Origin of the sequence: Marinomonas sp., assembly GCF_039940335.1 — a bacterium.
Taxonomy (GTDB): Bacteria; Pseudomonadota; Gammaproteobacteria; order Pseudomonadales; family Marinomonadaceae; genus Marinomonas.
In genome coordinates this window covers 57,672-112,287 of record NZ_JBDVGW010000015.1, presented here as the reverse complement: position 1 = coordinate 112,287, position 54,616 = coordinate 57,672, and the positions used below count along the sequence as shown (strand labels likewise).

The window sequence follows — 54,616 nt, the reverse complement described above, 5'->3', positions numbered from 1 at the left end:
TTGGTAGAGCAAATGACTGTTAATCATTGGGTCACTGGTTCGAGTCCAGTTCGAGGAGCCATCGGAGTATAGCGCAGTCTGGTAGCGCGCCTGCTTTGGGAGCAGGATGTCGGGGGTTCGAATCCCTCTACTCCGACCATTAGATATACCTATTAGTATTATCCTTTTATGAGCGGGTCGTTAGCTCAGTTGGTAGAGCAGTTGACTTTTAATCAATTGGTCACTGGTTCGAATCCAGTACGACCCACCATTCTTTGTAAATCCTTTTTTATCCTTTTGCTATTCTGATCTCAAAATAGTATTTTCTGCTATCTGCTATCTGCTATCTGCTATCTGCTATCTGCTATCTGCTATCTGCTATCTGCTATCTGCTATCTGCTATCTGTGGTGGCTTTTTGTGGTTTGTGGTTTGTGGTTTTGTTGGTTTGAATTGTGTTTGGGGGGGGGGTTACTTTCTACTGACTGACTGACTGACTGACTGACTGACGGACTGACGGGCTGACGGGCTGACGGACTGACGGGCTGACGGACTGATTGATGGTTGTGTTTATGTTGGTTGGAGTGTTTTTGTGTGTGTTGTGCGGGGGTAGGTAAATTGTGTTGGGTGTTGTTGTGGGTTGGTATAATAATATTTTTCGGAAAATGAGAGTGTGCTTAAATTAAAGGTTTTCGTTTGAAGTGGTGTTATAAGTGATTGTTTCTACAGGAAAAGTAGAAATGGTGGAGGGAGGTGGATTCGAACCACCGAAACTTTCGTGGCAGATTTACAATCTGCTCCCTTTGGCCACTCGGGAACCCCTCCACAGCAGCGCGGCATATATTATAAGCCGCGCTTAGTTCTGTAAAGCTTTTATTTCTATTTTTTTAATAATTTTTCAAGTTTTGCTTTCATGCGCTCTTCAGCGGATAAATTACCGTAAACATCCTCTTCTTGTTTCTTTGGGTTGCTCTTGTGTTTAGGTTTGTTGTTTTGTTTTACCGGAGGCTTGCTTCTTGGGCGTGCTGGTTGGTTTTTATCAGTCTTAGGACGATTTACTGTCGCTTTGCTTTTCTTCGGTAGCATGGCTTCTGGTAAGGCTGGCTCGTTGTTTACCGCTTGGCCTTCCAAGTCAATACGAGGCTGACCAGACAAAAGGCATTTTTTGTATCTGTCAGAGCGCGTGTAAGCCGCCAGAGCACGCTTTTGCTTGCTGGCGTTGAAGTCATCATCCAATACCATATCTTTATCGATACCAACTTTAAGTGGCTTTGGTTGGTTCCAGTCGAATGCTTTCGGATAACGGTCTTCCAGCATCTTGATTAGACGACGATTGTTTTTCTGGTTTTTTTGACGTTTCTTTTGCTCTGAACTTAATTCTGGTGTTGCAGCCGGGCTATTTTCACCCGTAAGTGCATCGGAGCTACCTTTTGCTGATACTTCTTGTGTTGACAAGGTTTCTTCAGCCAATGCTGTTACTTCTTCTTGTACTTCAGGTAGTTCGTTCATTTCTGTTTGAGGTTTAGTCATGTCAATCGTCTGTTTATCTATCGTGGCTTTTGCACTGGAATCAGCGCACTCAGGTAATAGGTTGAAGCTCAATTGAGTTTCAACCGGATAAGGGGTGTTCGTTTCTTGGGTGGCAGCGGGTTCCGGCATCAATAGATCAAGGGAGTCTTCTATGTAAAGCTGTAGTTGTTCCTCAGTTGAGCGATCTGCCATGTGCTGTAGTAGGTCCATGGAGGCGCTGTAATCTGAAGAGGGCACACTACCTTGACGGGTGAGTTGCTGGATTTGCTCATTGGCTCTGTCCAATTCTTCTAATAACTGGCTAACTCGATTTTCGAGCTGGGCGATAAGTTGTTCCATAAAACAAAGCTCAATATTTATAATGGAGTCAAGGGAATGGTAGGGGTCTTAGTTAGCCCTAGCATTTCCTGTTTCTGGTGGTCATTGGGTAAAACGAAAGCAACGTCTTCGCTGTCTTGCCACCAGAGATAGGCAAGAGACACGGTTAAGCTGACGACTAACATAGGTGTAAATTTCATTATGTTAGAAGGTTAACCCGGCACCAACCATGAAATGTTTGTCATAAACATCACTTTTACTATTCAATATTTTAATGAAAACATCTAGGCGAGTGGCGTCAGAGGTTGCGACGCGAAAGCCAGCTTCAGGGTAGTAAGTTAGCTCGTCATAGGTAGCAATACCTGCGCCAATGTAGGACCACATTGGGATGCCTGGAAATAACTGAAAAGCGGGAGTGGCGCTGTAAAAGCGCGTGCCTAACACCACAGCACTTTCAAAGGATTCACCAACAACAAATGAGAAGCCACCATATACCGATACGTTTGAAGGAGAGATTAATTCCATCGCAGTATTTACGATGGAGGTAACGTTTCGTTCATCGGTGGTTGGTCGTGCTGCGGTAGATTCAAAGGTGACCAAACTCGCGTATTGGTTTTCAGCAGCAGCTTGAGCGCTGAATAAAACTAATGCGGCAAGGACAAGTGATCTCATTGTTTTTCGTCCAATTGGTTGAGGCGCTCTAGCATTTGGGTTAAAGAAGACTCCCAATTTGACTGCTGCGCGTTGTTTTGCTCGATGTTTGATTGCAGTTCGCTTTTCTCTTCGCTCAATTCATAGTTTTGCATTTCTAGTTCAGAGATGCGCTTACGCAAAGAGCCGATTTCTTCAACTGCTTCGTTAATGCGTTGCTCAAGGTGGTGTAGTAATTCGTGGTTCATTATAAAATCCTAAAAAAATATGGTTATGTCTTTACCAAGCAATCACAACGTCTTGTTGTTGGACGTTGAGTATTTGAGCGTCTACGGCCAGCTCACCAATAGAGAAGTGAGGCTGAACCTGAGTGATTGTAACACTGATATTAGCGTTATTCAGCTGAGATTGCGCGTCTTGTAGCTGGTTGAAAATCTCATAGCGACGATAAACGTTAAATTTGTCCCCTTGCTTAACTCCAGCAAGGGATCCAGCTGAAATATGTATTCTATTTCCTTCGGTGCGAAAGATTTTGGCCATAAATGGCTGGCAACGTAATTTTTCGCTGGTGTCGATGGCGCTCTTCTTGACCACCTGCTCAATCACTCTGCCATAATGGGTTGACCAAAACCTAGCGGTGCCAAAACCTACACGGGCATGGTCCGAGATGTCCCAATTACCAGTTTCGTTATATCGTTGTTGAAATAACAGGGCGCCATTTAAGCTATCGTATAGGTATATGTCTACGACAAAATTACGCTCTTTTAAGCTCTCGTCTAGTGGTTGACTGTGCTTGTTGTCTGGTTCTCTTAGGTAGACTTCCCCCATGTCTCGAATGACACCGCTCACCAGATACTGAGCACCTAATTGATCGCCCACTAAAGAAATGTTGGAAAGTGTACGATCGTTGTTGCTGGTAATGGGAGCATTGATGCTATCCGGATAGAGAGCAATATTGGTCGCTGTGAGTGCGTTGAGGAAGCCTCGATTATTGATCTCATCGGCTAGGCTTTTGGGAAACTCTCTCGAAATATTGCCTAGGGCCCCTAGATTCGCCTGTTGAGGTGTTTGAACTTCGAAGCCTGTGATGGCGACCGATTTCTTATAGTAATGAGTGGAACCTGTGCTGCATTGAGTATCAGCGGTGACTTCCACTCGAGCAATAACTTTTAAGAAATCACCGTTGCGTTCTTCAGAGATAATTCGAGCTTTTTGTACTCGCCCCGCGCTTCTAATCTCAATGCTTGAATCGAGCTCGCCATTTTCTAAATGGTCTTTAACGCTCACTCGAGAGCTGGATTCAAGTACCGCTTGTTTAATGGCTTGTTCGGTAGCCCGATATCGGGCATCCACAAGATCATCATTGTAAATGACGGCTTCACCTACTGCCTGAACACTAAGCGCAAAGCTTAGGCTCGGTGTCAGCAGGATAAAAAGAAAGCTGGTTGCTAAGGCTAGAAAACGTACCATGTTATTCGATAGTGTAGAAATTAGTCGAAGGCTTGGCTGGACTTTCTATGTTCATTGATTGACTTGCAGAGCGAATCTGACAACTTGGGTTGCTGGTTAAGTACTCAGGTGAGCTAACACACTGGCGGAAGTTGTCTTGTAGTGCCATTTCAACCACGGTTTCAAAGGTGCCATCTTCGTGCTCTCGTTGAGATACTACTTTTGCGCCCACAAGGTAAGCATCTACATAAGTTCTCAGCTCATCGTGTTGTAGAACCATATTGCTCAAGGAGCTGGAACCGTCAATTTTAAGGCCGTATACACGTTCAGAAAGGTTACGATAAGCGTCTAGAGTGGAGCTGCGTAATGTCATGATGCGGGTTTGAGATTTTGAGTAGCGTTTGCTCGTCATCATCGCGGCATAACCTGTTGCGGTGACAATAATCGGCTCACTTTGGGGAATGTTAACGACTTGACTGTTGCTGTTGCTCTGGATGGTGTTGCTATTACTAGCATAGGATGTCGAGGTGTTGCCATTACAAGGTGCAACGCTAGTACAGTTCTGCGTTCCACTATTTAAAGACGTTGACTGGCAGCCATATAAAAGAATGCTTGTAACTGTGAGCAAAGATAAGCGTGTTAGTAATGTCATTGTGGCGTCCTGAATTTGGAAATCCTTATCATGATTTTTCGCTTTATTGTTTAAATAGCAGCAAACTTTGTGTCATTTCACTATGAGCCATTTGAAATACGGCCACCGTTCAAAAACTTGATAACCAGTAAAGCAACTTAATGTTGAAAATGTAAACTATTTTGAGGGTTAGCGTCCATGTTTGGGAGGACAAAAGTGAGGTTTTTATATCTTTTTGGCCATATAAAGCGGATATGACGAAAGAATTTCAAGAAAGTCAGTGTTAGGTAGGAAAAACGCACCATTATTTTTTGTTTACTATGGCTATGGTCGTCAGGGTAAAGTTAGATTACTATGCTGTATATTTATACAGTTTTAGAGGTTGTTTTGTCTCAGCGCAAAATTATCCACATTGATGCAGATTGCTTTTATGCCGCCATTGAAATGCGGGATGATCCAAGCTTATGTGAGTTACCTATTGCTATCGGTGGGCCAGCGGATACCCGCAGTGTCTTGGCAACGGCCAATTACGTCGCCCGTTCCTATGGGGTGCGCTCCGCTATGCCGACCTCTATGGCGTTGCGATTGTGCCCAGCCCTGAAAGTCTTGCCAGGTAATATGGCTAAATATCGTCAGGCTTCGGAGCAAATGCATGAAGTGTTTCGCGAGTTTACTACCATTATTGAGCCATTATCCTTAGATGAAGCTTACCTAGATGTCACTCATTCTAACGTTTGCCAAGGCAGTGCGACCCTCATCGCGCAAGCGATACGTGAAAGAATTTTTGCCCAAGTTGGGATTACTGTATCTGCAGGGGTAGCCAGTAATAAATTTCTCGCTAAAGTCGCCAGTGATTGGCAAAAGCCCAATGGTTTGACCGTGGTAACACCTGAACAACAAGATGAATTTGTTGCTGCTGTGCCAGTGAAGAGAATATCGGGCGTGGGGAAAGTTGCTCAGGAGCGATTTACTAAACTTGGCGTTGAAACCTGTGCTGATCTACAGAAGCTAGACTTTGCTTTGTTGCAAAAGGCTTTTGGCAGTATGGCGTTTCGCTTATCCCAATTTGCTCTTGGCGTAGATGATCGACCCGTAAGCACTTCGAGAGAGCGAAAAAGCATTTCTGTCGAACATACTTTTGCGAAAGACCTACAAGGCATAGAAGAAGGTGTCGCAGTATTGCCAAAACTCTTACAAGAGCTTGAACAGCGCATGAAAGGGCGCAATTTCGAAACCCGTTTAAATAAATATTACTTAAAACTGAAATTCGATGATTTTACGCAAACCACCATTGAGCGGCCTATTAAAGAAAAACTCTCCGTACAGATATTCAACGAGTTGTTTCAGCAGGCTTATCAGCGTCAGCAAAAGCCGATTCGGCTGGTGGGTGTTGGCTATCGTTTAATGACCGAATCCCCTCAACAAATGTCTTTGAGATTTGAATGAACGGCCTTCATTAAAAAGCTTTTATGGTAGGCTAGGGGTATTTATTTAAGCTTACGTCATAAGAGAGGAAACTATGTCAGAGTTATTGCCCTGTGTTGAGGTCGAGATAGGTGAAAAACCACAACATTGCGTAATATGGCTACATGGCTTGGGATCAGATGGTCATGATTTTGAAGGGCTAGTGCCAAGTTTAAACCTAGAAAAGAACTTATCTGTTCGATTCATTTTCCCCCATGCGCCGCGTCGTCCTGTCACAGTGAATGGCGGTAAGGTCATGCGTGCCTGGTACGATATTTATGAAATGACTCTTGATCGCAAGGTGGACATGGAGAATATCCAAGAGTCTTGCGAGCAAATTGAAGCCTTGGTTGCCGCGCAGATTGATTTGGGTATTCCGGCAGAAAACATTGTTATAGCGGGCTTTTCTCAAGGTGGAGTGATTGCTTACCAACTGGCATTACATTCCAATCATAAATTTGCTGGTGTTATGGCGCTATCGACGTATCTAGCTGACAGTGATCAAGTGCCCCTTTCACAAGAGTGTGTGAATGGTAAAACACCACTATTGATTCATCACGGCTCCCAAGATCCAATTGTCGACTCAAGCTTGGCGGTCAAAGCGAAAGACCTGTTTACTCAAAAGGGTTTTGATTTGGTCTACAAAACTTACCCTATGCCGCACTCTGTATGCCCTGAACAAGTCATCGACATTTCAGCTTGGCTGAATGAGCGTCTTTCCTAATTAGCTAGAGTAATAATTGATGATGACGGAACAATACCAAAACTGGCTTGCCTCTGCTTTACAATGGTCGAGGCAAGCTGGCGAAATGATCAAGCAAGCCCGTCAAGCTTCGGCTTTTGTCAGAGACTATAAAGCGGATCATGAATTGGTGACCACCACGGACGTCGCGGTGGATGAGTATTTGTGCGCAGAAATAGCCCGTACCTATGGTGATCACATAATCTTGTCTGAAGAGTCGTCGCCTTCGCTGGTGTTGAACGATCTTCCCAAGGGTACACCTGTCTGGGTGATTGACCCTATTGATGGGACGGTCAATTATGCCCATGGTCATCTTCATGTGGCCGTATCGATCGCGGTTTACTTAAATGGCGAGCGAGTGGTTGGTGTAGTGAATGCGCCTTTCTTGGGTGAGTGTTATTGGGCCACCAAAGATGGTGGCGCTTTTTGTAATGATCGTTCTTTAGCCGTGTCAGGCAATACAAACTTGCGTAACGCCCTAGTGGCCACGGGGTTTCCTTATCAGAAGCAAGCCCTAACCCCCATTATTGAGCGCGTTTCGCGTATTTTGCATGCTTGCCAAGATATACGTAGGAACGGTTCGGCGGCGTTAGACTTATGTTGGGTGGCATCAGGTCGAATAGATGCTTATTTTGAAACCGTAAAACCTTGGGATATGGCTGCAGGTGCCTTGATAGCCGAAGAGGCTGGCGCTAGAGTTGGGCGTTATGCGCCGACACAAAATAAACTTCCGGATGCAATTGATGGTGAATCCCTACTGGTGACAACCCCTGAATTATTCATGGCGCTAGCGTTATTACTGCGCAGGGAAGTCTAGCTTATTGCATGGGTATTAAACGATAACGTTAATTAGTTTTAAAAGGTTGGATATGTCGTTAACTGTATTTTTTATATTTCTGGCTATAGCGATAGCCATTATGGCCGTTTCTACAGGTTTTATACTAAGACAACTAAAGCGTAATAAAGAACGTGCCAGACGAATACAAGAAGGCGAGGCTCGTATGCAAGAAGAGCGTCAAAAACGCATAGACAGTATTCGTGTGCTTTTAAAAACGGTTGGTTCAGAAGAATTAAATTGGATTGAGACAAGTATTCGTATCAAGAATCTCTTGGACCAATTGGGAGTGGATTTATCCGCTCATGAAAACATTTCGGCTTTCTATATCATAGAAGAGAAAACGCAGCATATTCCGACCCATGACCAATGGAAGTCGCTTCCTATTACTGCCCGAGCCAAATTTTTAAAAGAAATGGATGCTTATGAAGAAGAATATAGGCCCCAATTGTTGCGTGCTAAGGATGCTTTGGCTGAGTACTCGTTCCACTAATGTTGCTAGAGCTACTTGTGTCCGTAGGGTTGTGCTTCCTGCTCTTGCTAGTGCTGCTATTGTTTTATATTCGGCATATGTACCGAGTGCCCTATTATCGATTTACTCAAGCAGACGCGGTGAAACTTTTGGAAAGCGCCATTCGAGGAGAATTATCCGAACGTGAGTGGGCAGTTTTTATCGGCATGGAGATTCGAGATAGTCCTGGTTTAGAATCTTTACGAGAATGCTGTATATTTATTGATGAATCTTGTGTAAAAAGTAATAGCTATGTAAATGGGCAGTCCTGCGTGGTTTTTAATAAGGACGGCTTGGCTCAGCTAGAAAAATTACTGGATGAGTGGCGCTACAAATCACAATACGATGCTTGAATGAAATAAATTATTAAAAATGACTGTAAGGGGTTAATTGAGATGGATGATGTGCAAGGCTTGTTAGATCAAGGCGCAGAGTGGATGCCTGTTGTAACCGATGCTCTAATCAATGTGGCTATTGGTCTAGTGATATTCTTTGTGGGTAAGTTTATTGCCTCAAAAATATCGGGCTGGTGTGAAAAACGCATGCTTAAAGCGAATGTAGATAAAGCCGTTGCAGGTTTTAGTTCAAGTATTCTTTATGCATTGATGTTTGCTGGTGTTGTGTTAATGGCACTTGGCCAAGTGGGCGTAGAAACAACTTCTTTCATTGCTATTCTTGGTGCGGCTGGTTTAGCGGTTGGTTTGGCTCTACAAGGTTCTCTATCTAACTTTGCTTCTGGTGTGCTGATCATTATTCTTCGCCCTTTTAAAAGCGGCGATTTCATTGATGCCGCTGGTCAAATGGGTTCAGTTGATCGCATTGAGTTGTTCAGTACTTATCTAAAAACAACGGATAACCGTGTGGTTATTGTGCCGAACTCTGCCATTATGAACGGCTCTATTGTTAATTTCTCTCGCGAGAAAACACGTCGTGTTGATTTGGTTGTGGGTATCAGTTATGACGCAGATATTCGTGTTGCCAAGCAAATACTTGAAGAGATTGTAAGTGCTGATGAGCGTATTCTAAAAGATCCAGAGTGTACTATTGCTGTGTCTGAATTGGCTGATAGCTCCGTTAACTTTGTTGTACGCCCTTGGGTAAATGCAGAGGACTATTGGACAGTGCGCGCTGACGTGTTGGAAAAAGTAAAATATGCCTTTGATGAGCGTGGCGTTGGTATCCCTTACCCACAAATGGATGTTCACCTGCACAAACAAGAGTCATAAGCTGTTGCTATAAGCTTTTTTTGTAAGTGAGTGTTAACTAAAATGCTGCCAATCGAATGCTTGGCAGCATTTTTTTATGGTTTTGAAAAGGTTGTAAATATTAATGAGTCGTTATCGTCCCCCATCTGCCCCAAAATCTGCCTATATAACTGAGCAAGGGGCTCAGATATTGTTAGGAGAGCTAAAATACTTGTGGAAGGAGAAGCGACCTGCGGTGACCGAAAGTGTACGAGAAGCGGCAGCCCAAGGAGATCGCTCGGAGAATGCGGAAAACATAAAAGAACCTTATTTTATATACTATTTGTCTTTTTATTATTATTTATCAATAGTTTATTAATAGTACTTATACTAATTAGAGTATACTATATCTCCAATATTGTAGGTAACACACAAAGAATGTATTACCCATAAAGTCCAAAGATATACATTTACTATTAAAGCAACTGCCGCTTTACACCCCATTGAAAAGTTCATCAAGACACTCAAAAGTAAGCTGTTAGTTTGCTCTTTTGATCTCCTCCTTCATCTGCCTCGTCAACTTACACTCTAAAAATTTTCATAAAAAAGTGTCTCTTAAATCCACTTAACTGCCAAAAATCACGGTTAAACGAAACATAACTTCTTTTTATCCAATATAGAATTCCTACGTCAACTATTGAAATAGGAGCGCAGATTTTATGAAAAAAGAGTATTACGTATTTTTTGATGATCTCAATGACGTTGAGATTGATGTCTTAGATTACTATTGGCTAATAGATGATCAAAATGAGTTTTTTTATACTGTAGATAAAATTATTCTTATGTTCAATTTAGATGGGTACGGAGCCATAAAACGACTTTTAAAGAAAACGGCAAAAGTCAGGTTTTTGAACTATCCTGCATATTGCTCTAAATGCAACGTAGAGTATTATTTATATAATAGGAATGAATTTAGAAATAAGAAAATGGAGGGTTTTAATGATATTTGTGATGACTGCATTTCAAAAAATAAGAGCCAATATGCCATTCATGAATGGGAAAAAGTTAAAAAAAGAGTTTTAAGTAAAAATATTTATGAAAGGTTTGTATATCTTCCTTACCATTTGAAAATAGTAGTTTTTAGTTACTTAAATAAACTTAAGAACTCCGAGTTAGGTGATTTTACATGGTCTAACCTAAAAATTGTTGGAGAGAAAAGCTTTGATGATCTTATCTTTCAGCAGCTTGTTATGGAAGGTGTTATGTATAAATTTGAAGGAGGTCGAATTTTTGATGCAAGTAAGTATGACATAAAAAGAATAGATGATGTTTTAAATTCTTCATTAAAAGGTAGTGAGTTAGAAGAATATTTATTTATAAAAAAAGAAGCGAAAGATTCTGGTTTTATTAGTATTTATAATTTCTATGATTTTTTTGAAAATATTCATGATGATTTGAAGTTTTATGAAGAAAATATTAGAGTTCAGATTTTAAGAGATTATGATATTTATCAGCTTAAAGACTTTATTCTTGATTTGTTGGCTGATAGGTGTGTTAAGTTGTGTTTCTATAAAAAGAGTGAAACGAAAGTCGATTTTTGTCCTTCACAAAAAATATATGGCTTGTTTAAAGAGATGGTTTTGCGTTTATCAGTTTCTCAAGTTTACTCTATCATATATAACGCATTTAAAGATGTTGCATCTTTTTTATATTCAAATAATGTTAATGAATACTCTAAGCCGCATTTGATAAGAAAATTTATTTCTAGACGCTATCATAATTTTTTGATGGATGAGAAAAAGATCCCAAGTTTTGATTTATACTCTTTTGGTATGACAAGTATTTTTGAAGATGTTTTATGTAATTATATTTTTCATGGTGAAGTAAGGTCATTAAATGACTTTTGTGTAAATGATATTATTAGATTTTTTATGGACAAAACTTCATTTTATAAAAATAAAAAGAACCTATCCTATTATGGATAAAATCTTTTTCATAGCATGAGTTGTAGCTGTTGGGAGAAAAACTTCTCCCAAATCGTCTAAATATCTTCCGTAATTGTCCTCTGTGAGAATATTCTTTGATTTAAATGAATCACTTAATAGATATTCTATTGCTCTTTTTTCTAGCTCTGTGAAGTTTATATCGTTGTCGATTTGGCTTTTGTTGTCTTGTATGGTTATTAGTGTATCTGGTGGGATTGCTTCATTTAGTTGTTTGTTAAGTTTTTTGTTTTCAGCTATTAACTGATTTACTAATATTCTACTTGATGAGTCAGGTATTCGTTTTACCCAGTCGTACTCATCTGTTTTTTTAGGTTTTCCCTTTGTTTGGTTTTTAAAGAAATCTATGAGGACTCTGTATTTTTCTCCGGATTTATTTCTAATACTTTGTGGTTTTGGCACATTGAGGTGTTCGCCTAGCCTAGATATAGTTGAAAATGAAAAGTCATCATTTCCTTTTTTGACTTGTTCTAAACAGACGGTGTAAATAGAATCTAAGGTTTTTTGCGTTCTCTGGTTGCTGTCTTTTTTTAATTTATTTAATAATTTTTCAGCTGTCATATTAACCCATACAAAATTTATATATATTTTTCTATGCTAAGAGTCTTGTTGGTTTTTGGAAGGCGTTTTCTATTTCTGATGACTCAATTTTTTCCGAGCCAGAAAGGTCAACTAATCTGAGGTCACCATAAACAACTTGATTTACTCGCTTCCAACTGCCCAATCGACTTTTCAATAGGTTGCAGATCTCGTTTCCCACAGCAAGCTGCTCCTCTTCAGATAGAAGAAATAGAGAAGGTGCTAAGTTATTAATAGTAGCCATTCGATCTAAAAGCTGAGACCTTGGAAGTATAGCTCTTTTTGCACTAGCAGAATGATAAATAGTAGCGTTTTCACATATTTCATGTAGTTGTTCAAACTGACTAGACTCTTCAAGCTCAAGCCTAATTTCTGAGTCCTCAGATTTTATTAGTGATGGCTGTGAGCTACTGCACGATTTTGAGCGATTAGCTACTGCTAAACATTTTTTTGATAATGAATATGCTGATTGAAGATCACATAATAAAACATCGAGTTTTTTTGCTGAGCTTTCGTATTCTGATTCTTGTAATCTAAGTTCGTTTTCTAAGCGATTTCGTTCAGTATAATCATAACTATTACCACGGGCATTTGCCATAAACTCTTCTTCATCAAGACGATGTAAATGTTTCTCTACAGCATCTATTTCAAGTTGTTTTTTATGACATATTTCTGATTGGCAATTTGACTCTAAAAGAATTTCGTTTGTTATTGATAATAGTCCGCCAATGAATGCAGGCCCTGTAATAAAGTGTCTGCAACGTAAGCAATTTTGACTGCCAAGATAGCCTGATGGTGTTGGTGCATAAACTTGGGTGCTCCCAATAGGTTCACCGCCATCTGTACATCTTGAGGCTGCAAAAGGGCAGATACCATAATCTCTAAAAATATAGTTTCCAGCAGGGACTGAATTAGTCAAAGATGAAATTAATTCTTGATTATTGGAAACAAGAGTGTTTTTTACGGATTCAATTTTATTTTGCTCTATTAATTTTTGAGTAGCTAGTGATTGCTCCTGTAAAGCTTTCTTTTCTCCAATTTCCAGTTTTTTTCTGATGTCACTATTGGAAATTTTGCAGTAATAAATCGCCATAACAACAGAGCTATGCCCTGCAATTTTCATCACTACCTCTACAGGCATTCCCATTTCCATTATATATGCTGTAATCAAACTTACTCTCATAGAATGAGGAGTATAGTCAGATTTATAATGGCTGAGGTTTGATGAAATAGAGTTAAATTTAGCAATCTGTAGGTTATTGGGCTGAATATTATATAAAGTCGCGGCTAATCTAGTGGTGAGGGCTGATCTTGGGTCTTTCGGCTCATGGTCGTTGTAAGCACGAAATAAGAAACAATTTTCACCCTTAGCTTTGAGTTGAATTTCATTCAAATTTGTTCGTCGACAATCTATCCATTTTGTCGGTGCTGTTATAGGGTTATATTTCTTTTGCCATTTACGTAATTTTATTAACCAATAAGCTAAGTCTTCAGGCATCCATGGTATGGAGTATCCTTCCCCATTATTGCTAGTTTTGTTAGTAGTTACGAACATGCCTATTTCATCTGAAGGCAATCGCTGTATAAAAGACTTATTGTTTGTTAGCCCAGATAAATCACTTGGGTTGTCTATCCAGATGATCTTTCCTGAATCATCTAAGTCAGCAATTTTTTTATCAGCTTCTCCTGAATCGTTATAAGCTATTTGTCTTCCTCTGAGAGGGACTTTTAACAAAGCAAAGAGGTGAATCCAGTCTGTAGGGCACCATATATAATATTGCTGACCTATTTTTCTATATATGCAATCTGGATCAAGTGAATCAACATTATTTTTTGATATTTTTACCCAATCGGCATCAAATGACTGAATATGCTTTAAATCACGGAAATTTCTGGCTCTTTCTGGTATCAACCATAGTTGTGCCTTTTTAACGAAATGATAAGGTAAACAAGGTTTATTTGATTCTGATCGTTGAGGTGAAGAAATACTCTGATCTGTTAAAAATAAGGCAATTGGATTTCTAGCCCCCATGACCCTGATGATTTCACCAGTATCTTCATCTTCAATAGTTAGGTATTTGTCCAATACAAAGTCCAAGAATTCATTACTAGCAAGAATAATAGTACGCTTTGTATTGTCACTGAATTTATCTAGTGCGTGTTTTAGTGGTTTTAAATTTGGGCTTTCAAGACGAAGAAATGCTTCAGGGCTAGGGCTAATTTTGTTCTTTTCAATATATAAACGAACAAACCGACAGATAGCGGTGATTTTCGAAGCGCCGCCTTTCGCAATTTTCATGAATTCCTCAATTCTAACTTTCCAATCGACGTATTCGTTAGTTATATAATCAGTCCTAAATGGCTCTTCTTTTCCTAAGAAACGGTACCAATTTGTCCAATCATCGCCATACACTTCATGTGGAGTAAAAGGGATGGTTGGGTCATTTTGAGCCTTAACAAATGCTTTATATTCACGCTGGTTTTTTAGTTTAAGAGGGGCTATTAAGCCCTCTAAAGATGAATAATCAACAAATTCAGGTATGTCAAAAAAATGGTTGTAGCTAATCCATTCACTTGCGAAAACTCTTTCTGGGTGGGCAGGAAATCCAGGGTGATTTTTATATTTTCGTTTATATTCAACAGAATTTGTAATCCCTAGTGCTTTGCATTTCATTTTTAACTGCATTAAAGAGTATGTCTGTGTTGTCAATTCTCGATCCTTTATGAGTCTATATTGTCTTTTTCTGTTATTTGAGCGAGTAGAGTTTTCTTATTTTCTAGAGATAGCAGTTCTAAATGACGAACAATTTCTGCGGAGACTTTATCTTCATAGAAAAAGTAGCTTATTGGTACATTTAAAACTGCAGCTATTTGACGAAGTGTATCTATATCTGGCGTATGTCGTCCTTTTTCATATTGATTCATGCGTGGGCTCGCAGAGCTTTCATGTATCCCTGCTTGAATTCCTAGCTCTCGCTGAGACAGACGTGCATGCTTTCTTGCTTCTTTAAGTCGAGTAGGTATCGGGTTAGAGGGCATTTTTTGCTCTTATGGCTAGTATAAAACTAAATAATTCTTAGTTTTATACTAAGGATTTTTTAGTAAATCAAGTTTCTATATTGTTCAATATGGGTTTCTTATCTGTGTGATTTTTAAAAGATAGGGGCAATTCTGATGTTGGTTCGAGCGTGTTACTATCGCTTTCGTTTTTTATTCATTAAAAGGTGTTGGACGCTCTGTGATTAGTATGACTCTAACATCTGATTGTTAAGTATTGGTTCTGGAAGTTATTATGCGAGCAAAGCTCATTACCCGTGAAGGTCACCAAAAACTCAAAGACGAAGTCGATTTTCTATGGCGTAAAGAGCGACCTAGAATAACCGAAATAGTGACTTGGGCAGCAGGACTTGGTGATAGATCAGAAAATGCTGATTACCAATATAATAAACGTCGATTGCGTGAAATAGACAGAAGAGTTCGTTTCCTGCGCAAAGTTCTAGAAGATATTCAGATAGTTGATTATCACCCTCAGCAAGATGGGAAAGTATTTTTTGGTGCATGGGTTACGCTTGAAGATGATGATGAAAACACATTGCGCTTTCGGATTGTGGGTGGTGAAGAAATTTACGGCCGTGATGATTACATATCGATTGATTCCCCAATGGCCAAGGCGTGTCTAGGAAAACAAGTCGATGATGAACTTGTTGTTCGTGCTCCATCAGGAGACAAAACTTGGTATGTCTTAGGTGTTCAATACGAGAAGAAAGAGTGAAAGGAAAATCGTCTTAATAAATATCCTCTAAAGAATATTTAATTTCTAAAAATACCAATCCTAGCTTTTCTTTATAAAAATCAAATGATTATAAGATATAGATGCCACTTATTTTTGCAGTTTTATCGAAACTGTAAAATAAGTGATTGATTTTTATCCAGGCGTGATAGATACTGACCTTGAAATCAATACAGTTTCGGTGAAATTGTATTGATTTGGTCGCGGTAGGTGGCCGCCTACCGCAAATTCATTAACCCTCAGTATTCAAATCAGAGAGGTATAGAACAATGTCAGTATATCAGATTAATTATGATCTGCGTAATGAGCGCGATTATAAAGCGCTGTTTGAAAAAATAGAAAAATTAGGAGACTTTCATAGAGTCTTAGAATCATGTTATTTGGTTGTCAGTTCCAAGACATCAATTGAAATTGGTAAAGAGCTAATCAATGTTATGGATGAAGACGATGGTTTGTTTGTTACTCAATTAGTGGGTAGTGGTGCTAGCTGTGGTGTTGCCGATGGAACATCGAGTTGGCTTCAAAGCCATGGGGCTTCAATCAACTAAATTGAAGTTGGCCAAGGATGGCCATCTATTAATTGGCCTGTTTTATAAGGAGGCTTTATGACGCAAACATACAAATTATCAGATTTAGCCGACATTAAGTCGGGCTATACCTTCCGTGGAAAGATTGAAGAAGTATTAGAAGGTACAGCTTACATAGTTCAACCCAAAGAATTCCGTTATACAAAAGAAGTTAAGATACAAGACAATATTGAAGTGAAGGATCTTCCTCAAATTGTTTGGGAAGGAAGGCCAAGTGCCTTTATAGATCAAGAATGTGTATTGCTACCTATCAGAGGAGAGTACAGAGAAGCGCTGTATGTCTCCGAAAGCGATCTTGGCATCGGTCTTCCCATTATTGCGAGTGCGCAATTCGCGGTTATTTATCCTAAAAGCACAATATTGACTGCTTACCTTTGTTGGGTGTTAGGCCAGACTGATTGTCAGAATTACTTGTCACAGGCAGGAGAAGGTTCTGTAATTAAGACGTTAAAGTTATCTGACATCTCTGATATGCCTATATATCTACCAACGAAAAAGGTTCAAGAGCAGTTGGTTAATTTACATAAGTGCTGGCAAAAAGAGCGTAAATTGACACAGAAATTGTTGGATAATCGTGAACAGATGCTAAAGGGAATTTATCAACAAATACTTAAGGAGGAGCAATTATGAATGACTCACATCAGCCATTTGAAGCTTTAAAGCAGCTAGATGAAAATGGCATCGAATTTTGGTCTGCCAGAGCTTTAGGAAAGGTTTTAGGTTATTCCGAATATCGTCACTTTTTAACTGTTATTACTAGAGCAAAAGATGCGTGTTTTAACAGTGGGCAGAGTATAGAAGACCATTTCGAGGATATCCTCGAAATGGTACCAATCGGCTCCGGAGCAGAACGTAAACTTCCTAGTACACGATTGTCTCGATACGCCTGCTACCTCGTTGTCCAAAATGGTGATTCCACAAAACCTGTCATTGCCAATGGTCAAACCTATTTTGCCATTCAAACCCGCCGTCAAGAGTTAGCAGATGATGAGGCCTTTACTCAGCTTAAAGAAGATCAGAAGCGTGTACTGTTAAGAAACGAGCTTAAAGAGCATAACAAGCAACTTGTTGAGGCAGCACAGCAAGCTGGAGTTGAGACAAATCTAGACTTCGCGATCTTTCAAAATCATGGTTACAAGGGCTTATACGGTGGCTTAGATTCTAAAGGCATTCACCGTAATAAAGGATTAAAAAAGAGTCAGAAAATTCTCGATCACATGGGCTCGACAGAATTGGCTGCCAATCTATTCCGAGCTACCCAAACCGAAGAAAAGCTTCGACGAGACGAAGTGCAAGGCAAGCGACTAGCGAATCAAACCCATTATGAAGTTGGACGAAAAGTTCGAGAAACCATAGAAGAGCTTGGCGGTACTATGCCTGAAGACTTACCTGCGCCTGAGCAAAGCATTAAACAAATTGAATCTGCTTCTCGTAAACGTGAGCAGAGAATTAACAAGAATGATGAGGAATGAGCATGAACGATAAGATTAGCCAAGATAGCATTAACAAAGCATTGTGGAATGCCTGCGATACGTTCCGTGGCACCATCAGCGCAGACACCTACAAAGATTTCATTCTAACTATGTTGTTCCTTAAGTACATTTCAGATGTATGGCAAGACCATTATGACAACTACAAAGCGGAATATGGCGATGAGCCAGAGCTGATTGAAGAAATGCTTAAAAATGAGCGCTTTGTGTTGCCGCCTTCGGCAAGCTTTTACGCATTATGGGAAGCTCGCCATGAGCCTGGTAATGGAGAGCGTATTGATCAAGCGCTTCATGCGATTGAAGAGGCGAATGGAACCAAATTAAAAGACGCGGGTAAAAGTGTCTTCCAAGACATCAACTTTAATACAGATAAGCTGGGTGACTCTAAGCAGAAAAACGACATATTACGTCATCTGCTAGAGGATTTTGCCAAGCCAGAGTTGAGTCTAAAACCAAGTCGTGTTGGAACGCTCGATGTCATCGGTAATGCCTATGAGTATTTGATTAAAAACTTTGCCGCCAGCGGTGGCCAAAAAGCGGGTGAGTTTTATACACCACCGGAAGTATCGGATTTGATTTCTGAACTGCTTGATCCTCAGCCAGGCGACAGCATTTGCGACCCTGCTTGCGGTTCTGGTTCGTTGCTAATGAAGTGTGGTCGTAAAGTTGTTGCGAATCATGGTAGCAAGCAATATGCGCTCTATGGTCAGGAGGCTATTGGTTCGACTTGGTCACTTGCAAAAATGAACATGTTCCTGCATGGGGAAGATAACCACAAAATTGAATGGGGCGACACCATTCGTAACCCTAAATTGTTGGATCAAAATGGCGATTTAATGCTGTTTGATATAGTGACCGCCAATCCGCCATTTTCATTGGATAAATGGGGCCATGATGAAGCTGAGAATGATAGGTTTAGTCGATTCCGTCGTGGAGTACCACCTAAAACGAAAGGAGACTACGCTTTTATTTTGCACATGATTGAGACCCTGAAGCCAAGTTCTGGGCGTATGGGTGTGGTTGTTCCTCATGGTGTGTTGTTCCGTGGTTCCAGTGAAGGGAAAATTCGTAAGCAACTTATCGATGAAAACCTACTGGATGCCGTTATAGGTTTACCAGAAAAGCTTTTCTACGGTACAGGCATCCCTGCTGCGATATTGATTTTTAGCAAAACCAGAAGCGATGACGTGCAAGGATGCACTAATGCCGCAACAGGCAGGATGCCGAGAGCGGCGGACACTGTGTTGTTCATTGATGCCAGCCGTGAATTCAAATCTGGTAAAAATCAAAACCAGCTCAGCGACGAGAATATTCTTAAAATTGTTGAAACATACAAGGCCAATACTAACGTGGATAAATACGCCTACGTTGCCAGCCTCGATGAAATAAAAGAGAACGACTACAACCTCAACATTCCTCGTTATGTTGATACCTTTGAAGAAGAGGAAGAAATTGACTTGATGGCAGTGCGTGCTGAGCGTGAGCAACTTAAAACTCAAATGAGTGATCTAGAGATCGAAATGGATCAATATCTAAAGGAGCTAGGTTATGGTGCCTGAAGGATGGAGTCGAGTTCCTCTTGAGAAAATAGCAGAAGTTCGCTCAGGTGTTGCCAAAGGCAAAAAAGGTTTGAAGAATCCTGTAAAGATTCCTTATTTGCGCGTTGCTAATGTTCAAGATGGTCGTATTGATTTAACCGAAGTAAAAACAATAGAAATTGAAAAAGATAAACTTGAGCGTTACTCGTTGAAATTTGGTGATGTTCTTATGAATGAAGGCGGAGATTATGACAAATTAGGAAGGGGGGATGTTTGGCAAGAACAGATAACACCTTGCCTACATCAAAATCATGTTTTTGCAGTTCGCCCTAATCCTGAAGCTATAGATTCTTTTTTTCTTGCTGCTTTGGCGGCGAGTAACTATGGAAAGACTTATTTTCTGCGTTGTGCGAAAAGAAGCACCAATTTGGCAAGTATTAATTCAACTCAAATTAAAGAATTTCCTGTACTTGTTCCCCCGCTCCCCGAACAAAAGAAAATTGCCCAAATCCTTTCCACTTGGGATAAGGCCATCACCATTACAGAACAACTGCTCGCCAACAGCCAGCAGCAGAAAAAGGCCCTGATGCAGCAACTGCTCACCGGTAAAAAACGCCTATTGGATAAGAATGGCGTTAGGTTTAGTGGCGAGTGGGAGGCTGGTTACCTTAGCGAGATTGCGAAAATCAATAAAGGTAAGGCGTTGAGTAGTAAAGACCTTAAAGTGGGTAATTATCCTGTTGTAGCTGGAGGCAAGGCAAGCCCATATAACCATAGCCAATTCACTCATGAAAATGTAATAACTGTCAGTGCAAGTGGTGCATATGCTGGATATGTCGATTACCACCCCTACAAATTATGGGCTTCTGACTGCTCTGTTGTTTCTAATAAAAATGGTTTTGATATTGGTTTTATATACCAGCTGATGAAGTCATTGCAGATAAAGATATATTCATTGCAGAGTGGTGGAGCACAGCCTCATATTTATCCTAAGGACTTAGAGGTTATAAGAGTGCCAATTCTAGAGCTAAAAGAACAACAAAAAATAGCGTCTGTGTTGTCCGTTGCTGATCAGGAAATCATTGCCCTGAAGCAAAGGCTAGATGTATTAAAGCAAGAGAAAAAAGCCCTGATGCAGCAGCTGTTGACGGGTAAGCGACGGGTTTGGGTATAAGGAGAGCTATTATGGATTTGAATATTGATCATATTAAGAAAGCGTATCTCTTCGTTAAGAGCTATGCATACCATGAAAACCTCAATCTGTTTCTCAAGCAGCGTGTGGCAGAGTTCGAAACTAGCAACACTGAAATGGAAGAGGTGTTTGGATCCATACTAGAGGTGGTTGATCAAGAAACCCCTTGTAACCATAAAAGTTTCAAGGGTTGGCTGAAACGTATCAACTACCATTTACTGCCAAAGCTCATAGAGCGCAATGAAGATAAAGTAAACCAGAATAATGGATTATTCATCAGCAATGTCCGTGATTCTGAGCAATATCAGGTTTCCAAGGTTAACTATTTCATCAACGCCCCTGTAGAAATCCATATTATTGAAATGCTATGGTGTCTGTTTGTTGGCCCTGTTCTTGAGGAAGGCATGAGTAGGGACAGCTATGGTAATCGAATGCACTCCTCAGCTCTTAGCTTTTCAAAAGATAATGACCTTTCCGGTCAAGAGGTCTTCAAGCGATATATTGATCAATACAATCAATGGCGCGATCAGGCCTTGGAGGTTGCAACTCAAGTATCTAAGAATGGCGATGATGTGGCGCTTTTATCGCTCGACTTGAAATCATACTTCTATCATGTGGATTTAGATTTTGAAAACATCGAAGCTGAAATTCAAAAACACTATTCTGACAACGCCCAATTCACAGAGTTTGCGTTAAAGCTTAATCTTGTATTAGAAGCAATCTACACTCGTTACCAGCAAGTTATCGCGCCTAGAATCAAGCAAACTCATATTAAGTGCAAAGATAAAAAGTGTTTGCCTATTGGTATGGCATCAGCATCCATCATAGCCAACTGGTATCTTTCTGAATTTGATTTTTCTATTGGTGACGGTGTTAGGCCAGCCTATTATGGCCGCTATGTCGATGACATAATAATGGTCTTCAAACGCCCTAAGTTTGATGTAGAAAATCCAATACCATCATTTGTAAATCATTATTTAAGTTCTGTGCTCACTGCAACAGGCGATAATGCCGAGTATGTAATATCAGTAGCTAACAATACGTTGCCAATACAACAAGATAAGCTCATATTACAGTTCTTTGATAAGGAGCATAGCCGCGCCGGACTGGAAGTCTTTAAGCAAGAACTTGATGAAAGAAGTAGCGCATTTAAATTTTTACCAAGCGATCATATTGATAAAGAACTCGACAGATTTGCATACGATGTACTCTATGACGGGTCTGCCAATAAGTTACGCAGCATTGTTGGACTTGCTGAAAATGAGACAGAGCTGGCAAAGTATCTATCTAGCCATATAACGGCTCATCGACTTTGCAAACTGAACAATAGAGATGTGGTTCTTCCACAACTTAAACAGTTTTTTAAAGGGCAGAACGCACTTCAATTTTTCCGATTGTGGGAAAAGCTGTATCAATACTCGGTAATTACTCTAAATTACGGATTTGCGTCTTTCTTTTATAAATATGTTGGAGATGAAATAGACAAGATTATTGGCATTATGCCAATCTCTAAAAAACCTTCCGATCAGTTTACTAAAAAGCTAAACGAAGACCTGAGCTTATACAACCAGATTGCGTTAGCCATTACGATAGGGTTATTAGATGTAAAAGCTAAAACCTCTGATGGAGATATTAGTTTTTTACTGGATGAAGGAATATTTCACAACCCTAAACAAGAGCTAAATGGAGTCACTAGTAGCTCTCCGCTACTACATTCATTCTCATGGCAGTTCAGGTACTCGAATCTCATTCGGCACCATCTTGTTTCTTGGCCTCTTGCAAATTATTCTCTTGAAGAAGCCGACCTGACATTTGAAAGTGATTTCACAAGCAATGAGGATGTCGCTTTAGATGAAAACAAGCTTGCTTTTTCTCCTCGTTTTATACACTTCGACGAATGGCAAATTTTTCATTTGGGAAAACATTTCACCACTGAGAACGGTTTGAATGGCTGGCTAGCAGAAACCATAGAGACCTATAAGAATCGATTCTTCGGTCACGAATTTCCTGTTGATTTTACATCTGAGGGTGCCGGCGCCGGAAAGATAGTTAAATCCAGTCTATTGGTTTCTGACAAGGACTCTAAAAACCAGATTAACTTGGCAATTGCAAATCTGAAAGTAAACGAAGATGATATCAGCAGTGCTGTCCGTCGAGATCAACAGACAAACCTTAGCTTTAAGCGTCAGGAAGACCTTTATAATATCTTAAATTCGGCTCTTTATGAGAAAGCCGATCTATTAGTGATGCCTGAAGTTGCCATACCTGTAAGTTGGCTTCCGTTTATGGTGGCATTTTCACGTAGACATCAAATTGGTCTTGTTTTCGGACTTGAACACTGGGTATCGAATGGCGTCGCATATAATTTGATCATAGAAGCGCTGCCATTTAGAGTGTCTGGCAAGTACAAGTCCTGTGTAATGACAGCTCGCGTAAAAAATCATTATGCCCCTGCCGAACTAGAGCTTTTAGAATCAGTAAGACTTAAGCCTGGTAATCCTGTACTCAAGGAAAATGCTTCTGCTTATTATCACAAAGTATCATGGCGTGGTCTGTCATTTGCAACATACAACTGCTTCGAACTATCAGACATCACACACCGAGTTTTATTCAAATCGCAGATCGATCTTCTTTTTGCGTGCGTCTGGAATAAAGACACAAATTACTATCAACATATTCTAGAATCAGCTGTCCGAGATCTCCATTGCTACACAGTTCAAGCAAATACCTCGCAATACGGGGGATCTTGCGTATTAAGACCAACCAAAACCGAGAGCAAGATGATGCTTTATGTGAAAGGAGGTGACAACCCTTGTGTACTGACTACAAAGCTCGACATTAAAGGGCTTAGGGATTTCCAATACAAATCAAAACCAGGCTCAAAAGATTATTTTAAACACCTCCCCCCAGGTTATGACAGCGACTCGGTGCTTGGTCGGTGAAACTACTTAAATCTACAGATTATAAGGTGAGATATAGCCCATGAAACAAGGAATCCCCAGATTTCAGGAAGAATACAGCGCTAAGCTCCCCGCCTTAACGTTACTAACTAATTTGGGGTGGTCGTTTCTTTCTCCTGATCAGGCTTTAGCTGAGCGTGATGGTAAATTAGATCAAGTGATTCTTCGCTCTATCTTACGAAGAGAGCTTCAAAAACGTCGTTTTACTTTCGCAGGGAAGCGTTATCCGCTTTCTGAGAAGTCTATTGATAATTTAATCGCGGAAGTGTGTTCGCCAGCGCTCAATGAAGGTTTGCAAGTTGCTAACGAGAGACTTTATAACCATCTAATGTACGGCATTTCTGTTACAGAGTTTGTTGATGGTAAACGAGCAACCCCTACCGTAGCTTTGATTGATTGGGCTGATATCAATAACAATCGCTTTACTTTTACAGAAGAGTTTTCTGTGACTCGTTCAGGTGGTTCTCAGAATAAACGTCGACCCGATATTGTGTGTTTCGTGAATGGGATTCCTTTCGTTGTTATTGAAGCAAAGCGTCCCGACGGAAAAAAAGGTCCAACGGTTGAAGAAGGTATTTCTCAGAATATTCGTAATCAACTTCATGATGAAATTCCGCATTTATTTGCTTATAGCCAACTTTTGTTAGCAATTAATGGTTCCGAAGGACGATATGGTACTTGTGGCACCCCATCTAAGTTTTGGGCCGCTTGGCGCGAAGAAGATATTTCTGATGCAGAGATGTATGCCGTCAAGAATAAAAAGCTTACTAAGTTACAAAAATCAGCCTTGTTTAGCTATCGAAAACCGGATGATCTCGCATGGTATGAAAATCTGATTACGAGCGGTGATTTGATGGTAATGGAGCAAGACAAATTGATTATTAGTTTACTTCGTCCTGATCGTTTGCTTGAAATGGTTCGATATTTTGCCTTATTCGATAAAAAAGCCGGCAAAATAATTGCTCGTTATCAGCAATTTTTTGGTATTAAACGCTTGATTGATCGGATCGGTGTGAAGAACCCACAAGGTGGACGCGAAGGTGGGGTAATCTGGCATACCACTGGTTCTGGTAAGTCTTTTACTATGGTCTTCTTAAGTAAGGCGCTGATACTTCACGAGAGCCTTAAGCAGTGTCGAATTGTGGTTGTGACAGACCGTGTGGACCTAGAAACTCAGTTAAGCAATACCTTTGCTTCTGGTGGCGAATTATCGGGGAAAAAAGACAAGCAAGCAGCAATGGCAACATCTGGAAAACGTTTAGCTGAGCAGATTGGTCATGGTACAGAGCGTATTATCTTCTCGTTAATTCAGAAATTCAATTCAGCCACTAAGTATCCTGATTGTCGTAATCCAAATGAAGATATCATCGTTTTAATTGATGAAGGTCATCGTAGTCAAGGTGGTGAGAATAGTATTCGTATGCGGCAGGCGTTACCTAAGGCCTCGTTTATTGCTTTTACTGGCACACCTCTTTTAAAAGATGATAAAACGACCAATAAATTTGGCCCGATTGTTCATGCTTACACTATGCAGAGAGCCGTAGAAGATAAAGCAGTTACACCTCTGTTATATGAAGAGCGAAAACCAGAATTAAACGTTAATGGAAAGGCGATTGATGCTTGGTTCGACCGTGTTACGGAAGGCTTATCCGAAGATCAAAGAACCGATTTAAAACGTAAATATGCCAGAAAAGGCGAGATTTACGGTGCAGAAGATCGTTTGCAGTTAATTGCGCTAGATATTGCTAGTCATTTCATTAATAACATAGAAAATGGATTAAAGGGGCAGCTAGCTTGCGACAATAAAACATCAGCGATTAAGTATAAGCAGTATTTAGATGAGGCCCAAAAAGAGTGGCCAGAATCGGATCGTTTTGAATCGGCTGTCGTTATGAGCCCACCAGACACGCGTGAAGGTAATAAAGAGGTGGATGAAACGGCTAAACCAGAAGTCACGAAATGGTGGGAAGAAAATGTTGGTTCCCAAGACGAACAGGTTTATACGAAACACATTATCGAGCGATTTGCTGATAAAGATGATCCGTTAAAAATTATTATCGTAGTGGATAAGTTGTTGACGGGGTTTGATGAGCCCAAAAATGCAGTGTTGTACATAGATAAGCAGTTAAAAGCGCACAACTTGATTCAGGCGATTGCCCGAGTAAACCGCTTACACCCTCTTAAGCAGTTTGGATACCTAATTGATTACCGAGGAATTTTAGGTGAATTAGATACGACGATACAAGATTATCAAGACCTCGCATCACGTACTCAAGGTGGTTACGATGTGAATGATATCGCTGGTTTATATAGTCAGATGAGCACTGAATATAAGCGTTTGCCTCATTTATATAGCATTCTATGGTCTATCTTCGATGGCGTGAAAAATAAGAATGATATAGAGCAAATGAAATCGCCATTGATTCCAAAAATGGAAAATCGAAATGGTGAGTTTGTAGATGTTAATCAGAAGCGAAGAGATGACTTTTTTGAGGCGCTTACTGATTTTTCTAGTTGTTTGAAAGTTGCGCTGCAATCCGCAATGTTTTTTGAAGACACCAGTTTTAGTGATTTAGATCGACGACACTACAAGGAGACCGTGAAGCAGCTGTCATCATTACGTCAGTTGGTTAAACAAGCCTCTGGTGAGCAGGTGGATTATGACGACTACGCTGAGCGAGTTAAGAAGCTTTTGGACAAGCATGTAGTTGGTGTGGGAGTTGAAGAATCCGGTGCCCAGTATGAAGTCGGTAAAATGGGGCAAAGTTCTGATCCAAAAGACTGGAGTGATGATAAAACTCGTAATGAAACGGATATTATTAAAACCCGTGTAACGAAGATGATAGAGCAAGAACTTAGTGATGATCCTTATGCTCAAGAGTCATTTTCAGCCCTGCTTATGAAGGCCATAGAAGAAGCTGAGCTGTTGTTTGAGAACCCATTAAAGCAATATATGTTGTTTAGTGGGTTGGCTGAAAAGGTTGATAGTCGTCGACTTGATGATATACCTAGTGCATTTTCAGGTAATCGCCATGCTCAATCTTATTTTGGTGTATTTAAAAAAGTGTTACCTGAGGTCTTTTCCGTCACAGATGAGCAGGTTCTTAATAAATGGATTCAGTTGGCTTTTGATGTTGATCGTCTTGTAGATGTGTCAGTTGCAGAGCATTCTATTAACCCAGATAACATTGAATCTGATGTTCGTAAGAAGTTGCTGCCCAAACTTTTTCAAGAGTGCAAGGCTGTTGGCGGTGGGATGGATCAAGCTAAAAAAGTAGTAGAAATGATTGTTCAAATCACTCGAACTGGTTCATTTTAAGAGATATAGGGCAAAACAGTGGCTGTATCTATTTACCCAGCTCATCAAAAGCTTTCTTTCATTTATGGTGAAGAACGTATCGAATATGAGCTTTTAAAGGGTTTATTTTCCACGCGTAAAGTGATTATTAAAGTTTATCCTGACTGTAGAGTAGCGGTAACCGCACCTGAAAATACAGGTGAAAGTGATGTGCTGTTGGCTGTTAAAAAGAAAGGTCGTTGGATATATGAGCAACTGCGTGAGTTCCGACAGCAACAAGAACATGTTAGGCCTCGACAGTATATCAGTGGAGAGAGTCATTATTATTTAGGTAAACAGTATTTATTAAAGGTCGAAGAGCTCCCTAGAACTTCTCAATCTGTAAAAATGACTCGGGGTCGATTGGAAGTGGTGGTAAAGTATAAAACGGCAGAGAAAGTACGGGAGCAGCTCATTAGCTGGTACAAATTAAAAGCCAAAGATATTTTCTCAAAGCGTCTTGATGCAATGCTAGAACAAGCATTATGGGTAGAGCGTCGCCCATCTATTCGTGTACTTGCTATGAATAAACAATGGGGAAGCTGCTCTCCTAATGGAAGAATTACATTAAATTTACATCTCATAAAAGCACCAAGAGAATGTATTGACTATGTGATTTTACATGAGCTTTGTCATATTGCCGAACATAACCACAGTGAACGCTTTTACCGACTTATGGGGCAAGTCATGCCTAATTGGGAAAGTGTGAAAGAGCGATTGGATAGTATGTCCGGCAAGTTCATTTCTTAGATATTGATTTTTTTTGTATTTAAATATAGAGTTTTTGGTCGAATAAAATTGATGGTTTTTTAATATGCCTATAAAAGGAGCTTTATGAATAAGGTGTTAACTATTGTTTTTACTTCACTTGTTTCTTTGAATTCTTATGCAGCTATGAATACTTATAATACAATGGGGATGATTGTAAAATATCAAGAGCTTTGCGGTACAGAAGGGAGGTTTTTTAAAGTTAAAGTTCAAGAACTTTCAAATAGAATTAAAAATGAAGGGTTTGATGTAAATCAAGCAATAAAAGATCACTCAGAGTCTGTTAACTATGGTTATGGTGTGATTGAAGGGAGTTTTTTGTACGGTACTTTAGTTAGTAATCAATCAAAGAGTGAAGTTTGTGATTTGATTGATTCAGCTGTATTTGGTTGAGTGATTTTTAATAGTAGAAAAAATGAATACGCTAATTTTAGCTAAAATATTATAAGCTATTTTAGCTCCTTTATTTCATTTTAACTCTACCTAATTAATATATTATCAAAATTTATTTTCACTCACCTGCTTTACGTATAGCTTCTCTTAGCTCTTCATTCGTCGGTTTGATATAGACTAAACATGAATGTTCAGATTTATGGTGCATGGTTTTTTGGATTTCTATTGGTTCTAGACCAAATAGTCTACACCTATAGCCGTATGCATGTCTGTGACCATGCTCTGTTGTTCCGAATTCTTTTTTACACTCTAAACCAATTTTTTCAACGGCATTTTTATGAATTCGTTGAAAATTCTTTATGGTTTCAGGTGCGCCTTCACTGTTTGTAAATGCAAAAGGGTGGTTGTCATATCGAGGAGGTTCTACTCTTTGATATTTCAAGTAACTGATCCATGTATTTAAAAACTCCTTCGCTTTATAGGCAGGGTTGAAAATGACTTCAAAGAAATTTCTATTATCGGTAAGTAAAGCGCCTTTCCAGCCTGCATGCAGTCGCTTACTTCTAGGGTATTGGTTTCTTGGTTGATAGCTAGTTTCTGCAGATAAATACTCTATTCTATTTTTATATCGTGGATCTGGTGATTGGCCATGCACAGGGTGGTATATACGCACAAGGGCTTCATCGGGTCTTGTTGGGTGTAGTGTTATATCTGATGTGTATATGTGAAAAATTTCACTTTTTCTAACGCCCCCAAAATTCATGAGTATCGTCATTGCCTGGCATTTATAATCAGGTATTCCTTTTCGATTAAATCCCTCGTAAATAAGTTCTTCAATATATTTATCAGGAAATCGCACTACCTTATCATTATCTATTTTTAGGTTTGAGATTTTAGATACCCATCTTTGCCTCTGTGCATTTCTTTTAGCGTCATCCTTGCTGCTTAAGTGATTTAAAAAAACATTTTTTTGCTTGTTGTAATAAGCGCACCAGTTTAATCGTTCTTCATAGCTGGTTGCTTTACGAAAAGGGTTCACTCGTAAATGGTTGTATTCATCTTGCAGAGCTAGGAAATCTGTATAGTGATTCAGATGATGTAGAATATTGTTGATATCGTGTATTTTTCTTGGCCGCCAAAACAATCCCTTTGGGTCATCGCAGGTGTTGTGGTCGATGGTTCCTATAACTAAAGAGTCGCGGAAGGCTTTGAGGAGCTCGTAGCCTTTTTCTACCTTCTGAGAAGCATTGATGTACTCAACCAGTAATTTGAGAGAGAAAATAGACCGCTCCCTCCAAGAGGCACTTTTGGCGTTATACCAAGCAAGGTAGCGTACGTGAGAGATAATGATACCTTTTTCTGTTAACAATCCAGGTAAGTCATAGCTGATACCACTCTGGCAGTCTTTGTACTTTGTGTTAACTTTTCTAACGTATGCCATATACTATTTGGTGCTCTTAAAATTGCCTATATAGAGAATATTGTTCATATGATACCCAATTCAACCCACCTGAACTACTTAATAGTATGTTTTTATATGGGGTTCTTATATATATACGGCAAGAAACAGCTGCGTGAAATTGATCGTCGAGTACGCTATCTGGAAAAACGCCTAGATGCCTGTACTGTGGTAGATCGTTTGCCCGCAGATCAATCCAAAGTTTTTTTCGGCGCTTGGGTAACCTTAGAGGATGAAGAAGGCGTGGTGCGTCGTCATCGTCTGGTGGGGCCGGATGAGCTGGATCATAACCCTGCGTACATAAGTGTCGATTCCCCTGTGGCCCGCGCCATTCTCAAAAAGGAGCAAGACGATGAGGTTGTTGTGAAGCTCGCGGCAAAAGAAAAAATTTACACCATAGAAAAAATCGAATATTCAACGGAGTAAAAATGCCAATACATTATGGTATGGCTCAGTGGCAACATCCTGCTTGGGTAAACTGGCTATACTCTGCGGCGTTACCGGGAGCGGATAGGTTGGCAAAATACGCTCAGGTGTTTGACTGTGTTGAATTGGGCTCGACATTTTATACACAGGTTGAAGCCGGGCAAATGCGACGCTGGTGTGATGTTGTGCCAGAGAACTTCGGGTTTTCCTGCAAGGTGCCTCAACTTGTGACGCACAGGATGGCGGATCGAGCTTGGGTTGATGTGCTCTCTGATTGGTTGGCTTTTATAGAGTGGTTAGCGCCTTTTGAAAATTGGCTTGGGCCAACCATGCTGCAGTTGCCGAAGTCTTGTGATGAAAGTTATTTGAATAAAATTTTATCTCTGTGTGACGCATGGAACTTGTCTTCCTCTTTATCGGTAGAGGTTCGTCATTTAGCCTATTTCGATAAAACGAATGTGGAGGCGAGTTTACTTCGAGAGCTTTCACATCGTGGGTTAGATAGAGTGGTAATGGATTCGCGGCCTATTTTTTCTACGCCTGCGAATTCTGAGCGTCTCGTGGAGGCTCAGCAGAAAAAGCCCCGTGTGCCGTGTCATCCTGTGGCAACTGCCCGCCACCCTGTGGTGCGTTATATTGGTCATCCGGATTTGCCGCTCAATGAGCAATGGTTACAGCAATGGGCCAAGAAGCTATCTCAGTGGCTAGAAGAAGGAAGAGAACCAACCGTATTTGTACACTCGTCAGATAACATCGCTGCGCCAACACTGGCTGCACAGCTAGACGCGAAAGTCGCGGGTTTGTGTAAGGGTTATCAGGCAAAGCTGGTGTTACCTGAAGTGCAGGAACAAATAGGTTTATGGTAATGTGCTAAAGGCTTCTGGTTATGGGCTAAGGGCTTATTGAGCGCTTAACTGATTAATCTTTATCGTGTCTTCGTGAAACTCTAGTTGGCCTTTTTTTAAGTCTTCTAGGTAGAATTTTAGTGTCTTGCTAACACTGCTAAACGCCAATTCATCCCATGGGATTTCATCGAGAGCGAATAAGGCAACTTCGGAACTTTCTTCAGTGGCGTGAAAGTCATCTTTTTGAAGTTCGGCTAAGTAAAATATATGTACTTGGTTGATGTGTGGAATACTGATCATACTAAACAGCTGTTTGCAGACAGCCACTGAGCCGCTCTCTTCCAATGTTTCTCGAAGGGCGCCTTGGCTGCTGGTTTCTTGGTTTTCCATGAAGCCTGCAGGTAATGTCCAAAAGCCAAGGCGAGGTTCTATATTGCGCTTGCAGAGCAGGATTTTTCCCTTATAAAGTGGGAGTGTGCCTGTGATCATGCGTGGGTTGTCGTATTCAATATGATGACATTGAGGACAAACTTCACGCTCTCGATTATCCCCAGCAGGGATGACCATTTCGACAGGGTGACCGCATTCTCTGCAATAACGCATTATTTACCCTTAATGTTTGTGACGAAGTTTGGCGTATTTCACCACTTTATCTTCGATCTCTTGAATTTCAATCAAATAATGACCGACCCGTAAGCTGATCGGGCAATCTGGAATGAACTCCAGTGTTTCAATAATGAGACCGTTAAGAGTTTTTGGGCCGTCTGTTGGTAAATGCCAATCCAGCGCTTTGTTGATCTCACGAATGTGTGTTGTACCGTCAATGCGGAAGCTACCATCATCAAGGGTTTGTATCTCTTCCTCTTCATCTTGAGTAGGGGGGGTAAATTCCCCGACAATTTCCTCAAGAATGTCTTCCATGGCTGCAATGCCTTGTACATCACCATACTCATCGACCACAACAGCCATTTGTTGGTGGTCTTTTTGGAAATTTAATAGTGCGGTATTCAGTGGCGTGGTTTCTGGAATAAAGTAAGGCTCTACTGTGGCTTTTAGGAGTGCTGCCTTAGTTGGGTTTTCATCACGCAGGAAAACCGCTGCATGGCGTGCATGTAGAATACCAATGACCTTGTTGATTTCACCGTTGTAAACCGGCATGCGAGTGTGTCGACTGTCACAAATCTGGATAATGATTTCTTCGATGGAATCTTCAATGTCGATACCGATAACTTCGTTGCGTGGAATCATGATGTCTTCCACGGAAACTTTTTCTAAGTCCAAGATAGAGATCAGCATTTCTTGGTGGGCAGCAGGAATTAAGCTGCCAGCTTCGTTTACAACGGTTCTTAATTCTTCGGTGTTAAGTGTGTCTTGTTCGTTATGGCTGGCTTTTACGCCGATTAGGCGTAGCAGGCCGTTAGACAAACCATTGACTAGCCAAACTAAGGGGTAGAGTGCTTTGAGTAATACGCCTAGTATCCATGAGGCTGGGAAGGCGATGCGTTCGGGGTGGATGGCCGCTAGGGTTTTGGGCGTCACTTCAGCAAAGATGAGCACTATCATGGTTAGTGCTGCGGTAGCGATGGCCACACCTGCATCGCCCCAAATGCGTACGGCGATAATGGTCGCAATAGCGGAAGCTAATATATTAACGAAGTTGTTACCGATCAAGATTACGCCAATGAGGCGATCTGGACGCTTGAGCAGAGAGTCAACTTTGATGGCTGAACGATGCTTGCTTTTAACAAGATGTTTCAGGCGGTATTTGTTAATCGACAGCATGCCTGTTTCTGAACTGGAGAAAAAAGCAGACAAAAGAATTAAGCAAAAAAGTATTCCACTAAGAATACTTAAGGGGACATCGTTCAAGAAGGGATCGCCTCAATAATTTAGATAAATGGGATTATTAGTGCTTAACATCAGACTGTCAAACTACTTATTGTATCCCGCTTCAATGAAATAAAATTTGAATGGCGATTTTGCTGCCAAAATACCCCAGCATAAGGAGTACAAAACCGCTTAAGGTTATCTTCACTGCAAGCTGGCCGCGCCAGCCTAGGAAGTGTCTGCCGAGTAATAAGCCAACAAAGACACACCATGAACTCAAAGTGAAAAATGTTTTGTGAACAAGGTGTTGGGCAAACATATCTTCAATGAAATAAAACCCCGTTGCTATGGTGATGGTTAACAGAATAGAGGCGGCCCAAATAAACTCAAACATTAGGCGCTCTAATACCTGTAAAGGCGGGACGCGAATCAGTTGTTTCAGCTTATGGTGTTTTAACTGGTATTCCTGAATGGAGAGCAGTATGCCCACGCCACAAGCAGCAGTGAATAAACTGTAAGCTGCCGAGGCAATTAATATATGTATGCTAGCGCCCCACGAGCGACTGTGTAACTGGGCAAGCTGCCATGGTGCTATAGCATTTAACGCAATGATCACAGATGCCAGAATAAAGGCTGTACCCAATAAAAGAGAGAGATCCTTATTGCGATTGCTGAACCACAATAGAGTGTTGCCGATTACCGCTATGAGTAAGCCAATGGTCAGAAAATCAAAGCCGTCTCTGTTTAAAATAAGCTGCATTAATGAGAAGGCATGGATGGCGATACTGGCGGCGCCAATAAATTGGGTGGAAGGTTTTTTTGGCGCGAAATAATAAGCCGCTCCCGAGAGTAGACAGGCGATACAGGCAAGCCAAAGTGATAATTGCGTCATGAAACTAAAGGTTCCGCTGAGTAAAGGTATAGGGTGGTAAACATTTATCCGTTATAATAGGGGCAATTTCATCTTGGATAAACCGTGCAAGCGGGTTTTTTCCACCTAGAGCCAAATATTTGAGGGCAATATGTTCGACAATTTATCGAATCGCTTAACTTCCTCGCTTGATCGTATCCGAGGTCGTGCCAAATTAACAGAAGACAACATTAAAGACGTGTTGCGTGAAGTCCGTATGGCTTTGCTAGAAGCCGATGTGGCTTTGCCTGTTGTTAAAGATTTTATCGCCGCTGTAAAAGAGCGTGCTGTCGGCACAGAAGTATCTAAAAGTCTAAGTCCTGGTCAAGTCTTCCTGAAAATTGTTAAACAGGAACTTGAAAGTGTGATGGGGCAAGCCAACGACGAATTGAATCTTCGTGCGGCGCGTCCAGCGGTAATCTTATTGGCTGGTCTACAGGGTGCAGGTAAAACCACGTCGGCCGCTAAATTAGCCAAATACCTAAAAGAGCGTGAAAAAAAATCGGTTTCGGTTGTCAGTGCGGATGTCTATCGCCCTGCAGCGATCAAACAGCTTGAAACCTTAGCGGGTGAAATTGGCGTCGACTTTATTGCCAGTGATATCTCCCAGAAGCCGATCGATATTGCCAACAATGCGATCGATTATGCCAAGAAAGCGCATAAAGATGTTTTGATAGTCGATACCGCAGGTCGTTTGGCGGTTGATGAAGACATGATGGCGGAAATTAAGGCCTTACACGGCGCTATCAATCCGATCGAAACCTTATTTGTGGTCGATGCCATGACAGGTCAAGATGCGGCAAATACCGCCAAAGCCTTTGGTGATGTCTTGCCATTAACGGGTGTGGTATTGACCAAGACAGATGGTGATGCCCGTGGTGGTGCTGCGTTATCGGTTCGTCACATTACCGGTAAGCCCATTAAATTCTTAGGGGTGGGTGAGAAAACGGACGCTCTAGAACCTTTCCACCCTGATCGCCTAGCTTCGCGAATTTTGGGGATGGGTGACATGCTTTCCTTAATTGAGGAAGCAGAGCAAAAAATCGATAAAGAAAAAGCCGAGCAGCTGGCTGGTAAGCTAAAGAAAGGCAAGGGCTTCGACCTTGAAGATTTTAAAGAGCAGCTACAGCAAATGAAAAACATGGGTGGTATGAGCTCTATGTTGGATAAACTGCCAGGCATGGGGCAGTTAGGTAATATCCAAGATAAAGTCGACGACAAAATGTTTGTGCAAATGGAAGCCTTGATCAACTCAATGACAGTCAAAGAGCGTCGCAATCCAGATGTGATCAACGGTTCTCGTAAGAAACGTATCTCTGCTGGTGCTGGGTTACAGATTCAAGATTTGAACCGCCTATTAAAGCAACACAAGCAAATGCAGAAAATGATGAAAAAGTTCAGCTCAAAAGGCGGAATGAAGAAAATGATGCGTGGTTTGGGTGGAATGATGCCAGGTGGCGGTATGCCTGGTGGCGGTGGCTTCCCAAAAATGTAATCTTATCTGCTTGTTTTTATTAGTAGTTAGAGATTAAATGTAAAAATTAATGAAAGGGCGAGTAAATCGCCCTTTTGTTTTTCTGGTGAATCGACTAGAATATGCCGCCTTCTTGTAGTATGAGTCAAAAATCGACTCGGCAAGGGGGTGTTTCGTTAAGCAATAAGGAACCAATCATATGGTAACTATTCGTCTTTCTCGTGGAGGCTCTAAAAAGCGTCCTTTTTATCACTTGAACGTGGCTGATAGCCGTCGTGCACGTGATGGTCGCTACATCGAGCGTTTGGGTTTCTTTAATCCGATTGCTCGTGGTCAAGAAGAACGTCTACGCATCGATCTAGATCGCGTAAACCATTGGGTTAGCCAAGGCGCTCAACTTTCTGACCGTGCTGCTCAGCTTGTTAAAGAAGCTGGCAAAAACGCTTAATACTGAGGTAGTGCTATGTCTAAACTAAAGCAAGCTGCTGCTCCTGAGCAAGCTCTTGTCGTTGGACGCATTACATCAGTTTATGGTGTTAAAGGGTGGGTGAAGTTATATTCGCACACCGAACCAATGCAAGGAATCTTTGATTACCCGCGTTGGTGGCTGAAAACTCCTAGTGGGTGGAAGGTCGTAGAGTTTAGCCAAGGGCGTCTACAAGGACGTGGTTTGGTGGCATCCGTAAAAGGCTATACCGACAGAGATCAAGTAAAAGAGATTTGCGGTTTAGACATCTATATAGATGCCAAAGAGCTGCCAGCTTTAGAGGACGGTGATTACTACTGGAGTCAGCTGGAAGGTCTTAGGGTTATGACCAAAGAGGGTGTCCTCTTGGGGAAGGTTTCGCAACTTATGGAAACCGGTGCGAACGATGTGATTGTTGTCCGCGCGTGTGAAGGCAGTTTTGATCGTGAAGAGCGCTTGATTCCGTATGTTCCAGATACTTATGTTTTAAAGATAGATTTAGAGCAGCAGTTGATGGAAGTAGACTGGGATCCAGAATTTTAAACCAAGAAGCTGAGGTCACCACGTGAAGGTTAGCGTTATTTCGCTCTTTCCGGAAATGTTTCAAGCCATTACTCAATATGGAGTAACGGGCAGAGCCATTAAATCTGGGTTAGTTGAGGTGGATTTTATTAATCCCCGCGATTTTACTCATGATAGACATAAGACTGTGGATGATCGACCTTATGGTGGTGGTCCAGGGATGCTGATGAAAGTACAGCCTCTTAAAGATGCGATTGCGTGCGCTAAGTTATCAGTGCCCAACGCAAAAGTTATTTATCTATCCCCTCAAGGGCGCACACTGTCACAATCAGGTGTGCAGCAACTTGCTAATGAAGCAGAATTTATTCTGGTAGCAGGTCGTTATGAAGGCGTTGATGAACGTTTGATTCAATCTGAGATTGATGAAGAATGGTCCATTGGCGATTTTGTCCTAAGTGGTGGTGAGTTACCAGCCATGGTGCTGATGGACACTGTATTTCGTATGGTGCCCGGTGTGCTCGGAAAACAAGCGTCTGCCGATGAAGATTCATTTGCTGATGGTTTGTTAGACTGTCCACATTATACTCGCCCAGAAGTACTTGACGGTGTACCAGTGCCGCCAGTCTTGCTTAGTGGCAACCATGAGGAGATTAGACGTTGGCGATTAAAGCAAAAGCTCGGAAGAACTTTGCAGCGCCGACCAGACCTTCTGCAAGACATTGAGTTGGACAAAGAACAGCAGAAGTTGATAGAAGAGTTTATTCGCGAAACTGAAGATTCAACCTCGGCAGAGTAGGAATTGCGAGCTTATTGAACCGAAGAACCTTCATTCAATAAGAAACCAAATTATTAGGAGTCAAATCCATGAGTAATAAATCTAAGCTGATTCAGCAGATTGAAGCTGAACAAATGACAAAAGAAGTCCCAGCCTTTGGCCCAGGTGACACTGTTGTTGTTCAGGTTAAAGTAAAAGAAGGTTCACGCGAGCGTCTACAGGCCTATGAAGGTGTTGTAATTGCAAAACGTAATCGTGGTCTTAACTCAGCCTTCACTGTTCGTAAAATTTCGAGCGGTATCGGTGTTGAGCGTGCTTTCCAGACTTACAGCCCGTTAGTTGATAGCATCGAAGTTAAGCGTCGCGGTGACGTGCGCCAGGCTAAGATCTACTACCTACGCGAGCGTTCAGGTAAATCTGCACGTATTAAAGAGAAGTTGGCTAAACGCTAAGTTTTCTATTTTAAAAAAAGGCGACTTCGGTCGCCTTTTTTTATGGAACTTTGCGGCACTCTCGTGGCCTAATAAATTCTGGATTAATATTTCTTTAAGGTTGTGATATGTCTGTCTTTTTTAAAGTTTATATTCGCGCGCTGTGTTTGCCGATGGTTGCGCTCTTGTCGACGTTTTCACAGGCTGGCGAAAGTGAAGTGCGCGAAGCCATTCAAACAACTTTGCCGCAGTTCAATGTGGCCAAAATTACCCCGCATGAAGCCTCAGGTTTATATGTCGTTGAATTTGATAACGGCAATACTTTGTATGCAACGGAAGATGGTGGCTACTTTGTTGCTGGGGACCTGTACCGCATGGAGAGTGGTGGCTTGGTGAACGAAACTGAGCAGGTGAAACTTGCTAAACTAGAGGCTTGGCCTGCTGAAGATATGGTTATTTATGAAGCGGCAGAAGAGAAAGCTCACATTACCGTGTTTACCGACGTGGACTGTGGCTACTGCCGTATGTTGCATAATGAGGTGCCGGAATTAAATGACTTGGGCATCACGGTTCGCTACCTGGCTTTCCCGAGAGCAGGTGTCGGATCTCACTCATATAATAAAATGGTGAGTGTATGGTGTTCAGATGATCCTAAAGCGTTAATGGATAAGGCAAAGCAGGGAATCGATATTCCTGAAAACAAGTGTGTGAACCCTGTTGCGGAGCAGTATGCGCTAGGCATTGCTGTGGGTGTGAAAGGTACGCCGACGGTGGTTTTATCGACAGGTTCTATTTTACCTGGTTACTTACCAGCGGCAGAGCTAGCAAAAGAGTTGGGTCTATAAGCTTATAGCAATATATTCCACTAAACATGAGCGCTCTTCAGCCTAATCTACGTTGGGTTTGGGCGCCGGTAGAGGTATAATAATTCGGTTATTCATTCTATTTTTAAAATAATCGATAAAAAACACATCATCTCTGTGGGGTATTGCTTTGAAACCGGTAAAAGTCGGAATTTGTGGGCTGGGGACAGTAGGGTCCGGCACTTTTAATATTCTTCGTGACAACTCGAATGAAATTACACGACGTGTTGGCCGCAGCATTATGATTGAGCAAATTGGCGCTCGTCGTGATAATCCTTCTTGCGATACCACTGGCATTAATATCACCCGCGATATTTTTGATGTCGTGAACAACCCAGAAATTGATATTGTGATCGAGCTTATTGGCGGTACGTCTATCGCCAAAGACTTGGTTATGCAGGCTTTAGAAAACGGTAAGCATGTTGTTACTGCCAACAAAGCTTTGATCGCCGAATGCGGAAACGAGATATTTGCGAAAGCCCAAGAAAAGGGCGTTATTGTTGCATTTGAAGCCGCGGTAGCTGGCGGCATTCCAATCATTAAATCCTTGCGCGAAGGTCTATCGGCAAACCGCATTGATTGGTTAGCAGGTATCATCAATGGTACTGGCAACTTTATCATGTCCGAAATGAGCCAGAAGGGCCGTACCTTTGACGATGTGCTGGCAGAAGCTCAAGCGTTGGGATATGCCGAAGCTGACCCTACTTTCGATGTTGAAGGTATTGATGCCGCCCACAAACTTACTATTCTGGCGTCTATCGCCTTTGGCATCCCGCTACAATTCGAAAAAACCTACACAGAAGGCATTAGCCGTATTACGGCGGAAGATGTCGCCTTTGCCGATCAACTTGGTTATGTTATCAAACACTTAGGTATTGCCCGTCGTACGACGGAAGGTGTTGAGCTACGTGTTCACCCTGCATTGATTTCCAGCAAACAGCTGTTGGCAAATGTAAATGGTGTAATGAACGCTGTGATGGTCAAAGGTGACGCAGTCGGCCCAACCCTTACTTATGGTGCTGGTGCGGGGGCATTGCCAACAGGTTCCTCTGTTGTGGCGGATGTGATTGATGTGGCGCGTACCTTAACGGCCGATCCAACTAACCGTGTTCCTCACTTGGCTTTCCAAGCAGACTCTTTGTCAAACATTGATGTATTACCAGTTGAAGAAGTTGAATGTGGCTTCTTCCTGAATATGAGTATCCAAGACAAAGCTGGTGTGTTGGCCAACATCACCCAAATCTTGTCGAAAAACGGTATCAGTATTGAGTCTCTGATTCAGCGAGAGCGTGAAGGTAGCGAATTGGTGCCGCTTGTTGTTATGACCCACGATGTAAAAGAAAAAGCTATGAATGAAGCAATTAGTGCTATCGAAGCTTTGCCTGAGGTATCCGGTCCTGTTCAACGTATTCGTGTAGAGTCTTTGCTTTAAGGAGAGAGAAATGAAATATATTTCAACTCGAGGTAAAGCGCCGGCTTTATCTTTTGGTGATGTGTTACTAGCTGGCTTGGCTAACGATGGTGGTCTGTATGTACCAGAAACCCTGCCAAGTTACAGCAAAGAAGAAATTGCCTCTTGGGCTTCGTTAAGCTACCAAGAATTAGCCTTTAAAGTAATGTGGCCTTTTGTTGAAGGTGAAATTCCTGCAGATGCCTTTAAAACCATGATTGAAGACGCCTATGCGGGCTTCACTCATACCTCGATCGCTCCTATGGTGGAAGTGGCTAAAAACGAATGGGTATTGGAGTTGTTCCGCGGCCCAACGTTGGCGTTCAAAGATTTTGCTCTGCAGTTGCTAGGCCGTTTAATGGATTATGTGCTGTCTGAGCGCAAAGAGAAATTGGTGATTCTTGGTGCCACCTCTGGTGACACCGGATCGGCTGCAATTGAAGGTTGTCGTCACTCTGAACATCTAGATATCTTTATCTTGCACCCATTTGAGCGTGTATCTGAAGTGCAGCGTCGCCAAATGACGACAGTCATTGATAACAACGTATTTAACATTGCAGTGAAAGGCAACTTTGATGATTGTCAAGGTATGGTTAAATCGAGTTTTGCAGACCAATCTTTCCTTAAAGGGGCGAAGTTAGGGGCGGTGAACTCGATCAACTGGGCGCGAATTATGGCGCAGATTGTTTACTACTTCTCTTCTGCGCTGGCGGTTGGTGCACCTCATCGTAAAGTGTCTTTCTCTGTGCCTACTGGGAACTTTGGTGACATCTTTGCAGGTTACCTCGCGAAGAAAATGGGTTTGCCGATTGATCAACTTGTTGTGGCGACAAACCAAAACGATATTTTGCACCGTGTTATTGCTGAAAATGATATGAGCCGCCAAGCGCTTAACCAAACGCTTTCGCCAAGTATGGACATCATGGTGTCGAGCAACTTCGAGCGCTTGTTATTTGATGCTCATGAGCGCAATGGTGACGAACTAGATGAGCTGATGGCGCGCTTCAATCAAGGTGACATTAACCTGAAAGACAGTGCTTGGTCTTTTGTGAAGAGTCACTTTGACAGCTATAAGGTTGATGATGAACGCACCTGTGAGGTGATTTCTGAGGTCTTTGCTGATACGCAATACTTGCTCGATCCGCATACCGCTATTGGTTTAGAAGCGGCTCGTCAGTGCTGGAAGGATAAGGCTGTTCCTATGATTACCTTAGCGACAGCGCATCCGGTTAAATTCCCGGAAGCCGTGGAAAAAGCTGGTTGTGATTCGCCAAGTTTGCCTGCCCACATGGCAGACTTGTTTGAAAGGGAAGAGTCCTACTCAGTGATTGATAATGACCTCGCCGCTGTGCAATCATTTGTTGCTGAAAATATCTAGTTAATACCGTGGCCAGTCCCTCTGGCCACTTTTCCTATCCTCTAGGTTAAACCGCTATATGAATCTTATTTTATTAGACCCTCACTCTCAGTTGGCTGAAGGGCAATATGTCCTGTCCGAAAGGCAACAAGCACACCTGGATAAAGTGATTAAACCTAAGTCTGGTGATATGTTGCGGGTTGGCGTATTAAATGGTGAGATGGGACAAGGGGTTTATCAAGCGCCACAAGAGCTGCAACCAGGTTTCATTCATTCGCTAAGCTTGTCTCAATCTGCACCTGCGCCTTTACCCATAGTCTTAGTGATGGCGCTACCTCGCCCTAATATGCTCAAGCGTACTTTGCATAACATTACGGCGATGGGAGTGAAGGAATTGTATTTAATTCACTCCGCAAAAGTAGAGAAAAGCTATTGGCAAAGTCCTGTATTGGTACAAGAATCCTTGCAACAGTGCTTGTTGGAAGGCTTGGAGCAAGCGAGGGACACATTAATGCCAAAGCTGCATCTCGTACCTAGGTTTCGACCTTTTGTGGAAGACCAATTGCCTGATATTCTACGTGATAAGCGAGGTTTGTTGGCGCACCCCTATCAGGCTGAAGCCTGTCCTGTGGGCTTGCAGGAGCCTTGTGTGTTGGCTTTGGGTCCTGAAGGAGGCTGGAATGAATTTGAAGTATCTAAGTGGCATGAGGCAGGAATGGAGTCTGTGCATCTAGGTGATCGAATCTTAAAAGTGGAAACTGTCGTCCCTGTATTGCTCTCTCGTTTGTATCCTGTCACATAGCACATAAAATAAGATTTACACGTAACAAACTGTAATTAAATGTTTGTATATGTAGTTACCTAGAGGTTGAAAAACGACTTTGCTGTAACATGGTCATGATCTGAAAAGCATGCATTTTGTAAATGCATAGAAAGGACAGTCATGGACAGTAACGAACCACAGACGGTTTCCCGTGTAAGGGAACAGCCGAGTATTAAAAGTATATTAGATTTACGTCAGTTTCTTTATGTCGGCTTATCTGATGGTGCTAAGTCAGAAGGCTCTCGTCGAGTCTTTATGATTAACCTATTTTCACTGGTTGGTCTTATTTTTACCCTACCTTTGGGTCTTTCCTCTCTTTTTAACGGCAGGCTGTTTCTTGGGGTTTGTCTTGTTAGTGTGGCTGTCATCTATGGCTGCAATCACCTTTTATTACGCTTTACTCATAACCATCAATTGTCAGGTGGTCTCATCATCTACCCACTTTATGGATTGATGTTAGGCTTGTTCTATTTTGGCGGTATCGAGGGAACTGGGCATCTGTGGGTATATTGTGTACCTGCTGTGGCTTTATTCGTTAATGGCTTAAAAAAGGGCCTTATTGAAATAGCCGTGTTTACCGCCGCGTTGGCTGGAATGATGTATTTGTCACGCTTTGGTTTTCAAGCTTATGAATATTCAGACGCTTTAAAATTAAGAGTTTTGTTATCCTTTCTAGTCGTCGTGTTTTTGTCAGGTATTTATGAATATTCCATGACGGTATACAACGAGGCGTTGAAGAGTACCTCAAAGAAGTTAGAGCACTTAGCGGAAACCGATATGCTGACAGGTTTGCTTAATCGTCGCGGTTTACTTAAGCAGTTAGCAGTTTGTGATGGTGTTGGTCGGCACTTGCTATTGGTTGATGTGGACTATTTTAAAAGAGTGAATGATTCACTTGGACATGGTGTGGGTGATGTCGTTTTACAAGAGCTTGCTAAGGTGATTCAAGAGCTAGAATGGTCTGCCTGTGCTGCGGCACGGTGGGGAGGTGAGGAGTTTTTAATCAGCGTTGGTGGTGTTACTACAGATCAGGCTTATGAGATGGCCGAGGTCCTGCGTCGAAGCGTTGAAGCCCACAGATTCGTTTCCGAGCGTAAAAATTTACACCTCACAATCAGTATTGGTGTTGCTTCAATGGACAGAGAGACGCCTTTAGAAATGGCCCTTAAGTTGGCTGATAATGGTTTATATCAAGCAAAAGAGTCAGGACGAAATCAGACCGTTATTGGGAAAATCTAACCGTTGATTTTAGCTAATCCTTTTTAAATACGCTTCCAAAAATAGAAAACCCGCCAATCGACTTTAAAAACCGATTGCGGGCTGGGCAATGCAATAACTAGCCTTTTTAAAGATCAGCTGCTGCATTAATAACCAAATTAATGCTCTGGCAGAGGAAAGTCAACGTTTCTTTGTTTATTTGTATGATGAAATCTACAGCCTAATGAAAGTGTCAGGTGTTACGACGTTGCTCAGTATTCATGATATGCTTTCGGCGATAATCAAAATCCTATTTGCCTATTGAGTTTCCTATGCGCATTGAACGTCGCCCTGTCCCTTCTGTCGATACACAATTTCCCCGTAACATATCTAGTACCTTGCAACGAGTCTATTTGTCCCGTGGGGTGAGCTCAATGGAGCAGCTGGATTACCGCTTGCCGCGACTATTACGCCCTGATCCGCTGTTTGATTTGACCGCTGCCGCCAACATTTTGGCGGATGCTATTGAGGCTGGTGAAAAAATACTGATTGTTGGCGACTTTGATGCTGATGGAGCAACAAGTACTAGCTTGGGCATATTGGCACTTGAGGCAATGGGAGCGATCAACCCAGATTACTTGGTACCCAATCGTTTCGAGTTCGGTTATGGGTTAACGCCCGAAATTGTGGAAGTCGCGAAAGCTAAATCGCCAGATGTTTTGGTGACAGTGGACAATGGTATTGCCAGTATCGAAGGGGTATTGGCGGCCAAACAGCATGGTATGAAGGTGGTGGTGACAGATCACCATTTACCGGGGGATGCCCTCCCGGAAGCGGATGCCATAGTGAATCCTAATCACCCTAACTGCCAGTTTGCCAGTAAAAACCTTGCGGGTGTAGGGGTGATATTTTACGTCATGTCAGCTTTAAGGGCTGAACTTAATCGTCGTGATTGGTTCATTAATCAGCATATCCTTGAGCCAAAAATGGCTGATTACTTAGATTTGGTGGCTTTGGGTACAGTGGCTGATGTGGTGTCTCTGGATGAGAATAATCGCATTTTAGTTCAGCAAGGTTTGCGACGTATTCAGGCTGGGGTTGCTCGTCCGGGGATTCTTGCGTTACTTGAAATAGGCAAGCGTGAGGCCGATAAAATAAAGGCGACGGATTTAGGTTTTGTGGTGGGGCCACGATTAAACGCAGCAGGCCGATTAGATGATATGTCCGTTGGAATAGAATGTTTGCTCACCAATAATCCTCAGCAAGCAAGGCAATACGCTCAACAGTTGGATCAATTCAATCGTGAGCGTAAAGCCATTGAATCGGACATGAAAGAGCAGGCGGAAAAAGCGTTAGTAGACTTGATTAAAGAAGAGGATGCTTTACCGAATGGTATGTGCTTTTACGACGAAGATTGGCATCAAGGGGTAATTGGTATACTCGCTTCGCGAATGAAAGAGAAGTGCCACCGTCCAGTGATCGCCTTTGCCCGCACGGACAATGGTGATATTAAAGGTTCCGCCCGCTCCATACCTGGGGTGCATATCCGCGATGCTCTGGATTTGCTGGCTAAGCGCTACCCACAATTATTAAGCAAGTTCGGCGGTCATGCGATGGCGGCAGGCATGACGATTAAAGAAGCTCACTACGATGCTTTTCGTCTTGCGTTCGATCTCATCATTAGTGAGTGGGTGACAGAAGATCAACTGGAAGCCTGCATCTACACCGATGGTCCTTTGGCTCCAGAAGATTTTAGTTTGAGTTTTGCTGATCAATTACGTTTGGCTGGACCTTGGGGACAAGCGTTTCCTGAGCCTTGTTTTGATGGTGTATTTGAAGTCTTACAACAACGTTTAGTAGCAGAAAAACATTTAAAACTTATGTTAAGAGAGCCTGAGAGTGGTGTGTTGTTAGATGGTATTAGTTTTTTTGTCGATCTCAACAAGTGGCCTAATGAAACCGCCAAAAAGTTACGCTTGGTGTATAAAATTGAAATAAACGAATTTCGCGGCCAACGTAACTTGCAGCTATTAATCGACCATCTAGAAATGGCAGAGTGATTGGCGTGCAAGACTAAAAAATTGCCGAACAAATTGTCTGTGTACTGCATATCGTGGGAAATCTTGAGGTATAATGTGCACCTTCAAATATCATGCAATCACATTGGAGCTACTTCATGACTGCGTTACTGCTCGACGGTAAACTTTGCGCCAAAGAAACAGAAACTCGCCTACAAGCTCAAGTGGCTCAACTTAAAGAGCGCACGGGCGGCACCCCTATCTTAGCCACCATTTTGGTTGGTGCTGATCCAGCCTCTGCAACTTACGTGAAAATGAAAGGTAATGCTTGTCGTCGAGTGGGCATGGACTCTATGGCCATTGAACTGCCAGAAACGACCACCACAGAAGAATTGCTAGAGACCATTCAAGGTCTGAACGATAATTCAGATGTACATGGTATCTTGCTACAGCACCCAGTGCCTGAGCAAATTGATGAGCGTCTATGTTTCGATGCTATTGCCGCACACAAAGACGTCGACGGTGTTACTTGTCTTGGTTTTGGTCGTATGGCCATGCAAGAGCCAGCTTATGGCGCAGCAACGCCAGCAGGCATCATGCGCTTGTTGGAAGCTTACGATGTGCCTCTTGAGGGTAAGCATGTTGTGGTTGTTGGCCGTAGTCCAATTTTGGGCAAGCCGATGGCGATGATGATGCTAAACGCCAATGCGACAGTGACTATTTGTCATTCTCGTACTCAAAACTTGCCAGAATTTATCAAACAAGCTGATGTCATTGTTGGCGCTGTCGGTAAGCCTGAATTTATTAAAGCTGAGTGGATCAAAGATGGCGCAGTGGTTGTCGATGCCGGCTACCACCCAGGTGGCGTGGGCGATATCGAATTGGCACCTCTCACTGACCGTGTATCTGCTTACACCCCAGTACCTGGTGGTGTGGGCCCGATGACGATCAATACCCTGATTCTACAAACACTAGAGTCTGGCTTAAAGCAGATCGGATAAGCGGCTTGAATCTGCTTATGGCAAGACTCATATAAGTTATAAGCCAAGCAATGATAAAATAGGCCGTGCCGTGAGGTACGGCTTATTTTTTGCCCCAAATCAACAGCAGTGAAAAGGTAATAATATGTCCACTGAAATGTTAAAAGATGCGTTAGATTTTGATCTCATCGCGGACGTTTTTGTTGTGGAGTCTATCTCTGCGTCTCCCGCGGAGCTGCATGGTCAGTTATGTGGTTACCTAGCGTCTGGCGTGACCCTGCCGCTAGAAGATTGGTTGACGATGGTAGTGGAGTTCTGTGATATCGAAAGCTGGAAAGAAGAAGCGAGCCGAGCTGCGATTGTCGAGCTATACACCTCGACCTTAACGCTTTATCAGAACGGTGAATACGCCTTAATTCCATGTATTAGTGATGATGATGCGGAATTATGCGAACGAGGTGTTACCCTTTCTCAATGGGCTCATGGTTTCTTAGCGGGTTATGGCCTTTCTGGGCAGAAAAACGCCCTTACGGATGAAACAAAGCAAATCTTGCGTGATTTTGCCAATATTTCTGGAATGCAGGCAGAAATGCGTGTGCTAGAAGATAACAACGATAACGAAACGGATCTGACGGAATTGGTTGAGTACGTTCGATTGTCCGCTATGATGATGTACGCTGAACACTTTGATGTGAAACCCGACGTGGATCACAGCAAGCAAAACGCATTGCATTAAATTTATGACTGGGGGAAAACATGGAAATTAGTCGTCACACCTATTTAGAGCGACGCAAAAGCTTGATGGCGCAATTGCCTGAAAAGAGCGTTGTGGTGCTGCGAACGGGAGAGTTGGCTACCCGTAATAATGATTGTGATTATGAATTCCGCCCCCACAGCAGTTTTTTCTATTTAACCGGTTTTCCTGAACCGAGTGCCTATGCCTTTATCAGTGGCGAAGGCGAGCTTACCTTACTTACCCTCCCTAAAGATCCTGAGAAGGAACAATGGGAAGGCTTCCGTCATGGTCGTCAGGGCGCTATCGAAACCTTTGGTGCGGCTCAAGCCGCTGTTATTGAAGAACTCGCTCCAACCGCTTTCGACTTATTAAATGGCGCTCAACAAGTGGTTTATCTATTTTCTGATGCAGAGTTACAACAGCAAATAGCTCAATGGCGAGATGCTCTGGCTGCGAAAGCAAGAGCGGGGGCGATAGCGCCAACACACATGCAGGATTTGGAACCTTTGGTGGCAGACATGCGCTTAATCAAAGATGCCGAAGAAATCGCCATTATGGAACGCGCGGCGCAAATTAGTGTAGCCGCTCACCAACAGGCTATGAGCAGTGTGCACCCAGGCATGTATGAATATCAGTTAGAAGCTGAGTTGAATTATGTGTTCATGAAATCCGGCGCGCGTCAGCCTGCGTACAATAATATTGTTGCCTCTGGAGCCAATGCTTGCGTTCTGCATTACATTAAGAACGATGAAGAAATTGCAGAGGGCGATTTGGTATTGATAGATGCGGGTGCCGAGCTTGGTTGTTATGCGGCAGATATTACGCGTACCTTTCCTGCCAATGGTAAATTCAGTGAGCCTCAAGCGGCACTCTATCAACTGGTGTTAGATGCTTACCATGCCGGACTCAAAGAATTGCAGGTGGGCACGGCTTACGAAGCTTTTCATAATGCCGCTGTGGAGGTGTTAACCACAGGACTGGTAAATCTTGGTTTGTTGCAAGGCGAACCAAAAGCCTTGATCGAGAACAAAGCCTACCGAGACTTTTACATGCATAATACAGGGCATTGGTTAGGTTTAGATGTGCATGACTGCGGTACTTATAAAGTAGCTGGGGAATCTCGCCCACTGCAGGCTGGCATGGTGTTAACTATTGAGCCGGGTTTGTATGTCAGCAAGGATAATCTATCAGTTGACAAGAAATGGCGCGGCATAGGCATTCGTATCGAAGATGATGTGCTGATCCGTGAGCAAGGCCCTTATGTACTCACCCACGGCTTAGCGAAAGAAATTACAGAAATTGAAGCCCTGATGTCTAAGGGTTAGCAGAATTGACACTCTCAAGTATGGTTGAGTGGGGCGAATTAAAGAGGCAAAGATGGCAAAACAGTACGATTTGATCATAGTGGGCGCCGGTATGGTGGGCTCATTAGCGGCCGTTTTATTAGCAAAGTCGTCTATGCGTATTGCACTTGTTGATAAACACGACGGTAACTACCAGCTTGCTCAGCCACCTGCTTACGATACTCGAGTAAGCGCTATATCCAGCCAATCTAAAGACTTATTTGACGAAGCGGGTGTTTGGCAACATATTGACCCAAATCGCTACACGGGTTATCAAAGAATGGCCGTGTGGGATGGGCTAGGCCAAGGGTTCATTGATTTTGATGCCGTCACCACGGAGCGCTCAGTCTTGGGCTATATGATCGAAAATACCGTGTTATGCGATCAATTGATGACGCAAATTAAACGTTTGTCCAATGTGGATTTGTATCTAGGTGAAAGTCTAGCTGAGCATCAAATCTCTTCTGCCGGTGCAAAGATCACCCTTGCCTCTGGGGCTCTGCTGGGGGCTCAGGTGGTGATAGGGGCGGATGGAGCTTTGTCCAAATTAAGAGTGGGCAATCAGTTCGATACTCTCGAATGGGATTATCAGCATCATGCCATCGTTGCCACCATACAAATCGCTCAAAGCCATCAAAATACGGCTTGGCAAAGTTTTGGCGAAGAAGGGGTGTTGGCTTTCTTACCTTTGCCCAGTACCTCAGAGGGGCATTTTGTGTCCATTGGTTGGTCAGTCTCACCTGAAGATGCAGAACAACTGATGACCTTGGATGACGAAGCTTTTTGCCAGCGTGTGCATTATGCGATTAATCGTGAATTTGACGTGGTGGGTATGACTCGACCACGTCAAATGATTCCACTTAGGCAGCGCCATGCGAAACAATACGTGAAACCGGGCATTGCGTTGATCGGTGATGCTGCCCATACCATTCATCCTTTGGCAGGGCAGGGCGCAAACTTAGGATTCTCCGACGTGAAAGCCTTAGCACAGGTTCTTTCTAAGGCTTTTCGACGTGGAGAATCTCTCGCGGACGAAAAAGTATTACGCCGCTATCAACGTGCTTGTATGCTCGACAACATTAGCATGTCGATGGGTATGGAGTTGTTTAAGCGAGCCTTTAGTAGCCAGCACCCGCTCTTTGTACAAGGGCGAAATCTTGCTATGAGTTGCGTACATCGGCAGCCAGCCTTGAAGACCCGACTGATGTCCAGAGCGGGTGGTAAATAAGCCCAACTTAGATACCAATGATTTTTTATTTACGCTATATTATCGTTCAGTATCCATCTTTACATTTAAATTGCTGTGCTCTTAAAAAGGAGCTTTTTTGAGACAGCATAGATTTTAATTCATTAAGGCGGTAAATCATGCCCATGCAAGTTCAAGACTTACTAAAACAAAGTGATAAGCTCCCAAATGTACCTGATGTGGTTCGTGAGCTGGTTCAGTTGTTAAGTAATCCTGATGCCAACTACAATACGATCGCGGAGAGAGTTACCCACGATCAGACTATTTCATTGAAAGTGTTACGAGTAGTGAACTCGGCTTATTTTGGCTTATCTCGTAAGATTTCATCTATTGATGAAGCAACCGTATTGCTGGGCATGGATAAACTGAAAACGCTCGTGATTGCATCGGGTTTTGCCAACTCAGTCAGCGATGTGGAAGGAATTAAACTACCAGACTTTTGGTCAGACTCTTTTCATGTAGCTGAGCTAGCGCAATGGTTGGCGCATCACACTGATTTGGTTGATAAAGACGAAGCTTTTACCGTGGGTATTGTTCACAATATCGGCCGACTTTTAGTGCATCTAGCTGAGCCAGAATTGGCGATTCAGGTGCAAGATACTGTCGCCAATAAACGTGCCAGCCGAATGAAAGCAGAGGAAGATGTCTTTGGCTTTACTTCCCAGTTGGCCGGGCAAAAATTATTAGAGTTTTGGCGTTTACCAGAGTTATTAAGCCGAGCGGTTGGTGAGCACAAGCGACCTTTCTCTGCAGATGAGCCTATGCCGCTAGCCTGTGTACTGAATCTTGCTTGTTACTTGAATGCCTGTGTTCGTAATGAGCGTGATGCCGATCTTGTACGAGAAGGTTTTCCCATGGCAGTAGCAAAAGCCGCGGGTTTGCCCGAGAGTATTGTTTATGAACTTGACGATGCGCTGTCTCTTGATAATGGCCTAGATCAACTCATTTAGTCTGAGTATCGCAGGAAGACGAGATGCTTCTATCGTCTTCCTAGAGGTGCAATCTGTTAGATATCTCTATTTGCTTCCCTGCACGTTAAGAATTATTTTGAGTGCGATAACAACATATTTGGTTTGTAATGGTTCTTGTTTGTGATTTTATTTCTTTTTGAATTGGCGGAGCCGCGTTTTGTTTCATGGTTTGGTAGGTTTGCTTCATAGTGCTTAATCTCACGCGTACTCAGTTGGCGAAAAGATCTAAGATAAACGTTTTAAAAATCGCAGCCATTGTGACCGCCACTACGTTAATGCTCCCCATATTAGTAGTGTTAGTTAACCTTTTTAATGCCAATGATGCCGTTTGGCAGCACCTCTATGAAACTGTCCTTGCTGATTATGTTAGCAACTCATTATGGTTGATGTTTGGTGTGGGCTCTGGGGTGTTATTACTCGGCGTACCCTGTGCGTGGCTTACCAGCATGTGTGAATTCCCTGGACGACGTTGGCTGTCTTGGGCGCTGTTACTTCCTATGGCAGTACCAGCCTATATCATTGCTTACACCTATACGGGTGTGCTGGACTTTGCTGGCCCAGTACAAACCATGATTCGTCAGCTAACCGGCTTAGGCTATGGCGAGTATTGGTTCTTTGAAGTGCGCTCGCTAGGCGGCGCCATTGTTATGCTTACCTTGGTGTTGTACCCCTATGTATATTTAATGGCACGCGCGGCATTTTTAGAGCAGTCAGCGAACACCTTAGAAGTGGCAAGAACCTTGGGCTGTTCGAATGTGAGTGCCTTTTTTAAGTTAGGTTTACCACTGGCCAGACCCGCTATTGTGACAGGCCTTACCCTCGCGTTGATGGAAACTCTCGCGGATTACGGCACGGTGCAATACTTTAGTGTGAGTACCTTTACGACAGGGATTTTGCGTACCTATTATGGTTTTGGTGACATTGCGGCGGCGTCCCAGTTAGCGGGTGTGTTGCTGATGTTTGTCACGGTACTCATTTTACTAGAACGTTACTCTCGTCGACGCATCCGCTACCATACCTCTGGTATCAAAAAAGCCAATCAAAAGCATATTAAACTCACTGGTTTAGTGGGTATTGGTGCGATGTTCATGTGCCTCCTCCCCATTTCTTTTGGCTTTGCTATTCCTGCTGGAGTGTTGGCTTATTGGGCTGTTTTTCTTGCAGAGCCTATTGGTAGTGACTTTGTACAGTTGGCTTGGAATTCTTTTTATCTGGCCGCCTTAGCGGCTTTAATTGTGGTGGGGCTCGCCCTCGTTTTAAGTTACGCGGTACGTCTAAATAAGAGTCGTAGTGTGACGACTTCGGTCACAGTGGCTGGGCTTGGGTATGCTTTGCCCGGCACCATTATTGCGATTGGTACGATTGTCCCTCTTGCTTGGCTGGACCATCGAATTATCGAACTGGTAAAAAACTATACGGACGGCAAGGTTGGACTGATTTTCTCGGGTACGCTGGTGGCATTATTGTTCGCTTACACGGTGAGGTTTATGGCGGTATCGCTTGGGGCGGTGCAAAATGGCTTAGGTAAAATCAAGCCCAGTATGGACATGGCAGGTCGTTCGCTGGGGTTAACGCCGAGTAAAGTGCTGCTTAAAATCCATGTTCCTCTTTTAAAAGGCTCTGTGCTCACTGCCATCTTGATCGTCTTTGTAGATGTGTTGAAAGAACTGCCTGCAACCATGGTTCTGCGTCCTTTTAATTTTAATACTTTGGCCGTTAGGGCCTTTGAATTAGCGTCTGATGAGCGATTAATTGACGCCGCTCCGGCTTCTTTGATGATAGTGCTGGTGGGGTTGGTTCCAGTGATATTATTGAGCCGTTCTATCTCATCGCGCATTGAACAGTCGAAATAGGAAAAAATATGAGTCAGCCACTAGAAAACTCACCCCTAACAGACATTACTCTTGAAAATGTCGGTGTGAGTTATGACGATACTGCCATCGTAAAGCAGGTGTCTTTTTCATTAAAAGAAGGGACGATTGGCTGTCTTTTAGGTTCAAGCGGTTGTGGTAAGTCAACACTATTACGAGCCATTGCCGGTTTTGAACCTCTCACGTCTGGCAGTATTTCTTTGGATGGTGAGGTGATTTCCAATCCAGACTTTGTGCAGAGTCCAGAGAATCGAGGAATAGGCATGGTGTTTCAAGACATCGCGCTATTTCCCCATTTGAGCATCTCGCAAAACATAGCCTTCGGATTAAGCGCTTGGTCATCTACAGACGTTAAAGCCAGAGTTAGAGAGTTACTTAGTTTAGTCGGACTTTCTGGTTTTGAAGAGCGTTACCCGCACTCTTTGTCAGGAGGTCAACAACAGCGAGTTGCGTTAGCTCGCGCCATTGCCCCACGACCAAAGCTTCTGCTGATGGACGAACCCTTTTCAGGGCTGGATGCTAAGTTACGCGAAGAGCTTGTGCCCGATGTTCGCAATATTTTGTTGCATGAAAAGATGAGTGCTATTTTGGTTACCCATGATCAAATGGAAGCCTTTTCTATGGCCGATCAAGTGTCGGTGATGAGCGAAGGGGAGATCCACCAAACTGGCACGCCCTACGAGATCTATCACAAACCGGCTACTCGCTTTGTCGCAAGCTTTATTGGTCATGGTGATTTCTTGCCTGCCACAGTGTGCGGAGAAGACTGCGTACATTCTGATCTAGGGCAAATACGTGGCAAATTAAATCATGGCTTTGCGAACAACAGCAAAGTAGAGCTATTGGTGCGTCCTGACGACATTCTTCATGATGATGACAGTGAATCCCAAGGGTTAATCATCAGTAAATGGTTCCAAGGCTCGCATTTTCTGTATCGAGTGAAGCTAGCCTCAGGCAAAGTGGTGTTTTGTTTCGCTTCCTCCCATCACAATCATGCCGTTGGCCAGCAAATAGGGTTAACCGTTAAGTTGGACCATCTCGTGATGTTCGAAACAGAACAGTAAGCGGTATGCCGAGAGTGTTTTATATAAAGCCCACCCAGTGTGGGCTTTTTTGTGGTCAAAACCCTATATAGATAGCAATTGCCTGTGTAGCATTTATAATGGCCTTTTTAAATGAAACTAGGTGACACAATTGAGCGTTATTCGACTAAAAGGTCAGGCAGATCGCCGTATTAGAGCTGGGCATCAATGGATCTACAGTAATGAGGTAAACACCTCTGAAACCCCATTAAAACAATTTGCCCCAGGTGATCAAGTTGTCGTAGAAACAGCTCAAGGTAAAGCCTTAGGTATTGCGACTATCAATCCTAATACTTTGATTTGTGGTCGTTTAATTAGCCGTAATACAGATACTGTATTAAATAAATCGACTCTGGTTCATCGTTTAAAAATTGCCTTATCTTTACGCGATTTAACCTACCCTGCGCCTTACTATCGTTTGGTGTTTGGTGATTCCGATGGTCTTTCTGGACTTGTTGTCGATCGTTTTGCTGATATTTTGGTGGTGCAAATATCCACGGCAGGGATGGAGCGCGTAAAAAGCGAAATTATTGAAGCCTTGCAAGATGTTGTGAAGCCTTCTGCTATCTTGATGAAAAATGATGGTAAGATGCGTCAAATTGAAGGGCTGGATTCCTATGTAGAAGAAGCTTTTGGAACCGTGCCAGAAGTCGTTTATTTACAAGAAAATGATGTTCTTTTCCAGGCACCGGTTTGGGATGGTCAGAAAACGGGTTGGTTTTATGACCACAGAGAAAACCGTAAAACCATGCAGGGATTCTGTGACGGTAAGCGCGTATTAGACGTGTTTTCCTATGTGGGTGGCTGGGGTGTACAAGCCGCCTCAGCAGGGGCAACCGATGTGACCTTTATTGATGCTTCCCAAAGTGCGTTGGATCATGTCACAGAAAATTTAAATCTGAACCAATACGAAGGCAATGCCAATCTAATGCAAGGCGATGCCTTCGAAGCCATGCAGTCTTTAATTGAAGACAAAGAGCGTTTCGATGTGGTGGTGATGGATCCGCCGGCGTTTATAGCCCGTCGTAAAGACATTAAGGCAGGTGAAGGGGCATACCATAGAGCCAATCAGCTGGCGATGCGTTTGGTCGCCAAGGGCGGTATTTTGGTCTCTGGTTCTTGCTCTATGCACCTAGAAACCAGCCGTTTACACGATATAGTGCGAAGCAATAGTCGCCAACTTGAACGTTTCTCACAGCTTATTTACCGTGGTACGCAAGCGCCAGATCACCCTGTGCATCCTGCTATTGATGAAACAGAATACCTAAAGGCCTTGTTCTACCGCATTCATAATAATATGGGGTTGTAGCCTTCGCTTAGCCATAAAAAATGCGCTGCCAGGAGAAACTCGCAGCGCATTTTTTTGGGGTTTATTTAGTCGCGCAAAGAGATATGCGGCCAGTCTCGTTGCTGTGCAATTTGCGTCAATGTGTCGTCAGCATCGACGGCGATGGGGTGAGTTACCAGCTCTAATAGCGGTAAGTCATTACGAGAATCACTGTAGAAATAACTGCCTTCCATGCTATGGCCTGTTTGCTCTAGCCACTCATTTAAGCGCGTCACCTTGCCTTCTTGGAAGCTAGGAATGCCCACAATATTACCTGTGTATTGGCCG

General features: G+C 42.5%; 52 protein-coding genes, 3 tRNA genes and 1 pseudogene (1 of these 56 running past the window's edge). 41 read left to right on the top strand and 15 right to left on the bottom strand.

The window, feature by feature from the left end; genetic code table 11:
* The first annotated feature begins 62 nt into the window (after nucleotides 1-62).
* Nucleotides 63-139, top strand: a tRNA-Pro gene (locus ABJF92_RS15055).
* A 35-nt stretch (nucleotides 140-174) separates the two neighbouring features.
* Nucleotides 175-250: transfer RNA gene (locus ABJF92_RS15050), tRNA-Lys, on the top strand.
* Between the two features lie 468 nt (nucleotides 251-718).
* Here the strand turns inward: ABJF92_RS15050 and ABJF92_RS15045 are convergent.
* The 7 genes from ABJF92_RS15045 to ABJF92_RS15015 all read right to left on the bottom strand — a co-directional run bounded on the left by ABJF92_RS15045 (nucleotide 719) and on the right by ABJF92_RS15015 (nucleotide 4,577).
* Nucleotides 719-802 (bottom strand) — tRNA-Tyr (locus ABJF92_RS15045).
* A gap of 54 nt (nucleotides 803-856) precedes the next feature.
* Nucleotides 857-1,846 carry a ProQ/FINO family protein gene (locus ABJF92_RS15040; RefSeq protein WP_446816591.1) on the bottom strand — a complete coding sequence of 330 codons (990 nt, stop codon included), beginning with the start codon at nucleotides 1,844-1,846 and terminating at the stop codon, nucleotides 857-859.
* Nucleotides 1,847-1,863: 17 nt separating this feature from the next.
* On the bottom strand, nucleotides 1,864-2,010 hold the full coding sequence (locus ABJF92_RS15035; RefSeq protein WP_446816590.1) for a hypothetical protein: 147 nt from the start codon (nucleotides 2,008-2,010) through the stop codon (nucleotides 1,864-1,866).
* A 19-nt stretch (nucleotides 2,011-2,029) separates the two neighbouring features.
* Nucleotides 2,030-2,497, bottom strand: coding sequence for a hypothetical protein (locus tag ABJF92_RS15030; protein ID WP_446816589.1), 468 nt, complete (start codon nucleotides 2,495-2,497; stop codon nucleotides 2,030-2,032).
* Nucleotides 2,494-2,724, bottom strand: coding sequence for a cell division protein ZapB (locus ABJF92_RS15025; RefSeq protein ID WP_446816588.1), 231 nt, complete (start codon nucleotides 2,722-2,724; stop codon nucleotides 2,494-2,496). The genes ABJF92_RS15030 and ABJF92_RS15025 overlap by 4 nt, the downstream gene beginning before the upstream one ends.
* Nucleotides 2,725-2,755: 31 nt before the next feature.
* Nucleotides 2,756-3,946 carry a flagellar assembly protein T N-terminal domain-containing protein gene (locus tag ABJF92_RS15020; protein ID WP_446816587.1) on the bottom strand — a complete coding sequence of 397 codons (1,191 nt, stop codon included), beginning with the start codon at nucleotides 3,944-3,946 and terminating at the stop codon, nucleotides 2,756-2,758.
* Between the two features lies 1 nt (nucleotide 3,947).
* Nucleotides 3,948-4,577, bottom strand: a complete 630-nt coding sequence (locus tag ABJF92_RS15015; RefSeq protein ID WP_446816586.1) for an LPP20 family lipoprotein — start codon at nucleotides 4,575-4,577, stop codon at nucleotides 3,948-3,950.
* A gap of 366 nt (nucleotides 4,578-4,943) precedes the next feature.
* Between ABJF92_RS15015 and dinB the strand changes: the two genes are divergently transcribed.
* The 8 genes and pseudogenes from dinB (at nucleotide 4,944) to ABJF92_RS14975 (ending at nucleotide 11,277) form a co-directional block, all read left to right on the top strand.
* Entirely contained in the window at nucleotides 4,944-6,002 is a 1,059-nt protein-coding gene (gene dinB, locus ABJF92_RS15010) for a DNA polymerase IV (RefSeq protein WP_446816585.1), read from the top strand.
* A gap of 73 nt (nucleotides 6,003-6,075) precedes the next feature.
* The gene (locus tag ABJF92_RS15005; RefSeq protein WP_446816584.1) at nucleotides 6,076-6,744 is read left to right on the top strand and encodes an alpha/beta hydrolase; all 669 of its coding nucleotides are present in this window, start codon (nucleotides 6,076-6,078) and stop codon (nucleotides 6,742-6,744) included.
* A 19-nt stretch (nucleotides 6,745-6,763) separates the two neighbouring features.
* Nucleotides 6,764-7,579, top strand: coding sequence for an inositol monophosphatase family protein (locus ABJF92_RS15000; protein ID WP_446816583.1), 816 nt, complete (start codon nucleotides 6,764-6,766; stop codon nucleotides 7,577-7,579).
* A gap of 52 nt (nucleotides 7,580-7,631) precedes the next feature.
* Complete coding sequence (locus tag ABJF92_RS14995) at nucleotides 7,632-8,090, top strand: DUF2489 domain-containing protein (RefSeq protein WP_446816582.1); 459 nt, start codon at nucleotides 7,632-7,634, stop codon at nucleotides 8,088-8,090.
* 17 nt (nucleotides 8,091-8,107) lie between these two features.
* Nucleotides 8,108-8,461 (top strand): hypothetical protein, encoded by a 354-nt coding sequence (locus tag ABJF92_RS14990; protein ID WP_446816581.1) that lies wholly within the window; start codon nucleotides 8,108-8,110, stop codon nucleotides 8,459-8,461.
* Between the two features lie 42 nt (nucleotides 8,462-8,503).
* The gene (locus tag ABJF92_RS14985; protein ID WP_446816580.1) at nucleotides 8,504-9,334 is read left to right on the top strand and encodes a mechanosensitive ion channel family protein; all 831 of its coding nucleotides are present in this window, start codon (nucleotides 8,504-8,506) and stop codon (nucleotides 9,332-9,334) included.
* A 103-nt stretch (nucleotides 9,335-9,437) separates the two neighbouring features.
* A pseudogene (locus ABJF92_RS14980) lies at nucleotides 9,438-9,611 on the top strand (transcription elongation factor GreB); the annotation flags it as partial.
* A 400-nt stretch (nucleotides 9,612-10,011) separates the two neighbouring features.
* Nucleotides 10,012-11,277 carry a hypothetical protein gene (locus tag ABJF92_RS14975; RefSeq protein WP_446816579.1) on the top strand — a complete coding sequence of 422 codons (1,266 nt, stop codon included), beginning with the start codon at nucleotides 10,012-10,014 and terminating at the stop codon, nucleotides 11,275-11,277.
* Here the strand turns inward: ABJF92_RS14975 and gmtX are convergent.
* From gmtX to ABJF92_RS14960, 3 genes are read right to left on the bottom strand one after another with little or no spacing between them, the layout of a single operon-like run.
* Entirely contained in the window at nucleotides 11,260-11,856 is a 597-nt protein-coding gene (gmtX, locus tag ABJF92_RS14970) for a gamma-mobile-trio protein GmtX (RefSeq protein ID WP_446816578.1), read from the bottom strand. The two genes, ABJF92_RS14975 and gmtX, sit on opposite strands and share 18 nt — an antisense overlap.
* 31 nt (nucleotides 11,857-11,887) lie before the next feature.
* Nucleotides 11,888-14,584 (bottom strand): gamma-mobile-trio integrase GmtZ, encoded by a 2,697-nt coding sequence (gene gmtZ / locus ABJF92_RS14965; RefSeq protein ID WP_446816577.1) that lies wholly within the window; start codon nucleotides 14,582-14,584, stop codon nucleotides 11,888-11,890.
* Between the two features lie 11 nt (nucleotides 14,585-14,595).
* Nucleotides 14,596-14,913 carry a helix-turn-helix domain-containing protein gene (locus ABJF92_RS14960; protein ID WP_446816576.1) on the bottom strand — a complete coding sequence of 106 codons (318 nt, stop codon included), beginning with the start codon at nucleotides 14,911-14,913 and terminating at the stop codon, nucleotides 14,596-14,598.
* A 253-nt stretch (nucleotides 14,914-15,166) separates the two neighbouring features.
* On the opposite strand from ABJF92_RS14960, the gene greB reads away from it, so the two are divergent.
* From greB to ABJF92_RS14910, 10 genes are all read left to right on the top strand, one after another.
* Nucleotides 15,167-15,646, top strand: a complete 480-nt coding sequence (gene greB / locus ABJF92_RS14955) for a transcription elongation factor GreB (RefSeq protein WP_446816575.1) — start codon at nucleotides 15,167-15,169, stop codon at nucleotides 15,644-15,646.
* Between the two features lie 287 nt (nucleotides 15,647-15,933).
* Entirely contained in the window at nucleotides 15,934-16,212 is a 279-nt protein-coding gene (locus tag ABJF92_RS14950; RefSeq protein ID WP_446816574.1) for a hypothetical protein, read from the top strand.
* A 57-nt stretch (nucleotides 16,213-16,269) separates the two neighbouring features.
* Nucleotides 16,270-16,881, top strand: a complete 612-nt coding sequence (locus tag ABJF92_RS14945) for a restriction endonuclease subunit S (protein WP_446816573.1) — start codon at nucleotides 16,270-16,272, stop codon at nucleotides 16,879-16,881.
* Nucleotides 16,878-17,723: a DNA damage-inducible protein D gene (dinD, locus tag ABJF92_RS14940; RefSeq protein WP_446816572.1), complete on the top strand. Its 846-nt coding sequence runs from the start codon at nucleotides 16,878-16,880 to the stop codon at nucleotides 17,721-17,723. Before ABJF92_RS14945 ends, dinD begins: the two co-directional genes overlap by 4 nt.
* 2 nt (nucleotides 17,724-17,725) lie before the next feature.
* Complete coding sequence (locus tag ABJF92_RS14935) at nucleotides 17,726-19,300, top strand: type I restriction-modification system subunit M (protein WP_446816571.1); 1,575 nt, start codon at nucleotides 17,726-17,728, stop codon at nucleotides 19,298-19,300.
* Nucleotides 19,290-20,453 (top strand): restriction endonuclease subunit S, encoded by a 1,164-nt coding sequence (locus ABJF92_RS14930; protein WP_446816570.1) that lies wholly within the window; start codon nucleotides 19,290-19,292, stop codon nucleotides 20,451-20,453. The genes ABJF92_RS14935 and ABJF92_RS14930 overlap by 11 nt, the downstream gene beginning before the upstream one ends.
* Nucleotides 20,454-20,464: 11 nt before the next feature.
* On the top strand, nucleotides 20,465-23,413 hold the full coding sequence (locus ABJF92_RS14925) for a hypothetical protein (protein WP_446816569.1): 2,949 nt from the start codon (nucleotides 20,465-20,467) through the stop codon (nucleotides 23,411-23,413).
* Between the two features lie 40 nt (nucleotides 23,414-23,453).
* Nucleotides 23,454-26,750, top strand: a complete 3,297-nt coding sequence (locus ABJF92_RS14920) for a type I restriction endonuclease subunit R (RefSeq protein ID WP_446816568.1) — start codon at nucleotides 23,454-23,456, stop codon at nucleotides 26,748-26,750.
* Between the two features lie 18 nt (nucleotides 26,751-26,768).
* Nucleotides 26,769-27,518, top strand: coding sequence for a M48 family metallopeptidase (locus ABJF92_RS14915; protein ID WP_446816567.1), 750 nt, complete (start codon nucleotides 26,769-26,771; stop codon nucleotides 27,516-27,518).
* Nucleotides 27,519-27,602: 84 nt separating this feature from the next.
* Entirely contained in the window at nucleotides 27,603-27,929 is a 327-nt protein-coding gene (locus ABJF92_RS14910; protein ID WP_446816566.1) for a hypothetical protein, read from the top strand.
* A 118-nt stretch (nucleotides 27,930-28,047) separates the two neighbouring features.
* Here ABJF92_RS14910 and gmtY read toward each other — a convergent pair whose 3' ends face one another.
* Complete coding sequence (gene gmtY / locus ABJF92_RS14905; protein ID WP_446816565.1) at nucleotides 28,048-29,370, bottom strand: gamma-mobile-trio recombinase GmtY; 1,323 nt, start codon at nucleotides 29,368-29,370, stop codon at nucleotides 28,048-28,050.
* A gap of 96 nt (nucleotides 29,371-29,466) precedes the next feature.
* Here gmtY and ABJF92_RS14900 point away from each other — a divergent pair, with 96 nt between their 5' ends.
* Both ABJF92_RS14900 and ABJF92_RS14895 read left to right on the top strand, forming a co-directional pair.
* Nucleotides 29,467-29,814 (top strand): GreA/GreB family elongation factor, encoded by a 348-nt coding sequence (locus ABJF92_RS14900; protein WP_446816564.1) that lies wholly within the window; start codon nucleotides 29,467-29,469, stop codon nucleotides 29,812-29,814.
* Nucleotides 29,815-29,816: 2 nt separating this feature from the next.
* Nucleotides 29,817-30,680 (top strand): DUF72 domain-containing protein, encoded by an 864-nt coding sequence (locus tag ABJF92_RS14895; RefSeq protein ID WP_446816563.1) that lies wholly within the window; start codon nucleotides 29,817-29,819, stop codon nucleotides 30,678-30,680.
* A 33-nt stretch (nucleotides 30,681-30,713) separates the two neighbouring features.
* Here ABJF92_RS14895 and ABJF92_RS14890 read toward each other — a convergent pair whose 3' ends face one another.
* From ABJF92_RS14890 to ABJF92_RS14880, 3 genes are all read right to left on the bottom strand, one after another.
* Complete coding sequence (locus tag ABJF92_RS14890) at nucleotides 30,714-31,262, bottom strand: NUDIX hydrolase (protein ID WP_446816562.1); 549 nt, start codon at nucleotides 31,260-31,262, stop codon at nucleotides 30,714-30,716.
* 9 nt (nucleotides 31,263-31,271) lie between these two features.
* A complete protein-coding gene (locus ABJF92_RS14885) occupies nucleotides 31,272-32,528 on the bottom strand; it encodes an HlyC/CorC family transporter (protein WP_446816561.1) in 1,257 nt (418 codons plus the stop codon).
* A gap of 82 nt (nucleotides 32,529-32,610) precedes the next feature.
* Nucleotides 32,611-33,378, bottom strand: coding sequence for a cytochrome C assembly family protein (locus ABJF92_RS14880; RefSeq protein WP_446816560.1), 768 nt, complete (start codon nucleotides 33,376-33,378; stop codon nucleotides 32,611-32,613).
* Between the two features lie 130 nt (nucleotides 33,379-33,508).
* Here ABJF92_RS14880 and ffh point away from each other — a divergent pair, with 130 nt between their 5' ends.
* From ffh to ABJF92_RS14785, 19 genes are all read left to right on the top strand, one after another.
* A complete protein-coding gene (ffh, locus tag ABJF92_RS14875; protein ID WP_446816559.1) occupies nucleotides 33,509-34,891 on the top strand; it encodes a signal recognition particle protein in 1,383 nt (460 codons plus the stop codon).
* 178 nt (nucleotides 34,892-35,069) lie between these two features.
* Nucleotides 35,070-35,318, top strand: a complete 249-nt coding sequence (rpsP, locus tag ABJF92_RS14870) for a 30S ribosomal protein S16 (RefSeq protein WP_067019399.1) — start codon at nucleotides 35,070-35,072, stop codon at nucleotides 35,316-35,318.
* 15 nt (nucleotides 35,319-35,333) lie between these two features.
* Nucleotides 35,334-35,879: a ribosome maturation factor RimM gene (rimM, locus tag ABJF92_RS14865; protein ID WP_446816558.1), complete on the top strand. Its 546-nt coding sequence runs from the start codon at nucleotides 35,334-35,336 to the stop codon at nucleotides 35,877-35,879.
* A 22-nt stretch (nucleotides 35,880-35,901) separates the two neighbouring features.
* Nucleotides 35,902-36,654, top strand: a complete 753-nt coding sequence (gene trmD, locus ABJF92_RS14860; RefSeq protein ID WP_445976824.1) for a tRNA (guanosine(37)-N1)-methyltransferase TrmD — start codon at nucleotides 35,902-35,904, stop codon at nucleotides 36,652-36,654.
* Between the two features lie 68 nt (nucleotides 36,655-36,722).
* Nucleotides 36,723-37,085: a 50S ribosomal protein L19 gene (rplS, locus tag ABJF92_RS14855; RefSeq protein ID WP_445976825.1), complete on the top strand. Its 363-nt coding sequence runs from the start codon at nucleotides 36,723-36,725 to the stop codon at nucleotides 37,083-37,085.
* 107 nt (nucleotides 37,086-37,192) lie between these two features.
* Nucleotides 37,193-37,909 (top strand): thioredoxin fold domain-containing protein, encoded by a 717-nt coding sequence (locus tag ABJF92_RS14850; RefSeq protein WP_446816557.1) that lies wholly within the window; start codon nucleotides 37,193-37,195, stop codon nucleotides 37,907-37,909.
* 148 nt (nucleotides 37,910-38,057) lie between these two features.
* The gene (locus ABJF92_RS14845; RefSeq protein ID WP_446816556.1) at nucleotides 38,058-39,359 is read left to right on the top strand and encodes a homoserine dehydrogenase; all 1,302 of its coding nucleotides are present in this window, start codon (nucleotides 38,058-38,060) and stop codon (nucleotides 39,357-39,359) included.
* Nucleotides 39,360-39,369: 10 nt separating this feature from the next.
* Nucleotides 39,370-40,755 carry a threonine synthase gene (gene thrC / locus ABJF92_RS14840; RefSeq protein ID WP_446816555.1) on the top strand — a complete coding sequence of 462 codons (1,386 nt, stop codon included), beginning with the start codon at nucleotides 39,370-39,372 and terminating at the stop codon, nucleotides 40,753-40,755.
* A gap of 58 nt (nucleotides 40,756-40,813) precedes the next feature.
* Nucleotides 40,814-41,536, top strand: coding sequence for a 16S rRNA (uracil(1498)-N(3))-methyltransferase (locus ABJF92_RS14835; protein ID WP_446816554.1), 723 nt, complete (start codon nucleotides 40,814-40,816; stop codon nucleotides 41,534-41,536).
* A 141-nt stretch (nucleotides 41,537-41,677) separates the two neighbouring features.
* Entirely contained in the window at nucleotides 41,678-42,796 is a 1,119-nt protein-coding gene (locus ABJF92_RS14830) for a GGDEF domain-containing protein (protein WP_446816553.1), read from the top strand.
* A 290-nt stretch (nucleotides 42,797-43,086) separates the two neighbouring features.
* Nucleotides 43,087-44,814, top strand: a complete 1,728-nt coding sequence (recJ, locus tag ABJF92_RS14825; RefSeq protein ID WP_446816552.1) for a single-stranded-DNA-specific exonuclease RecJ — start codon at nucleotides 43,087-43,089, stop codon at nucleotides 44,812-44,814.
* Between the two features lie 116 nt (nucleotides 44,815-44,930).
* Nucleotides 44,931-45,773: a bifunctional methylenetetrahydrofolate dehydrogenase/methenyltetrahydrofolate cyclohydrolase FolD gene (gene folD / locus ABJF92_RS14820; RefSeq protein ID WP_446816551.1), complete on the top strand. Its 843-nt coding sequence runs from the start codon at nucleotides 44,931-44,933 to the stop codon at nucleotides 45,771-45,773.
* Between the two features lie 124 nt (nucleotides 45,774-45,897).
* Complete coding sequence (locus tag ABJF92_RS14815; RefSeq protein WP_446816550.1) at nucleotides 45,898-46,488, top strand: UPF0149 family protein; 591 nt, start codon at nucleotides 45,898-45,900, stop codon at nucleotides 46,486-46,488.
* A 20-nt stretch (nucleotides 46,489-46,508) separates the two neighbouring features.
* On the top strand, nucleotides 46,509-47,813 hold the full coding sequence (locus tag ABJF92_RS14810; protein ID WP_446816549.1) for an aminopeptidase P N-terminal domain-containing protein: 1,305 nt from the start codon (nucleotides 46,509-46,511) through the stop codon (nucleotides 47,811-47,813).
* Nucleotides 47,814-47,865: 52 nt separating this feature from the next.
* Complete coding sequence (locus ABJF92_RS14805) at nucleotides 47,866-49,059, top strand: UbiH/UbiF/VisC/COQ6 family ubiquinone biosynthesis hydroxylase (RefSeq protein WP_446816548.1); 1,194 nt, start codon at nucleotides 47,866-47,868, stop codon at nucleotides 49,057-49,059.
* Nucleotides 49,060-49,196: 137 nt separating this feature from the next.
* Complete coding sequence (locus tag ABJF92_RS14800; protein ID WP_446816547.1) at nucleotides 49,197-50,027, top strand: HDOD domain-containing protein; 831 nt, start codon at nucleotides 49,197-49,199, stop codon at nucleotides 50,025-50,027.
* A gap of 296 nt (nucleotides 50,028-50,323) precedes the next feature.
* Nucleotides 50,324-51,901 carry an ABC transporter permease gene (locus tag ABJF92_RS14795; RefSeq protein ID WP_446816593.1) on the top strand — a complete coding sequence of 526 codons (1,578 nt, stop codon included), beginning with the start codon at nucleotides 50,324-50,326 and terminating at the stop codon, nucleotides 51,899-51,901.
* Between the two features lie 8 nt (nucleotides 51,902-51,909).
* On the top strand, nucleotides 51,910-52,983 hold the full coding sequence (locus ABJF92_RS14790; RefSeq protein WP_446816546.1) for an ABC transporter ATP-binding protein: 1,074 nt from the start codon (nucleotides 51,910-51,912) through the stop codon (nucleotides 52,981-52,983).
* A 130-nt stretch (nucleotides 52,984-53,113) separates the two neighbouring features.
* A complete protein-coding gene (locus ABJF92_RS14785; RefSeq protein ID WP_446816545.1) occupies nucleotides 53,114-54,310 on the top strand; it encodes a class I SAM-dependent rRNA methyltransferase in 1,197 nt (398 codons plus the stop codon).
* A 65-nt stretch (nucleotides 54,311-54,375) separates the two neighbouring features.
* Here the strand turns inward: ABJF92_RS14785 and ABJF92_RS14780 are convergent, their stop codons facing one another.
* A protein-coding gene (locus tag ABJF92_RS14780; RefSeq protein ID WP_446816544.1) for a histidinol-phosphatase crosses the window boundary here: on the bottom strand, nucleotides 54,376-54,616 show its end. 416 nt of this gene lie beyond the right edge of the window; only the last 241 of its 657 coding nucleotides appear in the window; its start codon lies off the right edge, out of view; it ends in the stop codon at nucleotides 54,376-54,378.

Bases quoted from the DNA above. Each gene is read 5' to 3' on its own strand.
- ABJF92_RS15040 (WP_446816591.1), bottom strand. From the start codon at position 1,846: ATGGAACAACTTATCGCCCAGCTCGAAAATCGAGTTAGCCAGTTATTA.
- ABJF92_RS15035 (WP_446816590.1), bottom strand. From the start codon at position 2,010: ATGTTAGTCGTCAGCTTAACCGTGTCTCTTGCCTATCTCTGGTGGCAA.
- ABJF92_RS15030 (WP_446816589.1), bottom strand. From the start codon at position 2,497: ATGAGATCACTTGTCCTTGCCGCATTAGTTTTATTCAGCGCTCAAGCT.
- ABJF92_RS15025 (WP_446816588.1), bottom strand. From the start codon at position 2,724: ATGAACCACGAATTACTACACCACCTTGAGCAACGCATTAACGAAGCA.
- ABJF92_RS15020 (WP_446816587.1), bottom strand. From the start codon at position 3,946: ATGGTACGTTTTCTAGCCTTAGCAACCAGCTTTCTTTTTATCCTGCTG.
- ABJF92_RS15015 (WP_446816586.1), bottom strand. From the start codon at position 4,577: ATGACATTACTAACACGCTTATCTTTGCTCACAGTTACAAGCATTCTT.
- ABJF92_RS15005 (WP_446816584.1), top strand. From the start codon at position 6,076: ATGTCAGAGTTATTGCCCTGTGTTGAGGTCGAGATAGGTGAAAAACCA.
- ABJF92_RS15000 (WP_446816583.1), top strand. From the start codon at position 6,764: ATGATGACGGAACAATACCAAAACTGGCTTGCCTCTGCTTTACAATGG.
- ABJF92_RS14995 (WP_446816582.1), top strand. From the start codon at position 7,632: ATGTCGTTAACTGTATTTTTTATATTTCTGGCTATAGCGATAGCCATT.
- ABJF92_RS14985 (WP_446816580.1), top strand. From the start codon at position 8,504: ATGGATGATGTGCAAGGCTTGTTAGATCAAGGCGCAGAGTGGATGCCT.
- ABJF92_RS14975 (WP_446816579.1), top strand. From the start codon at position 10,012: ATGAAAAAAGAGTATTACGTATTTTTTGATGATCTCAATGACGTTGAG.
- gmtX (WP_446816578.1), bottom strand. From the start codon at position 11,856: ATGACAGCTGAAAAATTATTAAATAAATTAAAAAAAGACAGCAACCAG.
- ABJF92_RS14960 (WP_446816576.1), bottom strand. From the start codon at position 14,913: ATGCCCTCTAACCCGATACCTACTCGACTTAAAGAAGCAAGAAAGCAT.
- greB (WP_446816575.1), top strand. From the start codon at position 15,167: ATGCGAGCAAAGCTCATTACCCGTGAAGGTCACCAAAAACTCAAAGAC.
- ABJF92_RS14950 (WP_446816574.1), top strand. From the start codon at position 15,934: ATGTCAGTATATCAGATTAATTATGATCTGCGTAATGAGCGCGATTAT.
- ABJF92_RS14945 (WP_446816573.1), top strand. From the start codon at position 16,270: ATGACGCAAACATACAAATTATCAGATTTAGCCGACATTAAGTCGGGC.
- dinD (WP_446816572.1), top strand. From the start codon at position 16,878: ATGAATGACTCACATCAGCCATTTGAAGCTTTAAAGCAGCTAGATGAA.
- ABJF92_RS14935 (WP_446816571.1), top strand. From the start codon at position 17,726: ATGAACGATAAGATTAGCCAAGATAGCATTAACAAAGCATTGTGGAAT.
- ABJF92_RS14930 (WP_446816570.1), top strand. From the start codon at position 19,290: ATGGTGCCTGAAGGATGGAGTCGAGTTCCTCTTGAGAAAATAGCAGAA.
- ABJF92_RS14925 (WP_446816569.1), top strand. From the start codon at position 20,465: ATGGATTTGAATATTGATCATATTAAGAAAGCGTATCTCTTCGTTAAG.
- ABJF92_RS14920 (WP_446816568.1), top strand. From the start codon at position 23,454: ATGAAACAAGGAATCCCCAGATTTCAGGAAGAATACAGCGCTAAGCTC.
- ABJF92_RS14910 (WP_446816566.1), top strand. From the start codon at position 27,603: ATGAATAAGGTGTTAACTATTGTTTTTACTTCACTTGTTTCTTTGAAT.
- gmtY (WP_446816565.1), bottom strand. From the start codon at position 29,370: ATGGCATACGTTAGAAAAGTTAACACAAAGTACAAAGACTGCCAGAGT.
- ABJF92_RS14900 (WP_446816564.1), top strand. From the start codon at position 29,467: ATGGGGTTCTTATATATATACGGCAAGAAACAGCTGCGTGAAATTGAT.
- ABJF92_RS14895 (WP_446816563.1), top strand. From the start codon at position 29,817: ATGCCAATACATTATGGTATGGCTCAGTGGCAACATCCTGCTTGGGTA.
- ABJF92_RS14890 (WP_446816562.1), bottom strand. From the start codon at position 31,262: ATGCGTTATTGCAGAGAATGCGGTCACCCTGTCGAAATGGTCATCCCT.
- ABJF92_RS14880 (WP_446816560.1), bottom strand. From the start codon at position 33,378: ATGACGCAATTATCACTTTGGCTTGCCTGTATCGCCTGTCTACTCTCG.
- ffh (WP_446816559.1), top strand. From the start codon at position 33,509: ATGTTCGACAATTTATCGAATCGCTTAACTTCCTCGCTTGATCGTATC.
- rpsP (WP_067019399.1), top strand. From the start codon at position 35,070: ATGGTAACTATTCGTCTTTCTCGTGGAGGCTCTAAAAAGCGTCCTTTT.
- rimM (WP_446816558.1), top strand. From the start codon at position 35,334: ATGTCTAAACTAAAGCAAGCTGCTGCTCCTGAGCAAGCTCTTGTCGTT.
- rplS (WP_445976825.1), top strand. From the start codon at position 36,723: ATGAGTAATAAATCTAAGCTGATTCAGCAGATTGAAGCTGAACAAATG.
- ABJF92_RS14850 (WP_446816557.1), top strand. From the start codon at position 37,193: ATGTCTGTCTTTTTTAAAGTTTATATTCGCGCGCTGTGTTTGCCGATG.
- thrC (WP_446816555.1), top strand. From the start codon at position 39,370: ATGAAATATATTTCAACTCGAGGTAAAGCGCCGGCTTTATCTTTTGGT.
- ABJF92_RS14835 (WP_446816554.1), top strand. From the start codon at position 40,814: ATGAATCTTATTTTATTAGACCCTCACTCTCAGTTGGCTGAAGGGCAA.
- ABJF92_RS14830 (WP_446816553.1), top strand. From the start codon at position 41,678: ATGGACAGTAACGAACCACAGACGGTTTCCCGTGTAAGGGAACAGCCG.
- recJ (WP_446816552.1), top strand. From the start codon at position 43,087: ATGCGCATTGAACGTCGCCCTGTCCCTTCTGTCGATACACAATTTCCC.
- folD (WP_446816551.1), top strand. From the start codon at position 44,931: ATGACTGCGTTACTGCTCGACGGTAAACTTTGCGCCAAAGAAACAGAA.
- ABJF92_RS14815 (WP_446816550.1), top strand. From the start codon at position 45,898: ATGTCCACTGAAATGTTAAAAGATGCGTTAGATTTTGATCTCATCGCG.
- ABJF92_RS14810 (WP_446816549.1), top strand. From the start codon at position 46,509: ATGGAAATTAGTCGTCACACCTATTTAGAGCGACGCAAAAGCTTGATG.
- ABJF92_RS14805 (WP_446816548.1), top strand. From the start codon at position 47,866: ATGGCAAAACAGTACGATTTGATCATAGTGGGCGCCGGTATGGTGGGC.
- ABJF92_RS14800 (WP_446816547.1), top strand. From the start codon at position 49,197: ATGCCCATGCAAGTTCAAGACTTACTAAAACAAAGTGATAAGCTCCCA.
- ABJF92_RS14795 (WP_446816593.1), top strand. From the start codon at position 50,324: ATGCTCCCCATATTAGTAGTGTTAGTTAACCTTTTTAATGCCAATGAT.
- ABJF92_RS14790 (WP_446816546.1), top strand. From the start codon at position 51,910: ATGAGTCAGCCACTAGAAAACTCACCCCTAACAGACATTACTCTTGAA.